Here is a 54,379-nt window from a genome sequence, read left to right as displayed (position 1 = left end):
CCGCGTGACGCGGTGACTTGGGCGACTGGACCTCGAGACCCGCCTCACGGATCACTCGAAGAACCGCGCCGGGGCTCGCACCCAGACCGGGACCGCGGCCGAGCATGTCACTGATCCGCTCACATCCGTACTCAGGATTGGCCTCACGGATCATCACGATGGCGCGCTTCGTCACCTCGGATAGACGGCTCCCCGATTCCTTGCACTCACGGGGCTTGTCCATCAGACCCTCAGGACCGTCCTTCTCGAAACGGCTACGCCACATCGAAAGCGTCGTGTAAGGGACACCAACGATCTGCGAATACTCGCGCAAAGGCAAACCCGACTTTTGAAAAAGGTCGATGATCAAAAGCCGATGGCTCGGACTCATCGCCGAGCGACCCTCCCTGGCATCCGAACGAACCCCCACACCCAGACTCTTATCCTTTACATCGCTCATCTTCGCTCCTCCCTTCCGCAGCTTCCGCTGCCATGGAGGAGGCATTTACTACAGGGGTTTTACGAATTTAAATGACTGGCTTTACGGGGAAGGGGACAATCGAGCTGGGGTTCCTGGGTCCAAGTTCCAGGTTTCAGAAAGTGCATTTCTCTGCGTTCCCTGCGCCCTCCGTCTTCGTTCTTCGAACTACGCCGTGACAAGCTGCGAGAGGATGCCTTCAACCCATTTACAGGGAACTCTTTAAACCGGGATTGCCGCGTCGCCCACGCCTGGCTCGATGTTATCATTCACCCCCACCTCAATCCTCCCCCCTCGGAAGACCCTTTCCCCCTCACCCCAACCCTCTCCCCCCAGGGGGGAGAGGGAGAGTAAGGAAATGGACTATTGGCAAGGGGAAGAAGAATAAGGAAGTGGAACTATAAGATGGCCCGGAATGACGATCTAAAAAAAGAATCAAGCTCACCTCTGCGGCCGAAGCTTGTCACGCCAAAGGCGTGACGAACTCTGCGTTTCAAAAAAATGTGCTCTGGTTTTTTTCACTTCGATCTTTCCATCATCTCACCAGGATGACGCGAAGATCCATTACATTGGTAAGTGTAGGGCCGGTTATGAGCAGATCGTCGAGCTTTTTGAAAAAATGGTAACTGTCATTGTTCTCCAGGAAGGCCGCCGGGTCAAGTCCCGCATCCCTGGCTCTTGATACGGTCGTTCCATCTGCTATTGCGCCTGCAGCCTCAGTAGGTCCGTCAGTGCCGTCAGTACCCCCTGAAAGAATAACTGTGCGCGGCAGCCCTTCGATCCCGATGGCCGAGGCCAGAGCGAACTCCTGGTTCCGGCCCCCCTTTCCCTCGCCTTTAATGGTCACCGTCGTCTCACCACCCGAGAGAACACAGGCCGGCCGGGCCACCGGCAGGTCCTGTTCGACGATCTCCCGAGCCACCGCCGCGTGGCTTTCGGCGGCATCCCTGGTCTCCCCTGTTATCACACTTGAGAGTATGGTCGTGTTGTAACCGATTTCCCTGGCCTTTGTTGCCGAGGCCTTGATGGCAATGGTGTTGGTCCCCACCAGGAGGTTCACCACATTTTCGAGTTCCGGATCCCCCGGCTTGGGTGTATCTGGATATTTGCCCTCTGCGCCCCGGGTGATCCGGGTCAGGACGGTTTCAGGGACACGTCCTGCCAGATCATAGCGGTCCAGGATGGCAAGAGCGTCGTCAAATGTTGTCGGATCACCCACAGTAGGACCCGAGGCGATCACATCGAGGGGATCGGCCACCACATCTGAGAGGATAAGAGCCAGGACCCGGGCCGGGAACGCCAATCGAGCGAGGCCACCGCCTTTTAAGAGCAGGTCCGTTGTTACCTGTTTGTCCCTCAGTGTTACTGGCGGCTCAGGAGATGGTATGAGGGAAGACCCTCCACCTGAAATGAGACAGATCACCAGATCCCCTTCCCCGGCGTCATCGAGGAGGTCGGCAACCCGTAAAGCCCCTTCAAGACCGGCTTCGTCAGGGACAGGGTGTCCTCCCTCCAGGATCTCAACCCTTTCAACGGGTGCCACGTGTCCGTACTTGACCACCACGAGACCGCGATGGACTCTATTTCCCAGGACCTTTTCCACTGCGGCGGCCATGGGAGCCCCGGCTTTGCCAGCGCCTACAACAAACACCCGAGTGTCGGGAGTAAGGGAGATCCGGTGTGCGCCAGCCACAAGGATATCGCCGTCAAGCTTGAGATGGCTTCTGACAGCCTGACCGGGGTCCACTGCTGCCACACCGGCCAGGAAAATGTCAACGGCATCTTGCTTTAATCGTTTTTCATTGGACATTGCCTTAACCTCAAATCTCAGTGGAGCAAAAAGCCACTCATGGACTGTTTGCGACCCTGTCAGGATACAGGCTGAAGGTTTAGGCTGTTAGTTGTGAGCTGTCAACAATACTTTTTTGGCCTGGCCCCTATTTTCCACTACTATTGCCTTGAATACCTCCCCAACTTCGCACTCGTGGATCAGGTTCATAAACGTTAATAAAGGTCCGTGGTATCTCTTTCCGGAAGGGCGGGGAGATCCGCGGCCCCTTCTCCCCCGGCGAGCCGGTCTGACAGGAAACGCCGGAACCCCTCTACCGCCGAACTCCGCGGATCGTTGCGAAGGTACAGCATGTGGATGCTGTGGCGGAGATTGAGGTCAGATACCCAAACAGCGCTGAGATGTCCGATCATGACCTCCAGGGTCACCGCCCTGGATGAAACGATGGAAACGCCCAGGTTGGCGGCCACCGCCTTCTTAATTCCCTCCGTGCTCCCCAGCTCCATCGTGTTTTTCAGGGTAACGCCTGCCCGCCGCAGTTCCTCTTCGATGATCTCCCTGGTCCCGGAGCCCCTCTCCCGGAGGATGAACACTTCTTCGGCGAGTTCTGCGGTCGAAATAGTATTCATGACGGCAAACGGGTGCTGCGGGGAAACCACCAGGACCATGTCGTCTTCAAGATAACTTTCAGTGACAAGTTCCTTGTGGGGAATGGGCTGTCCCGCAAATCCAATGTCCACAACCCCGTCCTTTACCTGACGAAGAATCTCCTCCTTGTTGGCGATGGTGAGAGTGATCTCGATCCCGGGGTGCTCCGATTTGAACTCCCCCAGCACATCGGGGATCATGTAGATCCCTACCGTGGTGGCAGCTGCGATCCGCAGGTGTCCCCGGATCAGCCCTTTCAGACTATCGATCTCCTCCCGCGCCTCCGTCAGGAGCTGAAGTACCCGGGTGGTGTACTGCTGAAGGATCTGTCCCGCTTCTGTTAGGACTAGAAATCGTCCCTTCCGGAGAAACAGCTGCGTGCCGAGATACTCCTCAAGTCCCTGGATCTGGCGTGAAACTGCGGGCTGGGTGAGATGAAGCTCTCCCAGGGCCCTGGAGATCCCACGGAATTTGGCAACGATCAGGAAAGTTCGGAGGCTGGAAAGGTTTACATCCATCGAGGATTCCCCATATTCTGCTTATATTACCGATTTGCATATATACCATACAATATATGCATTTCCAATATAGTTTCTTTTCTGGTACCCCTACTTCCACACTAAGAAAAGAAAAACCAAAGAAGACCCAAAGTAAGGGGAAAAGCCCATGGTTTCCAGCAGGCGGACAGCCAAAGACATCATGACGACACCTGTGCAAACGGTCAGGCCAGCCGATCCGCTGAAGATGGTGATCGATCTGATCTGCAGGCACCGCGTCAGCGGGGTCCCCGTGGTAGAAGGGAAGGGACGCCTGGTTGGACTCATCTCCGAGCGCGACATCCTCCACGCCTTGTATCCCGGCGACACCCCGGGGATGGCGACCGGTGGGCGGGCCGGAGGGGACCTTAAAGACATTAACGGGCTCCTCGCACGGGACATCATGATAACTGAGGTCGTCACCGCGGATCCGGAAACCGATTTCCTCCGACTCGCGTCTATCATGTCCCTGGAAAAGATCCGCCGCATCCCCATTGTGGAGGGGAATACGCTCGTGGGGATCGTCAGCCACGGGGACGTGGGCAGGGCCATCTTCGGGAAGCCGGCTGGATCGGTGGTTTGTCCGGCGATGCACATAGACCGTGATCCGCCTCAGGGGAACGTATCATGATATTCAAAGTTGCGTTCATGTTAAGGGAGATGATAGATGGGTGAGAAGACCGCCAAGGGGCGACAGGAAGAGGGCTCTCCCAGGCTTTTTGAAAGACCAGCGCTTACGGTTCCCGAGTTACTCCTCTGCGGGGCTCCGGATGCACCAGCTTTACTCGCACCCGATCGCAAGGAGATGACCTTCCGGGAAATGCGCGAGCAGATATACGCCCTTGCCCAATACCTGGCCTCCCTCGGATTGGCGAAGGAACGTATCGCCATCGTTATGGACAACAGTCCGGATCTGGTTTTATCACTTCTTGCGGCCACCTTCTGCGGCACCGCTGTGCCCCTCAACCCGAAGTATCGCACCGCGGAGTTCTCTTTCTTCTACGAGAATGCCAGCGTGAAAGGACTTATCGCTTTGCCCGGCACCTTTCCGGAAGCCATTGAAGCGGCACCGCCCGGAACGGTGGTGGTCAACGCGGTGACCGATCCGTCCGGAGGACTGCGCTTCGGATCCACCCACACCGGACGTTCGGGGGGAAACCTGAAGATTCCCCTGCCCCACGACGTTGCGATCCTGATGTACACCAGCGGTACAACAAAGAGCCCTAAAAGCGTTCCGATCCGACACCGAAACGTGGCCGCTTCAGCCATTAACATCGTTCAGGCCTATAATCTCACACCGGTGGACCGCTCTCTTTGCGTAATGCCCCTGTTTCACATTCACGGGATCGTGGCATCTCTGCTCGGGCCTCTTGCCGCCGGAGGATCGGTGGTCGTTCCACCCGGCTTTGATGCGCGCACATTCTGGGGTGTGGTGGAAAATTCCCATCCTACCTGGTATTCGGCCGTGCCGACAATGCACCAGATGCTGCTGGCGCGTGCCGATCGTCATGCCGAGATCATATGTAAAAAACCGTTCCGCTTCATCCGGTCCTGCAGCTCCCCCCTGCCGCCCACAGTCAAGAAAAAAATGGTGGAGGTTTTCGGATCTGCGGTAACCGAGGCCTACGGCATGACCGAAACAGCCCACCAGATCGCCAGCAACCCTCTGCCTCCCGGGATCCGCAAGCCAGGTGCAGTGGGTTTGGGCATCGGTGTGGAGGTGGCCATCATGGACGAGGAGGGGGAACTGCTGCCGGCGGGTGTGCAGGGCGAGGTGGTCGCCCGTGGATTTAATGTGATGGACGGTTACGAGAGCAACCCGGAGGCGAACAAGGATGTATTTGTAAATGGATGGCTCCGTACGGGGGATCAAGGGGTGATGGATGAGGATAACTACCTGACCATTACCGGCCGCATCTCCGAGCGGATCAACCGCGGCGGTGAAAAGATCTCACCCTCAGAAATCGACTATACTCTCCTTGATCACCCGGCCGTGTCAGAGGCCCTGGCTTTCGCGGTGCCGCACCAGAAGCTCGGCCAGGACGTGCACGCGGCTGTCGTCCTCAAAGAGCCGGCAACGGAACAGGAACTTCGGCGGTACTGTGCGGACCACCTGGCCGACTTCAAGGTGCCGCGTCAAATTCACATCCTTGAGGCGCTTCCCTATGGAAAGACAGGAAAACCCATGCGCACCGCCATGGCCCAGATACTGGGACTGAAAGAGTAGGGAGTATATCATGCGTATCGCAATCATCGGCGCCGGATCCATCGGCGGCTACCTCGCTGCGAAGCTTCTTTTTTCCGGCCAACAGGTCACCGTGATAGTCCGCGGCGCTAACCTTGCGGCCATTAACGCAAACGGCCTGAAGCTGCGCCTGCCTGACGGGACGGAAAAGACGGCGACCCCGAGCCTCGCTACCGATGACCTGGCCGCTGCCGGTCCGCAGGATGTGGTTATCCTCGGAGTGAAGGCGCAGCAGCTTGCCACCGTAGCGCCAACGCTGGGGCCGCTCCTGGGTCCAGAGACCGCAGTTGTCCCGGCGCAGAACGGAATCCCATGGTGGTACTTCCAGCGAAGCGGTGGACCTTTCGAGGGATGGCGGCTGGAATCAGTGGACCCTGGCGGGGTGATCTCAAAACACATCGGCCCGGAGCGGGTCATCGGATGCGTGACCTACCAGGCTGCAGAGCTGGTAGAGCCCGGTGTTGTTAAGTTTATCGAAGGAAACCGGTTCACCCTCGGCGAGCCCGACGGCGAAAAGAGCGAAAGGGTCAAGGCGCTGGCTCAGGCGCTCACGAATGCGGGCCTGAAAGTACCCATTCCCCGTGACATCCGCACGGAGATCTGGGTGAAGGTCCTGGGAAACATGACCTTTAACCCCATCAGCGCCCTCACCCGCGCCACGCTCGGCGAGATAATCGGCTTCGAGCCGACCCGCAACCTGGTTGCCGACACCATGGCTGAAGCGCAGGAGGTGGCAACGCGCCTGGGCATCAGGATCGGGATCTCTATCGAGAAGCGTATCCAGGGAGCGGCGGAGATGGGGTCCCATAAGACCTCCACGCTTCAGGACATCGAGGCGGGCCGTACAACGGAAGCGGAGTGTCTTGTTGGTGCCGTAGCCGAGCTGGGACGCCTGGTGGAGTACCCGACTCCAAGGATCGACACGCTTTATGCGTGTCTGAAACTTCTGGAAAAGACAACCTGCGGCTGATGATCGCTCAGGTATACTTCTCATATGGTTCGCAGAAACAGCATAATGATAGAAGTAAGGATATAAATTCAAGCTGAACTACACATCCCGGGTTCCTGACAGGTTCGCGGGGAAAGGAGAAATATCATGGCAAAGATGAGCGCAATGGATGCAGCGATGAGGATTATGGAAAGCGAAGGCGTCAAGCATATTTTCGGGATCCCGGGGGCAGGAATTCTCCCCTTTTACCAGTCCCTCAAGGATTCGAAGACCATCGAACACCTCTTGTGCCGGCACGAAGAAGGTGCGATCCATATGGCTGACGGGTACGCCCGCGCCATCGGCACGGTGGGGGTGTGCGCAGCCACATCGGGTCCTGGAGCGAGCAACTTTGTGACCGGGCTTTATACCGCACAGGTGGACTCGATCCCTCTTCTGGCCATCACCGGCCAGAACGTGAAGGCCCAGCTGAACAGGGAAGCCTTCCAGGCTGTGGATATTGCCTCCATCGTCAAGCCCGTCGTCAAGAAGTCCTACTGCGTTATGGAGCCGGCCATGGTGCCTTGGGTATTCAGGGAGGCGTTCCGGATCATGCGTGAAGGCCGCCCCGGCCCGGTCCTCATCGATCTTCCCATGGATGTTCAAAAGGGTGAGATCGAGTACGATCTGGAGATGGATCCCAGTCTGCCCATCTTCCACACCCCTCCCCACCAAAAGCAGGTGGCCAAGGCGCTGGACATGCTGCTTGAGGCGGAAAGGCCGGTTATGCTCCTCGGGGGAGGCGTGATCCTCGCCGAGGCCTGCGATGAGTTCGTGAAGGTTGCAGAGCTTCTGCAGATCCCGGTCGTCTCCTCCTACATGGGGAAGGGGGGGATCCCGTGGAACCACCCGCTCATGGCGGGCCAGGTTGGAATCCAGTGCAACACGCGGTCAGGGAACCAGACCTTCCTTAATTCGACCACGGTGCTGGCTATCGGTGCCCGGTTCAACGATCGCCACACGGGCGCTATCGACGTCTACAAGGGAGACAGGAAATTCATCCACGTGGACGTGGATCCCGGCCAGCTCGGGAAAAACATCATGCCGGACCTTGGGATCTGCGCGGACGCGAAACTTACCCTTACGGCCCTTATAGAAGAGATCGAAAGACGCAGTATCAAGACGCCCGCTCCCAATAAAGAGGTCGTAAAGCTTCGCACCAGCCTGGAAAGGAAGACCGACTATGACGATACCCCGATCAAGCCCCAGAGGGTATTCGGGGATATCAACGAGTTTTTCGATGACGACACCGTGTTCGTGACCTGCATCGGGCTGAACCAGATCTGGTCCGGCCAGCTGCAGAAGATCGTCAAACCCAGGCATTACCTCGATTGCGGCGGCGCGGGGCCCCTGGGATGGGACCTTCCCGCGGCCATCGGGGCCAAGGTCGCCCGTCCGGACAAGACGGTGGTCCAGATCGTGGGGGATTACGGCTTCCAGTTCTGCATGGAAGAGCTGCCCGTGGCCGTCATGTACAATGTGCCCTTCGTGTGCATCGTTTTAAACAACGGATACCTGGGATTGATCCGCCAGGCGTCGAAATACAACTTCGACATGGATTACGAGATCCAGACCTGGTACGAGGCGTTGACCGGTGGGGACCAGAAGGAGCTCCCCAAGATGGCGGCGGTGGGTGGAACAGGCGGCAAGGCTGTTTCCGCAAAGCCCCGCTTTGAGCCTGAAAACGAGGGCCGCGGGTTCGACTTCGTGAAGTTCGCCGATGCCTGCGGAGCCAGGGGCGAGCGCATTTCGGACCCGAAGGAGATCAAGGCTGCCTTCCAAAGAGCGGTGGATTCGGGTGTGCCCTACGTCATCGAAATCATCACGGAACGCGAAACGGATTGCTCCATGGGTGCTTCCATCGATGCCGTCAGGGAGTTTGAATAGACAATAAATATTGGTAACCTCGCAAAATGTCTCGCCTGGAGCTGTTGGGAGCCATTTTGCGAGGCGGGTACCTGAAAGGTGCGAGCTGCAATATTGAATTATCGCGACCCTGTCCGCGCCCCGAGGGGGGCGCCCGGATCAATGACTGTCGATATAAGTCATTGATCCGTGAGGAAAGTGAAAACCACGCTTTTCACTTTCCGAGGAGCAAAAAGTCGATAACGGACTTTTTGCGACCCTATTAATAGAAAGGATAATCATGTTGTCACTGAAGAAACAAGCAACACACATGCTGAAGGAGTTCAAAGGTGAAAACTACGCGTTCGGCAGCGGGGTGCTGGACGACGCGCCGGGGAAATACGCCGCCCAGTTCGGCAAGAGAGCCCTGTTCGTCGGTCCTCTGACATCCCCGTGGTTTTCCCCCATCCGGGAGAAGATCCTCGCGTCCCTCAAACAGGCCGGCGTCCAGGTGGTAGAAGAGGTGCAGTCCGCCGCGCCCAACGCTCCGGTAGAGGATGTTTACCGGATATACGAACGCGTCATCGAGAAAAAACCGGACGTCCTGGTTGTGGCAGACGGCGGTTCCGGCATCGACGCCGTCAAGGCAGCTGCCGTATTGGCCACCCTGGGCACCAGCCCGCCGGATATCGGCTCGCTTTTCGGGGTCGGGAAGGTGTCCGAGGCGTTTGAAGGGTCCGCCATGTCCTCGATGCCGGTGGTGGCCATCATGATGGCCTCAAGTTCCGGGGCCCATCTGACCAAGTATTCCAACATCACCGATACCGTGGCGGGCCAGAAAAAGCTCATCGTGGACGAGGCCATTATCCCGCCGCGGGCCGTCTTCGACTACGACGTAACCACTACTCAGCCCATGGATCTCACCCTGGATGGAGGACTGGACGGGATCGCCCATTGTCTGGAGGTTTACCTCGGGACTTCGCCCGAAACCCGGGAAGGGGTACGCCAGGTGGCCGAGCTTGGGATCGAACTCCTCATCAAGGGCCTTGTCGAAGTGAAGAAAGATCCGGCAAACCGGGAGACCAGGACCCTGCTGGGGCTGGGGACGGACCTGGGAGGCTACGCCATCATGATCGGAGGGACGTCGGGGGCCCACCTGACCAGTTTTTCCCTGGTGGATGTTCTGAGCCACGGACGGGCGTGTGCTCTCATGAACCCCTATTACACAGTATTCTTCGCTCCGGCGATCCAGGAACAACTGCGGGTCATCGGCCGTATTTACGGGAAGTACGGATTCCTGAAGTACGGCTCATTCGAGACGGACCTGGACTCCCTGTCAGGAAGGGAATTGGGTATGGCGGTGGCCGGCGCGATGGTCAGGTTCAGTCAGTTCCTGGGTTTCCCCACGCAACTGAGCGAGGTGGAAGGAATCGGCAGGGACCATATCGAACGTTGTCTTGCCGCCGCGAAGGATCCGCAGCTGGATATGAAACTACGGAACATGCCGGTTCCCCTCCACGCGGAGCTGGTGGACCAGTACATGGGCCCGATCCTGGAGGCCGCCTTGACAGGACAATTCGGCAAGATCAGGAACATGTAACGTGTTTTTTTAAGACGTTCCTGGGCCGTGCCGTTCATTTTTCCGGGCTGGTTCCGGGCTGGTGGAGTATCGTTGGGGATGTCATTTTCATCCCGGCCGGGGAGGCCCATCTGCACGGCGCGACTTCCAGCGGGGAGTTTTCACACATCTTTCTTCAGCGGATAAACAGCATGCTGACGCGGATCGAAGAATAATATGGGAGACGGGACCGGGGACATGAACATCAACCTTCTTTACGGGCGAAGCGGCATGGATGTCTGCCTGCCGGAGGATATCCGGGTTACTGTGGTCCGCAAAATTCCCATGCAGCCCGTTGACGATCCGGTCCGGGCCGTTGAGCAGGCTCTGGAAAAACCGGTGGGATCCCCTCCCCTCGCCCAGCTGGCTCGCGGGAAAAAAAGCGCCTGCATCCTGATCTGCGATATTACGCGTCCTGTGCCCAACGGCACCTTACTGCCGCCTCTCATCAAAAAGATCACGGGGGCGGGAATCCCCCTGGAGAACATTCTCATCCTGGTGGCCACGGGACTGCACCGCCCCAACGAAGGGGAAGAATTACGGGAGGTCATCGGCAACGACGAAGTATTTAACACCGTGCGCATCGAGAATCATTTCGCCCGGGACCAGGATGCCCACGTACACCTCGGAAAGACATCCCGGGGGATCCCGATCATGATCGACAGGCGTTTCGTAGAGGCTGACCTGAAGATCGTCACCGGGCTTGTCGAGCCCCACTTCATGGCCGGCTACTCCGGCGGTCGAAAACTCGTCACCCCGGGGATCGCTTACCAGGATACGATCCTTTCTTTCCATGCCGCGCATATCCTGGAGCATCCCAGGTCCGCCAACTGTGTCATTGATGGCAATCCTCTTCACGAGGAGCAGATCGAGATCGTCCGAAAGATCGGGGGGGTCGTGGGAGTCAACGTTGTCATCGACGAGGACCGGCGTATCGGGTTCGTCAATTTCGGCGAGGTCGAGGAGAGCCACCTGCAAGCCGTTCAGTTCATGAGAGAGCACGCGGAGGTGTTCCTGCCCAGACGCTTTAAGACGGTGGTCACCACCGCCGCCGGATACCCTCTGGACGGAACCTACTACCAGACCATTAAGGGCATGGTAGGTGTTCTGGGGATCCTGGAACCCGGTGGAACCATCATTATCGCCAGCGAGTGCTCGGAGGGGATGGGCAGCCAGGAATTCGTCGAAGCCCAGCGGCTGCTTACTGAAACAGGACCGGATCGATTCCTGCCTGTTCTCGAATCCCGGGAAAGGGCCCATATTGACGAATGGCAGACCGAAATGCTGGTCAAAGCCCTGCGGGTCGGGAATATCAAGCTCTACACGACGGGCCTGAGTGAAGGGGACCTTAAGGACATATTTGTGGATCCTGTCTCATCCGTGGAAGAGGCGGTCATCGCCAGCGTAAAAGCGCATAAAGACCCGGACGTCGCTGTAGTGCCCGAAGGACCCTACGTCATCCCTGATTTTCAGAAAAACAAGTAACAGGTAACAAGGTAAAAGGGACAGGGGACAAGCATTCATGCTCACTTTCCCCTTGTGTCTTGTTCCTTGTATCCACCCAGTTACTTATTAATTCGGACCCAGTGATTTGCACCAGGAGGTAGATCATGAGAAAAACACGCATCGTCTGCACCATAGGACCCGCCGCAAGCTCAACCAGGATGCTGGAAAAACTCATAAGAGCCGGCATGGATGTGGCACGCCTCAACATGGCCCACGGAACCTATGAGGAACACCTGGCTGTCATCACGCGCCTCAGGAGTATCAGCCGGCGGTTGAACAGCCCCGTGGGCATCATCCTGGACCTGGCGGGGGTCAAGCTGCGCATCAGCAAGGTCAACGGTTCCGGAGTGGTGCTGGAAAAGGGTGCCCAGGTGCTCCTCCGGCAGGGACGCCGGCCAAGCACTTCCGAGACTCTGTTCATCCCCTACACAGGTCTTACGAAAGACCTGAAAGAAGGGCACCGGGTCCTCATCGACGACGGCCGGGTGGAGCTGGTGGTCACCGGCAGCCAGGGCAATGCACTCATTGCCCTGGTGAGGGAAGGGGGAACCCTCACCTCGAACAAGGGAGTCAACCTTCCCGACACGAATATCTCAACCCGGTCCTTCACCTCAAGGGACCGGGACGATCTGGCCTTCGGGATCATGCACGGGGTCGATGCCTTCGGCGTTTCCTTCGTTTCCATGGCCGAGGACGTGACGGTTGTGGAAAAGGCTCTTAATAAGGCCGGTTACGTGGCCCCCCTGATCGCCAAGATCGAAAGACCCGCGGCTCTGGAAAATATCGAAGAGATCCTGGACGTCTCCGACGGGATCATGGTGGCCCGGGGCGACCTCGCGGTGGAGGTTTCGGCCTCCGCCGTGCCCATCATCCAGAAAGATCTGATCCTGCGCGCCGCAAAAAAGAACCGGTTCGTCATTACCGCCACCCAGATGCTCGAGTCCATGATCCACAGTTCCGTGCCAACAAGGGCAGAAGCGGCCGACGTGGCCAACGCAGTCCTTGACGGCTCTGACGCAGTCATGCTTTCGGCCGAATCGTCAGTGGGCAAATACCCTGTAAAAGCTGTGCAGACCATGGATCTCATCGTCAGGGAGGCCGAGGAGAACGGCAAGGTGTTCAGGACGCACCGGCCCACACCGGAACCGGTTATCGGCGGTCGACCGGGCCATGGCGGTGTGGCGATGGCCGAGGCTGCCGTAAGCGCCGCCCGGAGGGTCGGGGCGCAGTGCATCATCGTCTTCACCCGTTCCGGTTTCACGGCGGGCCTCCTGTCGCGCTTTAGACCGGCGGTCCCCATCATCGCTTTCACCTCCCAACGTGAAGCGGTGGACCGCATGAAATTCTACTGGGGGGTGGTTCCCATATTCATGGAGCACCTCGACAGCACCGACACCATGATAGCCCAGGTGCAAAGGGCCGAGGTGGAAAAGGCCCTGATCAAGGGCCGCCACGCCCGCAGGGGCGACATCGTCGTCATCAGCGCCAGCCTTCCCATGGCCCAATGGGGGAAGACGAAATTTTTGAAGGTGCACAAGATCCTTTGATTATTGGTGGACAGGAGATGACGGGGGCGCCACCGCCCTTTATATCAGAGAGGGAGGGGATAATACGGAAGCGATCCCGGTTTATATATAATCGATAAGTGAGGTCTCTCGCCCTTCAATCCCGCCAACGGCGGGACTCATGGCAAGCAGGCAAGGCGCAGAGTTCGCAGGGAAGGTTTTATCCACTAAAGTCCTGAATTGTTCAAAACCTGAGAATATGAGGTGCCCCCAAGGTTATCCTCCTGCGTGCTGCGTCCTGCATGCTGCGTGCTGCGTCCTGTAACGTCCGCTCCCATAAAAAAACCCGGCACATGGCCGGGCTTTTTAGCACTTAAAAACGGGGACGGTTACTTAAAGTCGTGGCAATCGATGCACGCGTCCCCGGCGTTATGGTCTTCTTTGTCATCGTGGCATTCGTAACAGGCCTCCCTGTCCGGCACGACCCACGTGTGGGGCGTGTGGCACTGGAGGCACCCGGCGTCCACATGATCCTCGATGTCCACATGCAGTTCCGTCAGTTCGCCATCGTGGCAGTCAAGGCAGTCCATGACCGGCTGGACCTTCTGAACATCTAGATGGCACTCGGAGCACTCAAAATCACCCATACCGACATTTTCATCGTACCTGGAAACGCCCTTCTCCTCATGGCAGGTGGCGCAACTCATGGAGGGGGGCAAAGCTCCGTCATGGCAGACGTTGCAGTTCATCTCGGCGTGCTGGTACTTCAGGTCCCAAGGGTGCCAGGTATCCCACGCCTTGCCTTCCGGGAACGCCTCGGCCCAGTGGGTGCCCGGTGAGCTCTCCGGCATGGTGTGGCAGATCTCGCAGTCACGCCGGATGGTCTTTCCGTCTTCGCTGACGTGCTTCCCGTCGTGGCAGCGGAAGCATCCCGGGAAGATCCAGTGTCCAATATTGTCCGGGTATTCTTTCCATGAGACCTTCATCTCGGGGAAAAAGTTGTTGTTGTAGATCTCGATGATCACCTCGGCTGCTTCCAGAATAGAGGGCCCCAGTTCGTTCTCCTTGCCCGGATACTCCTCCTTGTAGAAGGCCCACACTTTAGCGCGGATGGCCTCGGCTGCCTCTTCGTGTGAGGCGTACTCACCGATGAGCACCTCCACTCCCAGCTTCTTGATATAGGGAAGCTTGACATCGATGGCTTCTTCGAACAGAGCCTTGTCCATGGCCAGATTGGGTGATCGGTAGATGTGGGTCGGCCTGTTGTGGCACACCACACAGTCCACGAGGCGCTCTTCCTCACCGTGGCCGCCTTTACCGTCTTGCTCGGCCTCCTCCTCGTACCCTTCGGCCCGATACTCCACCACTGTTCCATCCGCGTGTTTTTCCCAGACTAACGGGATCACCTGTTGTCCGGGATCGGTAGCCTTGAAGGTGACCTCTTTGTCGGACAGCATGTGCCAGTGGATCCCTGAACCGCCCTCCTTGGCTGCGCTTTCCCCTCCACCGATGCGCACCAGCATGGATACATCGTGGGGAATGTTGTAGGCATCGAACCCGAAGTGAGTGCGGGTCTTGAGTTTACTGCCGTAGAACTTCTCCGGCCAATGACACTCTTCACATGTCTCCCTGGCAGGCCTCAGGTGCTGAATGGCCGGCGGGATTGGCCTCGGGAAAGAATCAAGGAGAACAGCCAACATCTGCCTGGAACCGGCCAGTTTTGATTTCACGTACCACCCGGCTCCTGGACCGACGTGACAACCGGCACACGACACTCTCGCGTGGGGCGAGTTCTGGGAGGCAACTGCTTCAGGTTCCATGACCTCGTGGCAAAGCTCTCCACAGAAAGTGAGAGATTCCGTGAAGTGATAGGCTTCGTAGGCAATTACCGTTAAAAGGAGAGCCGTAAAAGCCGCCCCCACAATAAAAACAAGAAACCTGGTTCTGTGAGCGGGGAGGTTCAGATCCAGAATCGGGAACTCGGGGACCTCCACGATCGAACTCTTCCTCCTGCGCTTGTGCTCATCCCTCATTCCCCATGCCAGGAGGACAAAACCGGCCATGAAAAAGACCGGCATTATGAAAAACAGGAGGACGCCAAGATAAGGTGAATGGATGGCGGCCAGCATGTCGATTATGAGCAAAAGGGCAATAAGCAGAGCCGCAAAGGCTGACATGCCGATCCCCAGATAACTCATGGGGTTTCTCCACAAACCCCTCTCGAAAATGTTTTTATCCTCAATCATTTATAAATCTCCCCTGTCATGTAATATTGTTCACAAACAGCTCTTTAAGCCCCTATTCTCGCAACTAATTCATTTCTCACAATATTCCGCGTTCGTCAAGCGCAAGGCAAAATATTCACTTTGCGCACTTATTCACATATTAAAAACACCGGCAGGGCCGGTGTTTTTAATATCAAATATGTTATTAAGCATTCTCCCCTATACACCGATACCCCGTCACACCGATACCTGTCTTTAAAGTCTCCCCGCTTCTTCTTCCCGCAGCAGCTTGTACTCGATGGAGTCCACCAGGGCCTGCCAGGATGCTTCTATTATGTTATCCGACACGCCTACCGTGGACCACTTGCTCTGACCGTCTCCGGACTCGATGATAACCCTTGTAGTCGCTGCTGTACCTTTGTCTTCAGGCAGGATCCTTACCTTGAAATCCAGGAGCTTCACCTGTTCCAGTACAGGGTAGAACTTCGTCAGGGCTTTTCTGAGAGCTTCGTTCATGGCATCAACGGGACCGTTACCCACAGCGGCGGTGTGCTCCACATGATCGCCCACCTCCACCATAATAGTAGCTTCTGACAGGGGCGGCTTATCCCAATCCCTCTTTTCATCAATGACCCTGAAACCCACAAGGCCGAAGAAACGCCGGTGACGGCCCAACGCTTTTTTAAGCAGGAGTTCGAAGGAACCTTCTGCCGATTCGTAGAGAAATCCCCGGTTCTCCAGATCCTTTGTAGTCTCAAGAACCTTGGCAATGGCCGGGTCTTTCTCATCCACCTCAACGCCAAACTCCTTGGCCTTGAAGATGACGTTGCTGCGGCCCGAAAGATCTGAAAGAAGCACCCTGGTCCTGTTTCCCACGAGAGCAGGGTCGATGTGTTCGTAGGTCTCCCGGTTCCGCTGCATGGCCGAAACGTGGACTCCACCCTTGTGTGCAAAGGCGCTGCGGCCCACAAAAGCCTGCCGGGGATCGGGGTTCATATTTGCCATTTCGGCTATAGTGAGGGACATTTCTCTCAGACGGGCCAGCTTTTCACCATCTACACTGCATTTAAACCCTTTTTTCAGAACAAGTGAGGGGATAATGGAGACCAGGTTGGCGTTACCGCACCGCTCCCCCCACCCGTTGATGGTTCCCTGAACATGCCGAGCGCCCTCTTTGACCATGACCAGGCTGTTTGCCACTGCACACTCAGAATCGTTGTGCATGTGTGCCCCCAGCCGTGCATCCGGCAGCCTCTCCTGGACCTGGTTGGTAATGGCCCTGATTTCTGAAGGCAGGGTCCCGCCGTTGGTGTCGCACAGGATGAGGCACTGAGCACCACCCTGGTAAGCCGCATCCAGAGTTTTTAACGCGTATTCCGGGTTGTCCTTGTAACCGTCGAAGAAGTGTTCGGCATCGTAAAAAACGATGTCGGCATTCTTGTTTAAAAAGGAGACCGAATCGTTGATCATCTCCAGGTTTTCCTCAAGGGTTGTACGAAGCGCTTCCTTGACGTGCAGGTGCCAGCTCTTGCCAAAGATGGTGATCGCGTCGGCCGCCTTGAGAAGCGCCAGGATCTGGGGGTCGTCCGCGGCTTTGATGCCTTTTCGCCTTGTGGAACCAAAGGCAGTGATCCTTGCGTGGGAAAGGGAAAGGCTCCTCGACAGTTCGAAGAACTCGGCATCTTTTGGATTTGAGCCCGGCCAGCCAGCCTCGATGAAATCCATACCGAGTTCGTCCAGCTTATGGGCAATAGCGACCTTGTCCATCAACTGCAGGCTTATTTCCTCAGCCTGCGTGCCGTCTCTTAAGGTCGTGTCGTAAAGTATTACCTGATCCTTCTTTCCGGAACCCATGACTTTCCTACCTTTCCAATTCTCAAACTCTTCTATTTGGATTCTTCACTCAAACCGAAAGCCTCGTGGAGAATCCGGACAGCCAGCTCGGTGTATTTGCTATCTATCACACAGGACACCTTGATCTCCGAGGTGCTGATCATCATGATGTTGATCCCCTCCGCAGCCAGGGCCTTGAATAACGTCGATGCGATCCCTGAATGGCTCCGCATCCCATTACCGACAATGGAGACCTTGGCAACACTGTCGTCCGTAACAATATCCTTCGCGCCGATCTCCTTCCCTATAGGTCCTACGATTGACAGGGCCTGGGCAAGATCTGTTTTTGGCACCGTAAAGGTGAGATCTGTGTGATCGTCGGTGCTGATATTCTGGATGATCATGTCCACATTAATGTTGGAATCAGCGATGGGGCCAAAGATCTTTGCCGCGATACCAGGCTTGTCCGGTACACCAAGAATGGATACCTTGGCCTCGTTTTTGTCGTAGGTCACACCGGAAACCACTACCCTTTCCATATCCATATCCTCCTTTGTCACCCAGGTGCCTTCCGTTTCGGTGAAGGTGGACCTGACGTGCAGCGGAACATTATATTTTTTGGCGAACTCCACCGACCTGATCTGGAGGACCTTGGCTCCCAGGCTGGCCATTTCGAGCATCTCATCGTAGCTGATCCTGGGTATTTTCCTCGCCTCCGGAACAATATTCGGGTCGGTGGTGTAGATCCCTTCAACGTCGGTGTAGATCTCACAGGAATCGGCCTTCAGAGCCGCGGCAAGGGCAACGGCAGAGGTATCGGAACCGCCTCGACCAAGGGTCGTCACGTTTCCGGTCTCGTCGATACCCTGGAACCCTGGTACCACCACGACTTTCCCTGCCTTCAGGTTGTCGAAGATCCTGACGTTCTCGATGCGGCTGATCCTGGCCTTGGCGTAGACGTTGTCCGTATGTATGGGGATCTGAAAACCCATAAGAGATATCGCCTCCTGCCCCATGTTCTTTAAGGCCATGGAAAGAAGACCGATGGTCACCTGCTCCCCTGTCGAAACGACCACATCGTACTCCCTGGCATCCGGAAGTTCCATCATCTGGTTGCAAAGATCCACCAGCTTGTTGGTCTCGCCAGCCATGGCCGATACGACCACAACAACGTCGTTGCCAGCGTCCCGGGTTTTCTTGACTCGGGACGCCACATGTCTGATCTTTTCGGTGGTCCCTACTGAAGTACCACCGTACTTCTGAACTACGAGCGCCATTTGTTGCCCCCTCTCAGTGCTTCACATCTAGGAAAAGGGGAAGAAGGGACATGGGGAAAAGGGGAAGTGCCAATCCCTCCTCTTCACCTCTTCTCCTCCTCTCCTCTTCCGGAGTTTGTTACAGTTCCTTTCTGATAAACTTCCCCATCAACTCATATCCGTTCTCAATATGAATGCCCGTTGAAGCCCCAGAAGCTTCATCATAAGTCCCCCCGGAACCGCCTGAGATCAGGGAATCATATATGGCAAAGGGTACCGGTTCTGCAGAATGGGTCTTTATTTCCAGTGGTGTAGCGTGGTCGGGCAGGAGCAGGACCCTGTGGGGCCCCAGCTCTTTCAGTCCATCCAGGACCGGTCCGACAACCCTGCTGTCGAAATCCTCCATGGCCCTGATCTTGTTCTCCAGGGAACCGCTGTGCCCGGCTTCGTCGGGAGCCTCCACGTGAAGGTAGACGATGTCTACCCTTTCAAGGGCTTTTAGCGCCGCCGAGGCCTTACCCTCATAGTTGGTGTCGAGGTAGCCGGTGGCGCCAGGCACTTTGATGACCTCAAATCCGATGGAGACCGCAAGACCTCTCATAAGGTCAACGGCTGAGATCATGGCCCCGTCAAGGCCGTAGACATCACGAAAACACTTCATACCGGGTTTAACGCCCTGGCCCCACAGCCAGATGGCGTTCACCGGTTTTATGCCTTTGGAGGCGCGCATGACGTTTACCGGATGCCGGGCAAGAAGCCCCACCGAGCTCGTCATGAGATCCAGGATCCTTTCGGAGGCTGCGCCCCGCGGCCATCCGATCCCGATCTTTTCATCCGTCAGATCGTGGGGGGGACTCACCGTCAGATCCTGCAGCCCTTTTCTCCAGACCATGAGGTGACGGTAGGACACGCTTGGATGAAATTCGATCCCCTCTTCCCCGAGTTCCTTCGCGAGGGTCGAGACAATGCTCTCGGCTTCCTCGTCACCGGGATGCCCTCCAGCGAAATCGACCATGATGAACTCGGGTTTGAGTTCTCCCGCCAGATCCGTGTCAAGGCCCTCAGCGCCGCCCCTGCCGAGGGTGACCAGGTTGCACCTGTACGCCACATCCCCGAGACCCAGGTCAACACCCATGCCGGCGGCCTCGATGGGCGAACGCCCGGTGTAGACTGTTTTCGGGTCGTACCCGAGAACGGTGAGGTTGGCCACATCCGATCCAAGGGGCATCCCCTCAGGTAATGTCCTTACCATGCCCAGGACGCCTTCCAGGGCGATGCGGTCCATATTGGGTGTCCGCGCCGCCATGAGTGGCGTCCGTCCGCCGAGTTCATCCACCGGTCTGTCAGCCATACCGTCCCCGAGCAGGACGATATATTTGCCCCTTTCGCTCACTGGTCTTTCTCCTCGGAAAGTATTCTCATGTAGAAACTCTTCCCCAGGGTCACATCCATGGCATCAAGATCGGATAGTGCCTGGATCATTCTGGCATAGGAGGTTTCGTGGATGATCATTACAATTGGAACCCCGCCGCCATCTACCAGTTCGCGGCCTCTCTGGATCACCGAACTGATACTGATCTCACTTTTTCCCAGCAGTCCTGAAATTGCGGACAGGACCCCTGGACGATCCCTGGCTGTTACCCTGACGTAAAATTCGCTCACGTTGTCCCGGGCGAGTTGGGAATTGCGCTGCTGTCCCACCGGTCCCTGGCGGTTGCCGCCCACGGGGACCCTGCCGACGGCTCCCGAAAGGATGTCCCGCGAACAGGAGACGATATCGGCAACAACGGCGCTGCCTGTTGGAAGGGCGCCAGCTCCCCGTCCGTAATACAATGATGGACCCAGGTTGTCGTCCTCTATATAAACTGCGTTAAATACGTTATCCACTGCGGCAAGAGGATGTTTCTCAGGCACCAGAGCCGGGTGCACCCAGGCCTCCACCTCCCTGTTGGAATTTCTGGTCGTACTCCGGGCCGAGGCCAGAAGCTTTATACGGTAACCGAACTCCTCAGCCATCTCAAGGTCCATGGAGGTCAGTTCAGTAATGCCCTGGTAAGGCAGATCCTTGTAGGACATAGGAACGTCAAAACACTGGTTCACAAGGATGGACAGCTTCTGAGCTGCGTCTATGCCCTCTACATCCATGGCCGGATCAGCTTCCGCATAACCCTTTTCCTGGGCCATGGACAGGGCCTCATCAAAAGCCAGTTTTTCCGAAGACATCTTTGAAAGGATATAATTGCACGTCCCGTTTATTATCCCGGTTACCGACCGGATCCTGTTGGCCACCAGCCCCACCTTGATGGTCCTGATAAGAGGGATCCCGCCACCGACACTTCCCTCGTAAAGCAGGGAGACCCCCTTTTCCTCTGCCTTTTCCACCAACTCCTGCCAGTGCTCCGATAAAAGGGCCTTGTTGGCCGTCACAACATGCTTTCCGTTCTCAATAGCTTCCAGGATATAGCTTCTGGCCGGTTCAATACCGCCAATGAGTTCAACAACGATCTGGACCTGCGGGTCCCGTAGAATATCCATGGCGTCAGTAGTCAGGATGGACTGAGGGACATCAACCGGCCGCGGTCGGTTCAAATCCAGGTCGGCTGCATAGACCACATCGATGGTGGCACCAACGCGCTCGCTCAGGATCTCCCTGTTCTCGGTAAGGATCTGCATCGTCCCGCATCCGATGTTTCCCAACCCAATTATACCGACCTTAATGGATCTCATTAAACCTGTCCGCTCAGGCGCTCAGTCACCAGATCGCCCATCTCGCTGCAGGAAACCACATTTGATCCCTCCTGGGCGATATCTCCGGTCCTGTAGCCTTCTTCCAGAACACGGTTCACCGCTACCCGTATCGACCCGGCCGCTTCGGGTGCCTGGCAGCTTATCTCCAGCATCATGGCCGCAGACAGGATCATGGCGAGGGGGTTGGCTTTTCCCTGCCCGGCTATGTCAGGAGCGCTGCCGTGGACAGGTTCATATAGAGCCACTCCCTCTCCAAGGCTGGCCGAGGGCAGCATCCCTATGGACCCGGTGAGCATGGAGGCCTCATCGGAGATAATATCCCCAAAAATGTTCCCGGTGACGATAACGTCGAACTGTGCCGGGTTCCTGATGAGCTGCATGCTGCAGTTGTCCACAAACATGTGGTCCAGTTCCACATCCGGGAAATCACGGGCCACTTCGATGACGACCTCCCGCCAGAGCGCGCTCGTCTCCAGGACGTTGGCCTTGTCTACCGAGGTCAACTTCCTGCGGGGGCGTCCCATGGCTATTTCAAAGGCCTTCCGAGCTATGCGCTCGACCTCCCAGTCCAGATAACGCATGGTGTTGAACCCTTCCCGGCCGTTGGGCGTATCCCTGATGCCTCTGGGTTCACCGAAATAGAGGTCCGATACCAGTTCCCTGACCACCAGGAGATCGATACCTTTTACTACCTCCGGTTTGAGAGTCGATGCTGATGCCAGGGGACCAAAAACCTGGACAGGACGCAGGTTGGCAAAAAGGTCCAGATCCTTGCGCATTCCGAGAAGTCCTTTTTCCGGCCTTTTGTCGGTGGGAAGATCATCCCATTTGGTACCGCCAACGGCCCCCAGGAGAACGGCATCTGCATCAGCGGCCAACTTTATGGTCTCTTTGCTTACAGGCGCTCCCTCGGCATCAATAGCCGCTCCACCCACCAGGGCTGTCTTCAGCTTGAATGTAAATCCGTGGAGCTGCCCTGTGGCTTTGAGGACTTTGACAGCCTCCGCGGTGACTTCTACCCCTATGCCGTCGCCGGGGAGGACAAGTATGTCGAACTCCTGTTTTGATTCAGCCATGTGATTGCTCCTTGAGAAGAAAAGGTATCAGCCCGCCGGCCTTGATGAGATCCATCATGAAAGGCGGGAACGGTTCGGCATTGTATTGTTTTTTAGTGCTGAGATTTTTAATGATCCCGGTGGCAGGATCCACCTCCACCTTGTCTCCGGTCCGAACCCCCTTCGCCGCCTCCGCTGATTCAAAAATGGGAAGCCCCATATTGAAGGCGTTGCGGTAGAAAATCCTTGCGAAGGAACCAGCAATAACACATGAGACACCCGCTGCCTTAATGGCAATGGGAGCATGCTCTCGGGACGACCCGCATCCGAAGTTCTTGCCGCCCACAATAATGTCCCCCGGTGCAACTTTATTGGGAAAATCAGGGTCCGCGTCCTCCATACAATGCAAGGCGAGCTCCCCCGGGTCGGAGGTGTTGAGATAGCGTGCGGGAATGATGGCGTCTGTGTCCACATCGTCCCCGTAACGCCAGGTGTTGCCTTTTAAGATCTTATCCATATCAACTCCCATATTTAAGAAGGAGGAATAGGGAAGGATGGAGGAGGAAGAAAAAGCACTTTATCTGTGCCTATTTTATGTCTTTCTTCTTCCTTCTTCCTTCACCATTCTTGTTTTATAGATCTTCCGGGGAACTTATGGTCCCCGCGACCGCCGACGCCGCTGCCACCGGCGCCCCGGCCAGATACACCTCGCTCTTGGGGTGACCCATGCGGCCCACGAAGTTCCTGTTCGTCGTTGCCACAGCGACTTCTCCCTCTGCGAGGATTCCCATGTGTCCACCCAGGCACGGACCGCATGTGGGAGGGCTAATGACTGCTCCCGCAGACAGGAAGATGTCGAAGAGTCCTTCCTCCATGGTCTGGCGATAGATAAGGGGTGTGGCCGGGATCATGATCAGCCGAACACCCGGGGCGACTTTTCTTCCCTTGAGGACCCTTGCTGCCGCCTGAAAGTCCTCCAGGCGACCGTTGGTGCACGATCCGATGACGACCTGATCGATGGCCACATTCCTGGCCTCACCCACCGGCCTGGAGTTTTCAGGGAGGTGAGGGAAAGCCACCTGCAGATCCACATCCGAAGCGTTTATCCGGATCTCATCCAGGTACTCGGCATCGGCATCGCTGCTGTAGTTCTTCCATTGTCTGGATGTCCGTTCCCTGACGTACTCTTCGGTGATCTCGTCAGGCTCGATGATGCCGTTCTTGGCACCGGCCTCTATGGCCATGTTGCACATTGTCAAGCGGTCGGACATATGAAGAGCGCGAACCGTTTCTCCCGTAAACTCCATGGACTGATAAAGAGCGCCGTCGACCCCGATCTTTCCTATGATGTAGAGAATGAGGTCCTTACCACCCACCCAGGGCTTCAGTTTCCCATCGATGACGAACTTGATCGCGCCGGGAACCTTGAACCACGCCTTTCCACTGATCAAGGCGCCAGCCAGATCGGTACTTCCCATACCCATGGAAAACGCGCCAAGGGCACCATAGGTGCAGGTATGACTGTCCGCTCCAATGATGAGCTCGCCCGGAAGGGCCAGACCCTTTTCGGGGAGGAGGGCATGTTCCACACCCATTTCACCCAGTTCAAAGTAGTGCGTTATATCGAAATCCCGGGCGAACTCCCTGAGGTCCTTGCACTGCTGGGCTGAAGCAATGTCCTTGTTGGGAGCAAAGTGGTCAGGCACCAGGGCGACCCTGTCACGATCAAACACCTTCTTGATCCCCTTTTCCCTTAGGATCTTGATGGAAATGGGGGCGGTAATATCGTTACCCAGAGCAAGGTCGATATCCGCCATGATGATCTCCCCCGGGTGCACTTCATCCCGGCCGCAATGGGCCGCAAGGATCTTTTGTGTAATGGTCATGGGCATATTCTCTGCCTCCGGTCCAATGTCCCGTGTCCAATGTCCAACGGGTTTAAACAGGTACCACCTGAGTCCTAATGTTTACTTTGGACGTTGGACTTTGGGCGTTGGACTTGTTTATAAGCTCGGCCTCTCCATCTCCGCTGTCTTCTGGGTCTTCTTCCTGTACTCCAGTTTGTTCAGGGCGTTGATCAGGGCCCTCGCAGAGGCCACGATGATGTCCGAATGGGCACCCTGCCCGATGATGGTGTACCCGTTCTCCTTGATACGTACGGTTACACCACCCATGGCGTCTGCTCCCCCGGTGATGGCTGATACGGTGAACCTCAAAAGCTTCGCCCTGCTCTTGCAGGTCTTCTTGATGGCCTTGAAAACGGCATCCACAGGACCGTCACCGAACTCCGCATTTGTCTTTACCTTGCCGTCGATCTCCACCTCAACGGTGGCGGAGGGTACAACTCCGGTCCCACTTGTAAAGTTGGCGCTGATCAGTTTGAACTTGTCCGGGAGACGCAGGATCTCCTCTGCGATGAGGGCCTCGATATCTTCGTCGTAAATCGTCTTCTTCTTGTCGGCCAGGCTTTTAAAGGCAATGAAGGCTGTCTGGAGCTGTTCGTCAGTAAGTTCGATGCCCAACTCATCCAGGCGGTTCCTGAAGGCGTGACGGCCGGAATGTTTTCCCAGGACCAGGGAACTTTCCTTGATCCCCACCGACTCCGGGGTCATGATCTCGTAGGTGGTCCTGTCCTTGAGCATGCCGTCCTGGTGAATGCCTGCTTCGTGTGCAAAGGCGTTGGCTCCAACGATGGCCTTGTTCTGCTGGACCAGGATCCCGGTAATACCGGAAACCAGCCTGCTCGCCCTGTAGATCTCCTCGGTGCAAATATCCGTGTGTGCATTCAGATAATCCTGACGGGTCCTGAGAGACATGACCGTCTCCTCCAGGGAAGCGTTACCGGCCCGTTCTCCGATCCCGTTGATAGTACATTCCACCTGTCGGGCTCCTGCCTGGACGGCTGCCAGGGAGTTGGCAACAGCAAGCCCCAGGTCGTTGTGGCAGTGAACGGAAAGGATAGCCTGATCCACATTGAGAACCCGGTCGCGGATGGTGGCGATAAGGTTTCCGAACTCGTCGGGTATAGCGTATCCCACGGTGTCCGGAATGTTGACGGTCTTTGCCCCGGCCTCGATAACAGCCTCAATGACCTCACACAGGTAGGACACATCGCTTCGCGCCGCGTCTTCAGCCGAAAACTCAACGTTATCGGTATATCCTGCCGCGTGACGAACGGCATCCACAGCGATCTGTTTCACCTGGTCGTGGGTCTTCTGGAGCTTGAGTTTGACGTGGATGTCCGAAGTGGCCAGGAAGGTGTGGATCCTCGGTATTTTCGCCTCCTTGAGCGCCTCCCAGGCCCTGTCGATGTCCTTTTTGCTGGCCCGGCACAGACCTGCCACGGCGGTCTTCTTCATCGCCCTGGCCACAGCGCGCACAGCTTCGAAGTCGCCCTCGGAGGCTATGGGGAACCCCGCCTCTATGACGTCCACGTTCATGCGTTCCAGCTGCCTGGCCACCTGGAGCTTCTCCTCCAGGTTCATGGAAGCTCCGGGTGATTGTTCGCCATCTCTTAAGGTCGTATCGAAAATGATTATCCTGTCGGACATTTGTTGCTCCTTCCGTTCCCCGTACCCGGGGTATACTGTTTTTTTGAATTACGGTGCCGGGGGGAAGGTCTAAAGTTGAGGGTTCGCCCCTCTTTCTAACTGACGGCAGCGCCACCACGACCGTTACCGGTACCGATACTGTTCATTCCAAGGTCACTTTCACCTAGCCCCATGGTGCGCCACCACCTCCTCTCAATTGTCTTCGAGAATGTCCTCATCCTCGATTGTGAAGGTTTCCAGTTTTTCAGTGTCCAGAACACCAAGTTTTTTCAGGATCCAGGCCCCTATGATCGGGCTGATGACGATATAGAAAAACCCGAACCCGAACAGAAAATAGACGGGGTAATTGGCCATGGTCACAAGGAGCACGGTCACGAAGGCCAGGGCCTGGAAAGCTTTACGGCGCGGGATGACGATCTGTTTAAAGCTCGGGTACGGCACCATACTCACCATGAGGAAAGACAGTGCGTAGACACCGGCGATAAAGACCACCTTCACAGCCTGGGGTTCGAACCCGCCGTTGGGCACCAGTTCCATGACCAGCAGGACCGATACGGCAACCATCCCGCCGGCGGCAGGGATCGGCAATCCGGTAAAGTGCTTCTCCCCTACCCGCTGGGCCTGTACGTTGAAACGCGCCAGCCGGAGCGCTCCGCAGGCCAAAAACAGGAACGCCCCCAGCCACCCGAAGCGACCCAGGGGGTGCAGAACCGCCGTGAACACCAGGAGGGCCGGGGCCACACCGAAAGCGGTAATGTCGGAAAGGCTGTCGTACTGTACCCCGAAAAGGGAAGAGGTCCTGGTCAGCCGGGCGATCCGTCCGTCCAGGGCGTCGAACACACCGGCCACAACGATGGCCACTGCGGCCCGCTGGTAATTCCCATCGATGGAAGCGACCACCGAAATGAAACCGGTGAAGAGAGCCAGGGTCGTGATCATATTGGGCAGAAGATATACAGCTCGCCGGCTTGGTCCGTCACCATCCATTTAAAGTCCCCCTCATCTTGTTTAACAACTTCGTAAAAAGTCTCTTCGAGATCCTGAATGATGGACTTATTACGAGTCCATCACATTTGAGCCAGCACACTCTGGCCAGCCCGGACACGATCGCCGATCCGGGCCAGGGGCTGAGCTTTCTCAGGAAGGTACAGGTCAACTCTTGAACCAAAACAGATGAGACCGAACCTGCTTCCCCTCACCACATCATCGCCTTGCCTCAACCTGCAGATGATCCTCCTCGCCACTAACCCCGCCACCTGGACCATCAGACTTTTTCTGCCTGAACTGTCCACAAGGAGGATCTCGGTCCGCTCATTGATAAGTCCGGCATCGTCCAGGTGTGCCATGGCGAATCCGCCCGAGATGTGTTTTACAGTGACCACACTGGCATCCATGGGTACCCGGTTCACATGAACGTTAAAGATGCTCATGAAAACGCTTATCCGGAGGGCCCCGCCGTCCAGGTGGCGGTCCTCCTGGACCCGATCAACAGCAACGATGCGCCCATCGGCCGGAGACAGGATCTCCCCCGGACCCGCCGAATGGGCTCTTTCAGGGTCCCTGAAGAAAAGGGCCACCGAAATGGCGACTATACCGGCCGCGGCTCCTCCCAGGGGATAGCCCGTGAGGAGAAGTATCACCGCCAGGAAGGACGGGATCGATATGTGAGGTATCCCTTCCCTTGCCACTACAGACATGTGCTGTGTTCCTTATTCCTTATCCTTAACGGCAGATTCTTCCTTGAGCCACGGCATGAGGGCCCGGAGCCGCTTGCCCACCTCTTCGATGGGATGATCGTTCATTTCACGGCTGAGGGCGTTGAACACGGGCCTCCCGGCCTGGTTCTCCAGGATCCACTCCCTGGCAAACTCCCCGCTCTGCACCTCAGCGAGTATCTCCTCCATCTCCTCCCGGACATGTTCGTCGATGACTCTGTCACCTCTTGTCAACCCGCCATACTCTGCGGTATTGCTCACGGAATAGTTCATGGTACCGATGCCGCCCTGGTAGAGCAGGTCCACGATGAGTTTGAGTTCGTGAAGGCATTCAAAATAGGCCATCTCGGGAGCGTAACCGGCGTTCACAAGGGTCTCGTAACCTGCCACGACCAGACTCACCGCACCACCGCACAGGATCGCCTGCTCACCGAACAGGTCCGTCTCGGTCTCCTCACGGAAGGTGGTCTCAAGAATGCCCACCCGACCGGCGCCGGTTCCTACAGCGTACTCCATGCCATATTGCCTGGCCTTACCGGAAACATCCTGGTGGACAGCCACAAGGACAGGTACACCACGTCCCTGGAGGAATTCGCTGCGTACCAGGTGCCCAGGGCCTTTAGGAGCGACCATGATGACATCCATGGTCCTGGGGGGCACCACCTGCCCGTAATGGATGGAGAAACCGTGGGACACAGCCAGTACCGCACCATCCTTGATGTTGGGAAGGATCTGTCCCTCAAAAACCACTTTGTGGAACTCATCAGGAACAAGCATCATGACGAGATCAGCGCCGGCGCTGGCCTCCTCGATAGTCTTGACTGAAAAACCGGCTTTTTTTGCAGCCTCACGGCCCGCATCACCCTCAATGAGACCGATGGTCACATCCACACCGCTTTCCTTGAGGTTCAGGGCCTGGGCATGACCCTGACTGCCGTAACCGATGATCGCCACCTTCACTCCAGCCAAAGGCTTACCTTTCAAGTACAGATCCTTCTCAGTTAGTACGTCCATGTGTTTTGCTCCTTTCAAAAAAATCGGAATGTAGAATGTAGAATGTGGAATATGGAATTCTAAATTCATTCCTGCGACTATTTTAAATGGCGGTTCACATCTCTCTGCTGATCGCCACTTTGCCGGTCCTGGAGACATCCTTCACACCAAAAGGCTTCACAAGTTTGAGAAACGCCTCGATCTTTTCTTCGTCGCCAGTAACCTCAAAAGTATAGCTGGCAGGTGAAACATCGACAATCTTGCCACGGAAGATCTCATTGATCCTGAGGATCTCAGCCTTTGCCTTCTCTGCGGCGCTGACCTTAATCAGGATCAATTCCCTGTCCACGAAGTTCAGGTCGGTCAGGTCGATAACCTTGATAACGTCCACCAGTTTGTGCAGCTGTTTCGTGACCTGCTCAATGATCCGGTCGTCTCCTCTGGTTACGATGGTTATCCGGGAGATCTCCGGATCGATAGTCTCACCGACGCTCAGGCTGTCTATGTTGAAACCTCGCCCGGAGAAAAGACCCACCACCCGCGACAGGACGCCGAACCTGTTCTCAACTGTTATGGAAATTGTATGCTTCATCACTCACCTCGCAGCAGTTTAAGATCTTTTAAGCCCGGTATTATTTAACAACCTTGAGCTTCTTTGTGTCTTTCTTATTCGGGCCGAAAATCATATCGCTCGATGCTGCGCCGGCAGGAACCATGGGATAGACTCCCTCCTCCCGGTCCACCATGACCTCGAGAAGCACCGGACCATCGTGATTGATCATCTCGATCAGGCCTGCGTCAACATCCTTCTTGTCCTCGACCTTGATCCCCTTGACACCATAGGCTTCAGCGATCCTGACAAAATCGGGGTTGGAGGCGAGGCATGTAGAGGAGTATCTGGCACCGTAGAACAGTTCCTGCCACTGCCTGACCATACCCAGGAAGCAGTTGTTGAGGATGAGGATCTTCACCGGCAGGTTGTATTGGGCGATGGTAGCCAGTTCCTGAATATTCATCTGAATGCTTCCATCACCCGCGATGTCAACAACCAGTTTGTCCGGATTTGCGAACTGAGCCCCCATAGCCGCCGGAAAACCGTAACCCATGGTACCCAGCCCCCCGGAGGAGAGGAGGGTTCTGGGTTTGGTAAAATTGTAGAACTGGGCCGTCCACATCTGGTTCTGACCCACCTCAGTGGTGATGATGGCGTCCTTCGGGGCAAGTTCGCTAAGACGTTCGATGACATACTGTGGCTTGATCTGCTTGGTGTCCTTGTCATAGGAAAAAGGTCTTTCCTCAGACCACCGGCGGACATGATCGAGCCAACTCTGCCTGATCTCGCCCCACACCGGCTCTTCCTTCTTCTGAAGGCGGTTCAGTTCGGTTAGAACACCCTTGACGTCTCCCACCACAGGGACGTGGACAACGATGTTCTTGCTGATGGCAGACGGGTCGATGTCAATGTGAACGACCCGGGCATTGGGAGCGAACTTGGCCACGTTGCCTGTCACCCTGTCATCGAACCGTGCCCCGATGGCCAGAATGAGGTCCGATTCATGGATGGTCATGTTGGCCACGTAGGCACCGTGCATTCCAAGCATTCCCAGAAAAAGCGGGTGGTCCGCCGGAAATCCGCCCAGTCCCAGGAGTGTGTTGGTCACCGGGATCTGGTTGTACTCCGCAAACTTTAAAAGCTCCGCGCTGGCCCCCGAAAGGATAACTCCGCCACCAGCGTAAATGACCGCCTTTTTGGCCTTTTTGATCTCTGTCAGGACACGCTTTATCTGCCCAGAGTGTCCCTCGACCTTGGGTTTGTACCCTCTGATATTTACAGACTTCGGACGATTGTACTTTGCTTTGCCGGTCAGCACGTCTTTGGGTAAATCGATCAAGACGGGGCCGGGCCTTCCCGTTCCCGCAATGTGAAACGCCTCCTGAACAATCCTGGCAATGTCCTCGGTCTTCGTGACCAGATAACTGTGCTTTGTTATAGGACGCGTGATCCCGATGATATCCGCTTCCTGAAAGGCGTCGCCGCCGATCATGTGGGTCGAGACCTGGCCGGTCAAAACTACAAGGGGGACTGAATCCATGAAGGCTGTGGCCACCCCTGTGATCAGGTTGGTAGCACCGGGACCCGAGGTGGCCAGAACGACCCCTACTTTCCCGGTGGACCTGGCGTAACCGTCCGCGGCATGAGCCGCCGCCTGTTCATGTTTCGGAAGCACATGTTTGATACCACTATTAAACAGGGCATCGTATAAACCCAGCAGTACCCCCCCTGGGTAGCCGAACATGATATCGACCCCTTCATCTTTCAGCGATTGAACCAGTATTTGATCGCCTGTCATCTGCATAACCTGTCTCCGTCAATTCTTGTTAACCTCGCAAAAAATATCTTCAAGTTTTATTGAGGGCGATCCCGCCAATGGCAGAACGGGGTGATGGAGTTTTTGCTAGTCCATCAATTTTACTCGTCGTCCAATATAGCGCCTGTGGCTGCCGAATGGACGAGGCGTGCGTAACGTCCCAGGATACCGCGGCGATATTTTGGTTTCGGAGGGGTCCAGAGCTTCCGTCTGGTTTCAAGTTCATCTTCCGAAACCATGAGATCAAGATTTCGCCCCGGTATATCTACCCTGATCGTGTCACCTTCCTGAACAAAGGCAATATTTCCGCCAGCTGCGGACTCCGGAGAAATGTGCCCGATGCAAGGGCCTCTGGTTCCTCCGGAAAATCGGCCATCGGTGAGGAGAACCACCTTAAGCCCCAACCCGGATAATGCCGCAGTAACAGACAGCATCTCCCTCATACCGGGGCCGCCTCGAGGTCCTTCGTTCCGGATCACAAGAACGTCGCCGTCCAGGATCGTCCGAGCCATAACAGCCGCCATGGCTTCCTCTTCCTGCTCAAATACACGAGCAGGCCCCTCAAATACGAGCATGTCATCGCTCACGGCAGTCTGCTTGACGACGCAGCCGTCGGGGGCAAGGTTGCCCCTCAAAACAGCGATCCCTCCCTGTGCGTGATAAGGGTTATCCATGGACCGTATGACATCGTCGTCCTTGATCTCGGCCGACTCCGCTATCTTCATGATATCCACCCCGGCAGCGGTCATGGCCGGTTTTAAAAGGGGCTGTAAGCGCGACAACACAGCTGGCACTCCTCCGGCGTAATGAAGATCTTCCATAAAGTGCTCGCCACCCGGCCGAATGTTGGCGATGTGGGGTGTTTTTGCGCTGATCCGGTCGAACATGTCCAGGTCGACCTTGATATTGGCCTCGTGGGCTATGGCAGGGACATGCAGGGCGGTGTTTGTAGAACCTCCCAGGGCCATGTCCACTGCTATGGCGTTCTCAAAAGCGTTTTGAGACAGGATCTTCGAGGTGGTAAGCCCTTCATTGATCATGGCCACAATGCGCTCGCCACTCTCAAAAGCGATGCGCTTCTTCTCGGCGAAACCGGCCAGAGCCGTTGCGCTATATGGCAAGGAGAGACCCAGGGACTCTGTGACGCAGGCCATGGTGTTGGCCGTGTACATTCCCTGGCAGGCTCCAGGTCCCGGGCAGGTCTCCAGGGCCAAACACTCGAGCTCTTCCTCGTCCATCTGCCCGGCCTGGTACCGTCCCACCGCCTCGAAAGTGTCCCTCACCAGGGAACGACGCTGGCCCTTGTACATACCAGAGTGCATGGGGCCGGCCGTTACCATGAGTGCAGGTATGTCCAGACGGGCTGCTGCCATGAGCATACCGGGGCTGATCTTGTCACAGTTGGTGAGCAGAATGATGCCGTCAAAAGCGTGCCCTTGGGTAACTGCCTCAACGAGGTCAGATATCCACTCCCTCGTGGGCAGACTGTATCTCATTCCTTCATGCCCCATAACCACGCCATCGCACACTCCAGGGATCCCCACCAGAAAGGAGAGGCCGCCACCAGTGTGGACACCTTTTTCGATGGCCCTTTCCAGCTCCCTCATCCCAACGTGGCCCGGGATGATGTCGGTAAAGCTGGTGAATACCCCTATATGAGGCCGTTTCAGAGCGGAGGGGGTCACCCCTGTGGCATAGAGAAGAGCACGTGATGGTACCCTTTCCGGTCCCTTCTTGACACGATCGCTTCTCATTTTTCCACTCATAAAAACTTCCTTTTTTTAGGGGGTTATCCTTAATAAATACTCTATTAGATGCAAAAAAAACGAGGCCAATGGCCTCGCCTTGAATAAGCCACCAGCATGCAATCCTAGCTATACTTGGTAAGAATCCTTTCCATCTTGTCTTTCCCCTGCAGCTTTTGTTTCTTTAACCCCTCGATTTCAAAGTGAATTTCAGTAGACGGGGGTCTTTTCTGGAGTTCCTGTATTTGCTCTTCAAAGGCCAGATGCTTCTCGTGCAGATCTCTGTACTCCTCATCTTCTTCAAGAATTCGCTTGATCAGGTCCTGCCTTGCTTTGCTCATGGCTCCCCCTTGAAAAATTTGAATGATTATAGGGTCTTAAGAAGTTAGATGTCAAGAGCTAACCGTATAAATCAGAATGTAGAACGTAGAATGAAAATCAGGTATCGGCGGTTCGGCGAAAAACTTGGACCTAGGATTTTAGATTCTGGATCATTAAAACCTGAGAATGTGAAGTCCGACTCTTCGGGAATGCCCTGTTTACCCATATTTCAGCTTTTCCTCTGCGTCCCTCCGCGTCCTTTGCATTCAATAGCTTTAGCCGCTTAACAAAAATGAAGGTTTTTTACTGGGTGCTGGGTGCTGCGTCCTGAATACAAAACCGGAGCTCAAAGCTCCGGCACGAATTTACTGTTCACGGTTCACCAGGAAAGTTGACCTCGTCAACTTTCCTTAAACGTATCCTCAAAAAACTCCTCCAGTTTCAGGTCCAGGTCCTCGCTGGTGATCTGGGCGTTCTGGGTCTGCAACTGTTCCGGAACCGCTTCCAGTGGGATCTCGGGGACAACCGGATTTTTCAAGTTCTGCACCAGCATTTCACCTGGAATAACATCCTCCGCATTCACACCGTCCGGGTTCCAGGAGGCGGGAATAGCCATGGATGGTATATCAGCTCGGTTGTCCATCCTGGCGTCAAAGCCCAGGTCAGCTGCCATTTCCATGACAATAGTTTCATCGATCACCCGTTGCCGCATGAGAAAACCCTGAAAAAGGGCATTATCGCAAAGAACGTTGATCTTTCTCGGAAAACCGTCGGAATACTTATAAATAAGCTTCAGTGCCCCATCGGTAAAGATGGTTTCCCTGCTGCCGGCAATAGCCATCCTGTGGACAACGTAGGCTTTTGTCGCCTCGTCAGTGAGGGTCGATAACCTGATCTTCATGGCAACCCTCTGCAGGAGAGGCGGATCCAGCGCCAGGGTATCCTCAACCTCCGGCAGCCCGAAAAAAATAAAAGTGATCAATTTGTGCGCCGTCACCTCCAGGTTCAAAAGCCCCCGGAACTCCTCCATGAGTTCTCGGGTATTAAGCATCTGCGCCTCGTCAATGAGGACCACAGCCTTTTTGCCCATTTCATGGAGATGAAGGAGTTTACGGTATAGTTGTCCGATAATCTGGAGTTTCTCGGTGGCAGGGTTTTCGATACCCAGCTGTTGGGCTATCCTTCTGAGCAGCCATTCCTGGGAAATCTCCGCATGCAGGATCACCAGAAGAGCCGATTCGTAAACCTCGGAAGGCAGGCCGTCCAGGACCTTCCTGGCCAGTGTCGTTTTCCCCGTTCCTATGTCGCCCACCACCACAGCCAGGCCTTTCATGGTCTCTGCCACGTACATGATCCTGGTCAAAGCCCGTGCGTGCTGAGCGCTATTGTAGTAGAACCGCTCATTTGGAGCGTTGGAAAACGGCTCTATCTGAAGCCCGTAAAAATCAAGGTAGCTCACAGGTCATTTCCTCGTATCCGTTTAACCGGCAGCCAACCGGATCAGGCCTCAGGAAAGAAAATAAGGGTTGTATCAACATTTGGATTCTCCTGACATGGTCATTTCAACATTGCAGGAAATGACTATCTATAAAATGCTGGCTGGAATTCAAAGTGCAGCATTTTATAGATAGGATATCCTGTCTTTTTTGGGTTTACCCGGTTCGTCCGTTGTTTCGCCGGAAGACTCTTTGGCCATTTCCTCAACCTCCCGTATCAGGTCCGTAAGCATATTATCCATACCGCCATCCGACAAGTCATCAGGCTCATCCTGGATCACCCCACGGGAAAGGGAAGCCTTAACACGCTCAATAGCTTCACCTATACCCTGGAAGGCAGGATCATCGGATTGTACCTGCTCATAAGCCTTTATAGCCTCCGACCACAAGTTCTGTTTTTCCTTCACCTCACCAAGTTGGAAGAAAAGCCCCGTTTTGCTCCCTCCATTTGAAATATCAATGGCTTGAACAATGGCGTTTATCGCTGACTCGTAATCCCTTTTCTCCACATAGCACATAGCCATCAGGCTAAAGCTATCCTGGGCCAGAGCAGGATCCCTGGTACCCGACTCGAACTCCAGGATGGCATCATCATAAAGGCCCATGTCTTTGTATGCGATCCCCAGGTTGTAGTGGGTTTCGTACTCCTCATCTCCCAGGGTTTCCTTAATTCCTTCCTTGAACTGGCTGAATATCTCTTCAAATGAGACCGGCCCGTCAGCAGGTCCGATCCGGGCTTCCGCAGCATCCTCCTCAGCAATCTCTATGCGAAGCTCCTCAGCGATATCAAGGAAGTCGTTCATGCCTTCAGGAGTTGAATCTTCTACTATAAGTTTACTTTTGACATCTTTAGCGGTATCCGGATTGAACCGCGATTCAAGAGCTGTTTCTACCGGCACACCGGGGTCAACAGACAAAGCCGTTGTGCGCCCTTCATCAACAGGTTCTGCCGCCCCAGGCTCGTCCGGTGCGCCCTTCACCTCGATAGAGGAAAGTGCTTGCAAGGCCCTGTTTTGCTGAGGGTCACGCTCCAGAATAGACTTGTAAATTTTGGAAGCCTCATCGTCGAGTCCCTGAGAATGGTAGAAGTCGGCCTCTTCGAGTTCTTCTGAAAAGGGGTCGTGATGGGGATCCTCTGTTTCAGGCAGTTCCTGTGCCGAATCCCCAGCGACTGGACACAGTCCCTGGACTTTAGTACCCGAATCAAAGGCCGCTATCCTGGAGAGTACCTCCTGGTCACCAGGCGCCCTGACCCTTGCTTTCTCCAGAGTCTCGGCTACCTTTTCTTTGAGGCCATACCTTTCATAGACTTCCGCTTCAGCGAGGAGCTCTTCAAGCGACATCTCGTCGGATAACTGTTCGACAGATTCTGAAGCCTGCACTTCGTCAAAACCTGCAGGTTCTGTTTCTCCCCCGGCCTCTTCCCCGGCAACGTCCCCGGCAACTTCAGAGACCTCCATCACAGTTTCAAAATCCCCGATATCCACTTCGAAATCATCCTTGTAATCTTCAAGAACGATTTCAGGGATAAACCCCTCCTCCACCTCTTTTGCGCCAAAATCAACCTGAGGCTCGTCAGCATCAAGAACAATCCTGTCAGGTTCCTCATCATCTATGAGCTGGATCTCTTCATCGATGTCTTCTTCGAGGACATCCTCACTGATGTCCTCCAGATCCATGTCCTCAGCATCAAAAAGTTCGACCTCTTCGATTTCATCGAGATCCGCATCCTGGATCTCACCTTCCAGACCAATGGATTGTTCTTCAAACTGAACAACGGGGGGTTCAACAGGACCAGCACCAGCAAGATAAGCTTTGGCTTCCTCGTTCAGGGGATCAAGCTCATTGACCCTTCTGAAGGAATCTATAACACCCTCCCGATCTCCAGCCTGCTGCATTGTCCGGCCAAGAAGAAGGAGATTGTCTATCTGACCAACACGATCTTTCCTCTTTTCCGCCACCGACACGAGCCCTTTTATTGCCCTCACCTCTCCTGGCACATTTGACAAGATCTGGCGATAAAAAGCCTCTGCCTCGTAATCCTCACCATTGTTAAAATGAGACTGGGCAACAAAAAGAAACTCCCTCATCACAGATTCAAGCTCACCGGCTTTCAGGAAAAGCTTGATCGACTCCGAGATTTTCTCCTCTCCCTCACCACTTTTCCCCAACTGGAAAAGGATTCGGCCCAAAAGGAGAACCATCCGTGGATCATCTGGTTCAATCGCGAGGATTGCTTCGATCTCGGTGCGGGCCTCATTATACTTCCCGCTCTCGAGGTAGTGGGCACAAAGCTCTCTTCGCACCGCTGTGTTGTCGGGATTCAAGGCGGTGATTTTTTCGAAAAGCTGGGAAGCTCTGTCGTGGAATCCTCTCCGGCTGAGGGTGGCTGCAGCTTTTGCCAAAGCCTCGGCAGCCTCTTTTTTCCGACCCTTCCTGGCCAGGGTCTCTCCCAACCTGACCTGGAACCCCAGATTCTCGGGATCCATGTCGGCCATGAGCTTGAGGACATCTATCTGTTTGTCTTCGTCGTTCTTCCTTTCGTAAACCTTGAAAAGGTTTTCGAAAATAGCCAGGGCCTCAGCCTCTAGCCCCTGGCTTTTATAGAGTTCCGCCAGTTTTTCGTAGGCTGAAAAAAGCTCCGGGTCCAGACGAAGAATAGTCCTGTATACAGCAATTGCCTTGGGAGGGAAATCCTGTTTGATGTATCCGGCGGCAACCTTTTCATAGTTCTCGACGGCTTCCTTTTTCCTCCCGGCTCGGGCCAGAATTTCAGCAAGACGCAAAATAAGCCGCTGATCGTTGGGATCAACCTCTGCCAACTGCTGGAAGGTTTTGATAGCCTTGTCCAGGTTCCCCTTGGACAGGTGTTTTTGCGCTATCTTAAATAATTTTGCCTTATCTGCCATGTTTGAATTTTCCCGTTCATATTTCAACATTATTTAAACAAAGCTAGAATGGTATCATAATGAATGATGTTTTTGAACGTCCTTCATTTTGCCGTAAGATGTAAAAATAAAACCGTGAACGGTTCAGAGCGGCATGTCATCCGGCTACTTCCGCAGTTCACCATTCATGGTTCCCTATCTGACTTTCGCCTATTTCTTTAATTCTTCAAGAAAATCGGTGCCGTAATCACCCTTTCTGAATTTCATGGTAGCCAGGATCCTCTGATGGAGTGGTATGGTTGTCTTTATCCCCTCGATGACAAACTCCTCCAGGGCTCTTTGCATCCTTGCAACAGCCTCTTCCCGATCACGACCGTGGGCCACGAGCTTGGCTATCATGGAATCGTAGTGTGGAGTGATATAGTAATCTTCAAAGGCCGCGGAATCTACCCTTATCCCTGGACCGCCTGGTGCATAGTAGAAGGAGATCGTCCCGGGACAGGGCCGATAGTCTACCGGGTCCTCAGCGTTGATACGGCATTCAATAGCGTGACCCTGAATCCTTATATCCTCCTGTTTGAATCCGAGGGGGTGGCCTGCCGCTACCCTGATCTGCTCCTTAACCAGGTCAACCCCCGTGACCATTTCGGTCACCGGGTGTTCGACCTGAATCCTGGTATTCATCTCCATAAAGTAGAATTTTCCATCCCGGTCTAAAAGAAATTCCACCGTTCCGGCATTCACATATCCGGCCTCCCGCGTCAGGTTAACAGCCGCTTTACCCATTTGCACCCGCAGTTCTTCGCTTACAGCCGGTGATGGGGCCTCTTCAATGAGCTTCTGGAATCGTCGCTGTATACTGCAATCCCTTTCACCCAAATGAATAACATTGCCTTGGTTATCAGCCATTATCTGGATCTCAACATGCCGCGGTGACTCGATAAACTTTTCTACATATACCTCCGGGTCGTTGAAGGAAGAGCTTGCCTCAGATTGGGCCATGGAAAATGAGGTTCTGAAGGAAGCTTCTGAATGAACGACCCGGATACCACGTCCCCCTCCTCCGGCAGCAGCCTTGATAATAACCGGGAACCCGAGCTGTTTGGCTGCAATAAGAGCTTCCTCCGGGTCACTAACCCCTTCGATCCCTCCAGGCGGCATGGGAACACCAGCCCGCGCGGCAAGGTTTCGTGCCTGGATCTTATTTCCCATCAATCTAATATGTTCGGATCGGGGGCCAATAAAGGTAATACCGCTGGCCTCACAGATCTCGGCAAACTCCGGGTTCTCTGCCAGAAATCCGTATCCAGGATGGATCGCTTCACAGTCCGACACCTCTGCGGCGCTGATCACGGCAGGGATGTTCAAATAGCTCTGCAACAGATTGGCCGGACCAATACATATCCCCTCGTCCGCGAAGCGGGTATGTAAGGCGTCCCGGTCCGCTTCTGAATAAACGGCCACTGTCTTGATCCCAAGTTCCCTGCAGGCACGGATAACCCTCAGAGCGATCTCGCCTCTGTTGGCAACAAGTATTTTTGAAAAAAGTTTCAAAGCATTCACGCCAGGTCAACGATAAAGAGAGGCTCACCGTATTCAACGGCCTGGGCGTTTTCCACCAGAATCGTTGAGATCTTCCCGGTGACCTCACACTCTATCTCGTTCATTATCTTCATCGCTTCAACGATACAGAGCACCGCTCCCTTGGTGACGACGCTGTTAACCTCCACATAGGGTGGTTCTTCCGGCGAGGGCGCTCTGTAAAAGGTTCCCACAATGGGCGAAGTAACAAGAAACTGATTGTCACCTACCGTAAGCTGGTCTCCTGGCAACGAAGATGGCGGTGCCGCCGGGTAACCTTGAGGCGACGAGACTGCCGATGACGGCACCTCGTTCACCGGGATTTCCCGGTACCTCACCTGGCCAGGCTCCTCAAGGACTCCACCCTTTCGCACACGAATCCTGTTATCACCCCTCTGAAGGGTAAAATCCTGAACACCGTATCGGTCCAGAAGTCTCAGGATCTCCTTAATCTCCTTGATATCCATCAAATTCTCTCCTATCTCACGCGTTCGATATATTCCCCTGAGCGTGTATCGATCTTCACAACGTCTCCTTCTCCCAAAAAGAGGGGGACAAAGATCACTGCACCCGTTTCCATTTCCGCGGGTTTTGTTGCTCCCGTGGCTGTATCGCCCTTTACACCCGGCTCAGCCTTGACTATGGCAAGCTCTACAAAAATGGGCAGATCAATCCCAATGGGCTTTCCGTTGTACATCTGTACAGTGACCTCGAGTTCCTCTTTGAGATAATCCTGGAGATCGCCCATGTCCTCGGCAGTCAAGAGTACCTGCTCGTAGGTACCAGTATCCATGAAATGAAACCCGCTCTCGTCCCTGTAAAGATACTGCATCTGCTTTTCTTCAAAATCGGGCCTTTTCAGCTTTTCCCCGGACCGGTAGGTTCTGTCCAAAACGTTACCAGTGATAAGGCTTTTGAGTTTGGTGCGGACGAAAGCCCCCCCTTTGCCAGGTTTTACGTGCTGAAATTCAATAATTGAAAACGGTTCACCCTCGATTTCGACCTTAATACCTCTCTTGAACTGGTTTGTACTGATCAATTAATTCCCTCCCCATTCGCGATTTGCCGTGATGTCAGTTAATTCTTTGACCCTTATGGGCAGGTTTTTATCAAACAGAACCAGAACCTGGGACTGGGGTCATTCAAATTCCTTTAACAGAGACGGGACCGATAACCGCATCAGGTAACGTGTCTTCCCGTGGTTGCCTTCAGGCTCCATGGCTACGGCAATGAAATAATCATCGGTTATAAGTCTCAGAATAAAAATGTTGTTCTGAGTGTTAATAAAAACCTCCTGAACCAAACCGGCAGAAAGGGACGCGGAGGCTTTTTGTATACTCTTGATAGCAAGCGCATACTCTATTCCGACGGTCTGGATAGTGCAACCAGGATCAACCAGGTGTTCACCTATTGAGATTCCGTCCATACCCATGATCACCGCACCTAGCACCCCATCGGAACGTTCAACGATATTTTTCAGCACATCTTCGAAGATCATGGTCCCTTTATCCTTTCCGCATTTTCAAGAAGCCGCTCCAGCATACTCAAAGGGTCCTCATTACCACCCTTCTGAGGGGACTGGGTTTGGCCCTCTTCACGGGGCTTAACCTCCTGAACGGATCCCACGATTACTGGAGTTTGCTCCTCCAGGGTTTCGAGCTTCAATTTCACAGCTTCATTTTCCGGCGCCTGATCCAGGATCCGACGGTAAATATTCGCCGCTTTTTCAATAAGACCCTGCTGGGCATAAAGTTCCGCCAGGGTTTCGGTGGAAAACTGATCATCACCGGAAGGCGGATCCAGCGGTATCGGAATTTCCGCCCGAATTTCCGGTTCAGGTTCGGGTGCAAGCTGGGTAACGGGCGCTGGCTCAAACACTGGCTGGGGCGCATGCTGGTGTTCGGGTGCGGGCACAGACACTGGCGTTGGAAAAGGTTCGGGCGCAGGTGCGGGTTCGGGAACAGGCTCGGGTTCGGGCGCAGGCGCGAATACTGGTACGAACGCAGCCTCTTGCGCTGCAGCTACAGGCGGTTCAGCAGAAGGGGTAAAAATCTCTTCAGGCTCAACATCCACATCCATTTCCTCTTCCACTGAAAATAACGCTTCATCTGGAAGATCCTCCAGGGATTCCTCCACAAAACTCTCGCCCTCCCGGATAAACGCCGCTGCCTCAGCACCCAGTTCGTCAAGGGATTCAAGGTCCGAGGCCTGTTCGATCTCTTCCTCCTCGATCACAGTGGCCGTCATATCTTCACCGTCGATATCATCGACAGGGGCCAAATCCGCCGGATCGGCGGTGCCTCCGCCTGAGAAGGTGAACGTCTCTTCGATCTCACCACCCGGCAGGGGAGAAAGCTCTATCCCGTCTATCGTTGTAGGTTTTTGTTCGTAAGTGACGAGTCGGGCCTTTTCGGCAGAATCGGCAGCATATTCATTATAGTCCATGGTCGGTGGGGTAACAGCCTTGCTCCTCACTTCATCAAGGAGTCTTGTCACCTCTTCATCCTCCGGACTAAGAAGGTTTGCCGCATCGAGAGCTGTCAGCGCCCCCTTATTCTCACCCTTGGCCAAAAGGACTTTCCCAAGGAACTTTTGTCCCAGATAATTCTCCGGTGTGTCTTTGAGCGCCTCTAGCAGAACCTCGATCGCGTTGTCGAGTTCCCCCTTTTCATAGAGGGCCCGGCCAAGTACGACTAATCCGCCGCTGTAACCAGGATTCAGCTCAAGCCCTGCTCTGGCTACATTGATCGCATCATCCAGGCGTCCCGTTTTGCGGTGAGCCTCAGCCAGGGGAGCAAATGCCCTTGACTGGGGGTCTTCCAACAGCATCTGTTCATAGCGCTCAATAGCATCATCGCTCATGGGTTACCTCTCCCTGCGTTTCGCATTATTACTATTACGAATTACGCATTCCGAATTGAGAATAAGAGCATGAAAGCGTTTCAAATTCTCAATCAATCATCCCTTAATGCTATGGGATTTAGTAATTCAAGTCAAATGGTTAAGGGCCGTGATTGGTGATTCGTAATTCGAAAAAACAACGAATCAGCGAGACCTTACCGCTTTCCAGCTTCCACCACTTCCCATTTACTGATTACTGATTACTGATCTCTCCGACTACAAATCACGAGTCACGATATTACATCCCTAACCATTCACGATTCACAAATCACGAATCACGGAACTTTCAACGCCTCCACCAACACAGATGGATCCTCAAGGGAAACAAATTCGTGTTTGCCTATCTCCTTAATGAAAACACCAGATATTCTGTTGCCGGAACTCTTTTTGTCCTTAATTATGAACCTGTTAAGATCATGGGGAATTTCCACATCCGGGACCGGGATCCGGTCTAAAAGTTTAATGGCCCTTTGAAACTGATCGGAGGGGAGACCACACATTCTGGTCGAAAGGATGAGAGCTGCCCTCATCCCAAAGAGAACCGCCTCGCCGTGTCTGAGAACTCCATACCCAAGAGACGCTTCAACACCATGCCCCAGGGTATGGCCAAAATTCAGGGCCTTTCGCAAGCCGGCTTCCTTTTCATCCAGCTCCACTACATTCGCCTTCTGCCGGCACGCGGCAGCAACGGTCCTGGTGACATCCAGATCTCCGGAAGGTCCAAGATCCCCCACCGATTCCAGGTAGTCGAATAGTCCCGCATCCAACGCCAAAGCGATTTTCAGGATCTCTGCCAGGCCCGAATACCAGTCTCGCTCATCAAGAGTGCCCAGTACCGATATGTCAGCGAAAACGGCTTCCGGCTGGTAAAAGGTTCCGATCAGGTTTTTCCCCTCGGATATGTTAATCCCGGTTTTTCCACCAACACTGCTGTCCACCATGGAAAGCAGGGTTGTTGGAAGCTGGATAAGGCGGACTCCCCGAAGATATACGGAGGCGGCAAGACCTGCCAGATCACCAACCACACCACCACCCAGTGCCAATACCAGGGACCCGCGATCCATTCCGTTCCTTGCCATGTCCCTGCAGAGTGATTCCAGAAAGGGGAATGATTTACTTTGCTCGCCCTCAGGGAGAATAAAACGGAATGAGGGTTTGCCTGTCTTGTCCGTAAGCCCGAAAAACCTTTCACCGTAAAGTCGGTTCACCCGTTCATCGATGACGGTGATAGATGATGTAAAAGGATTTTTTTCAAGGTGGGGCAGCAGGCCTGACCAGGCCTTATCGCCTATGGTGATCGGATAGGATCTGTTTCCAAGGCCGACATGTATTGTTTCAGTCACCGCTTTTGCCCGATCCCTTGAAGCCAGCAAGATAATTTTGCTTGAAATTCATTGTTGGTGGATCTCCACTCTTGTGAAAAGTGAACTATGAAAAAAAACTGCATTAATTGGAAAAGGATAAAAATAATATCAACAATGTGTGCAGCTGTGATTATACCGTTCACTGTTCACTGTTCACCGTTTCTACAGTTTTTCAATGTAACTCTTATACGCCTCCAGATTTTGCAGCATCTCATCCATGGAGTCACCACCAAATTTTTCGCACATGTGCTTGGCCAGCACAAAGGCAACCATAGATTCACCAATAACGCATGCTGCAGGAACAGCTGTGACATCGGAGCGTTCCACTGCGGCATCAACTTTCCTCTTACTCAGGAAATGAACAGATCCCAGGGGCGACATCAGGGTCGGTATGGGCTTCATGGCAGCTGAGAGGATCACTGTTTCCCCATTGGTGATCCCCCCTTCGATACCTCCGGCATTGTTCGTCTCACGATAAAATCCTCTGGTCTTATCGTAAAAAATAGCGTCGTGGACGGCTGAACCGGGCAGTTGGGCAGCTCGAAACCCAGATCCGATCTGAACGCCTTTAATGGCAGGAATACTCATAACTGCAGAGGCCAGATCAGAATCCAGACGTCGGTCCCAGTGAACGTGACTACCCAACCCCACCGGAACATCAAAGGCTTTTATCTCGAAAACACCACCTAAGGTCTCACCATCTTCCATCGCTTTATCGATAAGTTTTACCATTTCCCTCTCGGCGGATTTGTCCAGGCATCGTACCGGCGAGGTTTCCGCAATAGCTCCCTCTCTGTGCCTTTTAAATTCCGCGGTTGAAGGGGATGATCCTCCAATGGACACAACATGTCCGCCGATGGTTACCCCGCACCGTTCCAACAGGGCCTTTACCACGGCTCCCACGGCCACCCTGGCAGCCGTCTCTCTCGCACTGGCTCTTTCAAGGATATTCCTGAAATCTTTATGTCCGTACTTTATACCTCCGGCAAGATCTGCGTGACCGGGCCGGGGACTGGAAACCGATCGGGCATCACGATTTCTCCCCTCGGGTCCCATCGTATTCTGCCAATTATCCCAATCCCGATTTTTTATGCGCATTGCCAGGGGGCTGCCTAAAGTCCTTCCTCCCCGCATCCCGGAAAAAAATTCCACCTTGTCGCTCTCGATTTCCATCCGTTTTCCACGTCCATAACCTTTCTGCCTTCTTGCAAGCTCTAGATTAATCTGACCGGAACTCACCTCCAGGCCCGCAGGAAGCCCTTCAAGAATGGCAATGAGCGATTCGCCATGGGATTCACCTGCCGTCAGGAATCGAAGCATGTCTCATATCCTCCTAAAAAAAACGCATCCGCCCCTATCGGCGGATGCGTTTGTCGCTGTTGTGGGTCTTTTAACCTTCGACGATGGTGGCGTTGATAAAAATGAGAAGCTCATCTCTATTGTTTGAGGTGTTCTTGTTCTTGAACAACCACCCGAGAACAGGGATCTTGGAGAAAAACGGTACGCTGCTGTTGCTTTGCCCCTCGTTCTCGGTATAGAGACCGCCGATGACTGCCGTTCCGTGATTTTTCAGAATAATCTTGGTTTCCAGCTTGTGCTTGTTCACACCGGTGAAAATGTTGTCATCAAAGACAGCCTGCTGTCCCTTGCTGTCCTTCTCCACCAGAACCTCCATGAAGATATCATCACTGCTCGTTACCTGGGGAGTTATTTTCAGTTTGGTCCATATGTCCGGGAAGGAAACTTCGGTTGTCGTGGTCGACCCCTCATCACTTACCTCAGTAGATGTTCGGTTTTCAGGGAAGGGGTTGTTCACCTCAATATTGGCCGTTTCGTTCTGGATGACGAGCAGGGACGGACTTGAAATGATTCGTCCGTTGTTCGTCTGCTCCAGAGCACTTAGCCTGAGGTCCAAGTTGGTGAAATTATTGATGTTGCCAAAGGTGAACCCGAGGACAGTATTGGCGTTTGATGCAGGCATGTTGACGAGAGCGCCTGAAAAACCGGTACTGGATGTACCCGATTCACCGAAGATCTGGGTTCCGGCCCCATCGTCGTGGACCCCTCCCCACTGAATACCGAGGTTCTTCACGTAGCCCTCATCAACGATGACGATCCTGGCTTCGATCCTTACCTGAGGCGTTGGAACATCCAACTCTCCCACCAGATCTTTGATCTTTTTAACATTCTCCTCGATGTCCTTTACAATAAGGGAGTTGGTCCTCTTGTCGGTTGTGATGGATCCCCTGGCACTGAGGAAAGAGTTTAATTGGCTCACCAGATCCTCGGCCTTGGAGTAGCTGATTGGCACGATCTCAAGGATCAGGTTCTCCATCTTAACTTCAGCCTCCTTGGCTTTGAGTTCAGCAATCCTTTCACCTTCCAGGATTGCCCGCGGGGCGATTCGCACTACGTTACCTTCCCGAACCTGTCCCAGGCCCTTGGTTTTAAGGATGATATCAAGAGCCTGGTCCCATGGAACATCCTGCATGCGCATGCTGATCTTTCCGCCCACACCTTCCGCCGTGATAATATTGAGTCCGCTAACCTCTGCTATGAGTCTCAGCACGTTGAGCAGGTCGGCGTTCTGAAAATCAAGGGTGATCCGTTCCCCTGTGTATTGCGGTCCCACTTCCCTGGGGACCGCAATGTCCTCTACCACCATCTTCTCGGTAGCAGAAGCGGTAGCTGCGGCCGGCACCAGAGCCGGTGACACGGGTGTCTGAATAAGAGCAACTGCTTCCGGCTGGACTTTCTGAGCGATTGACTGGGCCATCGGTACCGCCGCAGGAGCCGTCAGGGACACAGTAAGGGTCCCGCCGGTCTGATCCACCTCGTAGGTAGTGCCTGGGATAAAGGTCAGGCTTATTCTGCCGCCTCCGCCGCCCCTTGGGTTATAGGAACTCATCGATTGAAGTGCCCCATCCATATCCCTGGTATCCTGACTCCTGACCAGATCCCTGGAGAGAGCTACATCTCTGAGATCAATGAGAAGATGGCTCGCATCCGGTTGGGAGATCTCGTATTCGACGGGAGGATCCGAGATGACCAGGACAGCACCGCCTGAGACTTCGGCCCGATACCGGATTTCGGACACTCCGCTATCAGATTGGGCCACCGCTCCGGCCACGGCAGTAGCAGGCGCGGGTTCGAGACTTTCCTCAGACTTGTCGGCCATAGCCACCTGGGCGGAGGCGGAAACCTCGGTGAAGGAGGATGCGGGTTCCGGCTCGAATTCGGGCTGAGCAGCTGCGGCCTCAATCTGCTGGACCGGGACAACTCCCTCGCCAATTCGCAGTACCAGCCCGGATCCCGCAGATTCCACAAAATAGGGAGGTATTTGGTCACCCTCCATGTCAAAAACGAAACGCAGCTTGTTTTGATCGTAATGTTCACCCACCCGAATATTGGTTACACCACCCATTTCAACCGGGATCCTGCTTGGTGCGAACCCCTTTGCCACATTCTGAACGTCAAGCACAAGACGGGTCGGGTCTGAAAGTTCCATAGTCAGGTACTCTGAAACGCTACCATCAGCAACGAATTCAACGGTCAACCCGTCGCCAGCCTCTACAAAAAGGACACTGTTAATGAACCCGGCCGGAGGCAGATCCTCCTGAACCTGAGCGGCAGCGGTTCCTTCTGCCATAATTTCACCCTGGGCATCCGTAGTTTCCCCTCCGGGGGTCAGTTCCAGCTCCACCACTTCTACAGGCGGTTTATCGGAGACCGGTTGTGCCGGGAGCATTTCATCAGCCTGGGGGGTCTCTTCCGAAACCGTAACAGGCTTGAGGAAATCGATAATTATGGTGTTATCAGCCCTTGAAGTTTCATAGTCCCACAACTCCACCAGGGAGACTTCGAGGCGGCCGATACGCCCGGCATCCTCGTACAACTGGATGGGGCTGACAGTGGCAACGTTCCCAAGGTCCACCGTGATCAGTTCACCGAGACCGGTTATGTCGGTATCAGCCAGATCAACGATAAGCCTCAACGGTTCTGAAAGTCTGAACACCGTGTAAGCGAGGGTTGCCGTACCCTCAATGTTCAGTCGAACCCTGTCCGGCAGTTCCTCACCTGTCACCGAGGTGACACTGGCCAAGGCTGCTTCTTCCACGGAGGAGCGCATCTGGCTCTTGGGAGCAGCACACCCGCTTGCGACCAGGGCGAAGACCGCCAGAAGAACCCACGGCAGTTTTGCGATAAAACGCTTCATCACAGATTCTCCCCTTCTTTTTCGCGTAACCTGAGAACCGTTTCCTGCTTGAACGCCCTTCCCAGGTAATCCTCAAACTGTTCCTCTACGATAATTTCGTCCGAGTTCATCCTGACAACCTTACCCTTGTGCCGGCCCATTAGTGTTCCAATCGCAATAATATGAGCCTTCCCATCGGGAGTAATGACGTGGGCTACCGATTTCCTGCTGCTGATAATGATACTCTCCACCTTCATATCAGTGACCGGAATTCTCTGGAGCGGTGTCAACTGCTCTTCAGGAATCCCTTCCGCCACCAATTTCTTGACTCTCAGGAGTGAGCCAAAGGGGTTTCTGCCCGACACTTCGTAGCCAAAGGCCGAAACCTGATCCTCAGCTGCGACTGTCGCAGTTGCCGCAGGCGCCGCTTTTTTGGGCGTCACAGCTAACGGAGCCAGCGGCTTCGATGGGGGCGCCTTTTTACTGCAGGCTGACCCCGCAACCATGACCCCTGTCAGGAAAATCAGGAGGACAGGGAGTGAGAAGTTCCTAAAACTCATGATCATCCCCCCTTCTCGACGTATCTGTAAGTCGTGGCAAGGGCACTGATGTCCAGGACGATAACTCCGCTGCGCTCATCTTCCTTGGCGTTGCCCATGGTGATATCGCTGACATTGATGATCCTCGGCAGCCTGCTAAGTGCATCGAGGAAAAGTCCTACCTCGTGATAACCGCCTTTTACCTTGATCGCTATAGGAACCTCGGCATAAAAACCCTGATCAACATCGTTCTGCGGTTTGATATAAATAACCTCAAGGCCGTTTAGAGCACCCAGGTTGCTGATCTTCTCCAGCAGGTCGGGGATCTCCCTTTTGTTTGGCAGTTCCTGAACGACCTTGCCCAACTGCTGGTTAAGTTTCTGGACCTCCTCCTTGAACCTCGGGAGGTTTCTGGCAATGGCCTCATTTTCATTGAGTTTGGCCTGTTTATTGCTCAGGTCGTTCCTGAGCCTGTCGATCGTTCTTGCCTTCCCTTTATAGGCCAGCTGCCAGTAAAGCCCGAAAACCAGGACTACGGATACCAGCACCAGAAGGATCTTTTTGGCCGGGGAAAGGTTGGCGATTGTTTGTGCATCGATAGCCATGTCCTGAATCCTCCCTGGTGTGGGATTACCCTTTCCCGCCAGCGGGAACAACCATCAGCCTGAGACTGAAGTCGTTCACTTTCATTTTCCTGTCACCAACCGATTGTTCCTTCTGGCTCGTCTGGTCGAGCCTGATGTCTTCAAAATAAACGGAAGATTCCAGGTTTCTCATGAAACCGGCAATATCATCGGTGGACAGGGATTTGCCCCGCAGCACCAGAGTATCGCCCTTCTGCTGATAGTATTCGAGCCAGACCTGGCTCGGCAGAGCTTTGTTGAGTTCATCCATGTAATGGATCTGAACCTGTCGAAAGGTCTTGAGCTTATCGATAACGGCGATCTTGCCTTCCAGGATCTTTTTGTCCGCCTTGAACTTTTCCACTTCCTTGACGATCTTGCTCAGCCGGGTTATGTCCTGCTCGGCCTGGGTGATGTGAATCCTCAGGTCTTTTATTTTGGCGTTGGTTGTAGCGTGCCAGTAATAGACCCCGATGACAGCAAGGATCATTATGAGTGCGAAGAACATCTGTTCCTGCCTGGCACCCAGGCGGCGCCGTTCTTCACGGACCGGTAAAAGATTGATCTTTATCATCGGTCATGCGCCTTTCTTATGGCCAGTCCCACACCTATACCCAGCATCGGGGCCATATCCGCGATCAGATCCGGGTCAAACTTCTTCCGGTTGACAGTTATGGCCTCCAGGGGGTTAACCATTTCTACCTGGATCCCCAACCGCTGCTCCATCGCCTTGACCACACTTTCGACCTTTGCACCGCCGCCGCACAAGGAAACGCGGCTGATCTGAATGTCCGGGTTGGATGAGTTGAAGAAGTCCAGGGATCTCTGTATCTCCTGGGCCAGGTTGCCGGAGATGGTGACCATGATCGCTTCCACATCAGCGGCACCCTTCTCTCCCACCGATTCGCCTTTCTTGAGAAGTTCCGCCTCGTCGTAACTGACCTGCAGCTGTTTCTGGATAGACTCGGTGTACTGGTTGCCCCCTACCGAAACGTCCCGTGTGAAGATAGAAACTCCATCCCTGATAATATTGATGTTCGTCGTTGAAGCACCCACGTTCACCAGTGCCACAACATCTTCGGGGTTCATGACATAGTTGGTCTCGTACATGTTCTGCAGGGCGAAGGCATCCACATCCACCACTATGGGGTTGAGGCCGGCATCTGAGACGACGGTGGTGATATCGTTTATAACGTCTTTCTTCACCACCACCAGGAGGACCTCCATCTTGCCTTCCCCCTCCACCGTTCCCATAATGACAAAGTCCATGTTGACCTCAGAGGCATCAAAGGGAACGTACTGCTCGGCCTCGAACTGGATGTTCTTCTCCAGCTCCTCTTCGGTCATCTCCTGTATTTTGATCTTCTTGATAATGACTGAGTGACCAGACACGGATACTGCAACGTCCTTCACCTTGAGCTTCATCTCACGGACCATGTCCCTCAGAGTATCACTGATGACACCGGCATCCATAATGGCCCCGTCAACGATGACCTCCTGAGGAAGAGGCCGTATGCCCATGTTCAGGAGGCGATACCCCTTGCCCGTCTCCTTGAGCAGGACGATCTTGATGGAACTGGAGCCTATGTCCAGACCGGCTATAGCTTTCGAACCGCCAATCAGTGCCATCTATCTCCTCCCCTATTCGAGGAAAACTGTGTTGCGTTCGTCCAGGGTCAGGCCCAGAGCCTTGATGATCTTCCTCATGGTCTCCATACGGCACGGATGCCCCTTCTCCACCCTGTCGATGGTAGGGATGGAAAGATCGGCCGCCTTGGCAAGCTCTGACTTGGACATCAGTTTGGCTTCCCTGATGTTCCGGACGTTGTTGGGTTTGAGGTTGGATTTAAGCTGCACCTTTTTCCCCTTTTTCATAGTCTTCCCCAAGTGAACATTGAAGACAAATTTTGCTAAGTTTTGCTAAGTTTCACAAAATTTATACAAATTATGAAAAAAAATACAACGTTTGTCAAGGGGAAAAAATAAAAAATGTTGCTTTTTTAACAGGTTGCAGTGGTAACTTAAACAATTTCCACAAGACTTGGTATTTAACTACCCGTTTGAATACAATATTTTGTGGAAAACAGGAAAACCACCAAATGGTGGTTTTCCTCTATGTAATCGTGAGTCAGCTCTTTTTTTCGATTCTCTTCTGGCTACTGGCTACAGGATTCTGGCTCCTGCCTTTAATACACTCTCCTCCACTCTCGGCTGGTAAGCTTCACGATGGTCTGTCCGCCGGGCACCCCCGGGGGTAGGTAGTTCTTGAGGTTGGGAACCTGGTACACATCCGGCACCTGGGAGAAGTTCACCAGACCGCCAATAATCGTACCGGCAAACTTGGATTGTTTGTTAAAGTTCACCTGCCCTTCGGCGAAATAGAACCCGGCGTGGATATTGTCGTTCTTTCCGGTAAAGGTGATGTCCCCCGGCGTTACAACTCCGAGGCTGTTGATGTCATCCACTCCCGTGACCCCCTTGAGGTAGCCCTTGCTGGGATCGGGGCTGAAGCCGCCTCGGATTTCCAAATCTCCGCTGCAATAGAGGGTGCCTCCATCGGCCTGGCTGAACCCTCCCGAGTTGTCGCCGTAAACCTCGTAGGTAATGTCATCGTTCCCGTTAGACTGGCCAAACTTAAGGTCCCCGAGAATGACCACGTTGCCCTTGATGGTGAGGGTATCAGTAGCGTCGTCGAAATACATCCCGTTGCCGGCCCCGTCATCGTAGGTCAGGTTCCCGGTAGAGCCATCGATAACCGCAGGGGACCCGAAATCACTGGCGTTGATAACCATGCCGGAACTGGAAAGGGAAGATGCGCACCCCGTGCCGCTGACCCAGTCGGCGTAGATGGAGGTGGCTATGGCCGCGTCGTTGGCTCCCGACTTGGCGGCGATGCAGGTATCCAGGTTCAGGCTATTGTCGTCAAAGATCTCCCTGATCCCGTCATAGATGCTGGGCAGGGGAACGTCGGGGACCTCGCTGGTGTGTTCGTCGTAATAGTGGGTCCCAACGGCATCGATGTTGGTAGCGCCGTCCACATAGATACCCTCTATGCGGTTGTCGGTGCCGGCGTATCCGATCTGGGCTGAGGTCGATTCTATGTTGAGGTCACCCCCCTTGACCCGGACCTTTGTATCCAGGTCCGTAACGGCCGGCAGCATGTCGTAAAGAGCATCCCCGGGTGCAAGGGGATGGTGCCCCGTGGTGTAGTTGTTGGTGACCTGGACGTTGGCACCCACGTCCAGGGTCCCTCTCGAGTAAATGGATCCAGCAAGGTTGACACTACCCTGGAAGTGGCCTGAAACCCCCGCCCCGGTGAAGATAGCGTTGTTGTAAGGGGACATATCCTCCACCGCAAGGTGGTATTCTATGGCAGCCATTCCGCCGTTGCCGTAGGCGTTGGACATCACGTAAGCCTCGCTTGAACCTACCTTATAGATATAAAGGTCGAAGGTGAGGTTGTTCACTCCGTGACCGCCCGAGAGGGTCAGTTTTTTAAGGTTCGCATCGGGGCTCGAGATGTACATATCCAGGGAACGCACGTCGGGGTCGAAGGTGGTGGACCCGCTCACCGCTGACTCTGTGACCGTCTCGGCCCAGCCTACGTAGTTCGCGTTGCCCCATGCGGACCCGCCCTCGGTATCGAAGTCCTCGATGAGCATGAGGAGACCCCTCTCCAGTCCGGCCTCCGCCGCGTAAAATACCTGGGAGGAGATCTTCTGGTTCTGGGCCATTTTGATCTCTACAATGGCGGTGTTAAGTACCATGGTTCCCAGAACGGTGAGCACCGTGATGAGGAACAGGGACAGGACAAGGGCGGTGCCCCGCTGACCTCTGGACGCCTCATGACCGTGATTTATCTGAATAGTATTCATCGCCATTGCTCCTTTGGTAAGCCCTACTCCAGAGATTCCATCCACCCGTACCATGGTTTCCAGTTAATCGAACCGAAGTTACGTACACCCCAGTATTTTGAAACTCGTCTGAACTGAACAGTAATCGGGTCGCTGTTGGAAATATCTGCGGGCGGTGTAAAGCTGAACTTGCCCAACGAATCGGTGGCGACCCTGTAAATAGTCGACATCGTGCTGGAACTGGTGTCGGTCCAACTCATTTCGATGGTGAGAGTCTCACTCGCCGCCGGTTGCCCGCTATTAAAGATAACCTCCCCCGACAGTGCCAAAGCGTAAGCGGGTAAACCGTTGGGTGTCAGGTCGTGGGTAAGGTTCGTCAGCAGGCGTTCCTGGTTGAGGGGCTGGAACCCCGTGTACCAGGGCGCGTAGAGAACTGTATAACCGGGATTCCCGACAGGATCCACCTCATATGGCTGGGGGGAACCCAGGAACATGGGGTGGAAAAGAGCGTAGATAACAGGCGCACTCGCATCGTAGAACCCCACGCTTCCCAGTTCCTTGGCCGTGTATAATACAGCCCCATCATCAGACGAGAGGGTCGGCAGGTCCCCCATGAGGTCGGTGGTCGCCACGGTGTTGTAGGTAGAGTCAAGGGTGTACGCGAAGCCATCCCAGGACCTGTGGAAGAAGGTCACTGTCACATCGTGACCGCCCACCGTGCCGTTGCAGTCCCGGATGGTCCCGTCGCTAAGCAGGGCATAGATGCCATCATTTGAGGGCGGAATATCCTCGAAAGAAACTACCGGATAGGCCGCGCTGGGCGGGACCAGGTAGGTGAAGTTCTCCACCACGAACCTGGTGGTTCCCATGGACGATGATTTGTTCCCCGCCCAGTCTGTGGCGTAGGCAAAGACATCGTATACACCTGGCGTTACGGTACAGCTGCTAATGGAATAGGATTTGGCGAAGATCCTCTTCATGCTATCCGCCGGGAAACTGTAGCTCACGGTGTTCAGAACAGAACCGGAGGGTGTGTCGGCCGTGCCCGGATCATCACCCGCGTTGACGAAACGGTGTTCGACCGTCCTGAGGAACCCGCTCTGGTCACTGGCCGCCATGCTCACATTAACAAGACCGTGCAATAGCGGCACAGTCCACCCGGACAACGGTTCAACAGTGGTGAACTGTGCATTGATAATGGGATTGTTGATAAAGGGTGTGGAGTTGTCCAGGTACAGGACCTTGAAGGGCGCCGAGTCGGTGGTGTTGCCCGCCGAATCCATGACGCCGGCCGCCAGAACGTAGCTCCCGGTGGGGTAGGCGGTGGTGGGCCACAGGTCTGTGAAGGCTCCTGCTGCCGCGCTCTGGTAACTCTCCAGTGGCAGGTACTGCGTGCCGTCGGGAGGACCGGCCATAGTGTACGGATCGTTGTAGTACCATGCCGTAAAGGCGCCAATGGAGGAGCCGAGGTTCCCGTCCGTGACGCCGGCCTGCAGCGTGACGTCCCCCCTGATGAACCCGTCGAAGGTGAGGGAACCCATGGTAAAGGACTGGTTGACCATGGGGATGACGTCAAGAGTGTCCACCGTGGGCTTTTTCGTATCGAGCCTGACGGTGAAGGCCTGGGAAGCCAGGTTCGCGGGGCTTGCCACATCGCTGGCTTCGATGGTGATGGTGAGGATGCCTTCCACGTTGTCGCAGGAAGAGATACCATAGGGAAGAGTGTTGGTGTAGGTGTCGCTTCCAGCCGGCTGCTCCGACATATTGAGGGGTCCATCTGAGCAGGCGCCCGAGAAGGTAGCCGTCACGGTGGAGTCGGCCACGGCGTTGGTGTCGGTTATTCTTGCCTGGATGTTGAGGGGGAAATCGGCCGCGCCTATCCAGGGCAGGTCAAAGGGTGAACCGATGCTGATCACCGCAGGGGTCCGGTCCACGATGAAATCGAGAGCCGTTGTCTCGTAGTAACCAAGACCGGTATCCCTGATCACAG

Annotated in this window: 43 protein-coding genes (1 of these 43 running past the window's edge); 7 read left to right on the top strand and 36 right to left on the bottom strand. The window is 54.7% G+C overall.

Annotation, left to right across the window (positions count from 1 at the left end; genetic code table 11):
* The 3 genes from P1S59_04955 to P1S59_04945 all read right to left on the bottom strand — a co-directional run.
* Positions 1-439, bottom strand: a 439-nt coding sequence (locus P1S59_04955) for a helix-turn-helix domain-containing protein (GenBank protein MDF1525603.1), incomplete at its 3' end; no start/stop codon positions are given.
* A gap of 553 nt (positions 440-992) precedes the next feature.
* Positions 993-2,267 carry a glycerate kinase gene (locus P1S59_04950; protein MDF1525602.1) on the bottom strand — a complete coding sequence of 425 codons (1,275 nt, stop codon included), beginning with the start codon at positions 2,265-2,267 and terminating at the stop codon, positions 993-995.
* 194 nt (positions 2,268-2,461) lie between these two features.
* On the bottom strand, positions 2,462-3,412 hold the full coding sequence (locus P1S59_04945) for a LysR substrate-binding domain-containing protein (protein ID MDF1525601.1): 951 nt from the start codon (positions 3,410-3,412) through the stop codon (positions 2,462-2,464).
* Between the two features lie 148 nt (positions 3,413-3,560).
* On the opposite strand from P1S59_04945, the gene P1S59_04940 reads away from it, so the two are divergent.
* The 7 genes from P1S59_04940 (at position 3,561) to pyk (ending at position 13,179) form a co-directional block, all read left to right on the top strand.
* On the top strand, positions 3,561-4,061 hold the full coding sequence (locus tag P1S59_04940) for a CBS domain-containing protein (protein ID MDF1525600.1): 501 nt from the start codon (positions 3,561-3,563) through the stop codon (positions 4,059-4,061).
* A 36-nt stretch (positions 4,062-4,097) separates the two neighbouring features.
* Positions 4,098-5,657 (top strand): acyl--CoA ligase, encoded by a 1,560-nt coding sequence (locus P1S59_04935; protein ID MDF1525599.1) that lies wholly within the window; start codon positions 4,098-4,100, stop codon positions 5,655-5,657.
* A gap of 10 nt (positions 5,658-5,667) precedes the next feature.
* Complete coding sequence (locus tag P1S59_04930; GenBank protein ID MDF1525598.1) at positions 5,668-6,645, top strand: 2-dehydropantoate 2-reductase; 978 nt, start codon at positions 5,668-5,670, stop codon at positions 6,643-6,645.
* Positions 6,646-6,771: 126 nt separating this feature from the next.
* Positions 6,772-8,550 carry a thiamine pyrophosphate-binding protein gene (locus P1S59_04925; GenBank protein MDF1525597.1) on the top strand — a complete coding sequence of 593 codons (1,779 nt, stop codon included), beginning with the start codon at positions 6,772-6,774 and terminating at the stop codon, positions 8,548-8,550.
* A gap of 262 nt (positions 8,551-8,812) precedes the next feature.
* Positions 8,813-10,108, top strand: a complete 1,296-nt coding sequence (locus P1S59_04920) for an iron-containing alcohol dehydrogenase (GenBank protein ID MDF1525596.1) — start codon at positions 8,813-8,815, stop codon at positions 10,106-10,108.
* Positions 10,109-10,324: 216 nt separating this feature from the next.
* Entirely contained in the window at positions 10,325-11,611 is a 1,287-nt protein-coding gene (gene larA / locus P1S59_04915) for a nickel-dependent lactate racemase (GenBank protein MDF1525595.1), read from the top strand.
* Positions 11,612-11,736: 125 nt separating this feature from the next.
* Entirely contained in the window at positions 11,737-13,179 is a 1,443-nt protein-coding gene (pyk, locus tag P1S59_04910; GenBank protein ID MDF1525594.1) for a pyruvate kinase, read from the top strand.
* A 347-nt stretch (positions 13,180-13,526) separates the two neighbouring features.
* Here pyk and P1S59_04905 read toward each other — a convergent pair whose 3' ends face one another.
* From P1S59_04905 to P1S59_04745, 33 genes are all read right to left on the bottom strand, one after another.
* The gene (locus tag P1S59_04905; protein ID MDF1525593.1) at positions 13,527-15,383 is read right to left on the bottom strand and encodes a NapC/NirT family cytochrome c; all 1,857 of its coding nucleotides are present in this window, start codon (positions 15,381-15,383) and stop codon (positions 13,527-13,529) included.
* Positions 15,384-15,617: 234 nt separating this feature from the next.
* Positions 15,618-17,216 (bottom strand): citramalate synthase, encoded by a 1,599-nt coding sequence (gene cimA, locus P1S59_04900; protein ID MDF1525592.1) that lies wholly within the window; start codon positions 17,214-17,216, stop codon positions 15,618-15,620.
* Positions 17,217-17,248: 32 nt separating this feature from the next.
* Complete coding sequence (locus tag P1S59_04895; protein ID MDF1525591.1) at positions 17,249-18,472, bottom strand: aspartate kinase; 1,224 nt, start codon at positions 18,470-18,472, stop codon at positions 17,249-17,251.
* A 118-nt stretch (positions 18,473-18,590) separates the two neighbouring features.
* Complete coding sequence (locus P1S59_04890) at positions 18,591-19,844, bottom strand: cofactor-independent phosphoglycerate mutase (GenBank protein ID MDF1525590.1); 1,254 nt, start codon at positions 19,842-19,844, stop codon at positions 18,591-18,593.
* A complete protein-coding gene (locus P1S59_04885; GenBank protein MDF1525589.1) occupies positions 19,841-21,178 on the bottom strand; it encodes a homoserine dehydrogenase in 1,338 nt (445 codons plus the stop codon). The genes P1S59_04890 and P1S59_04885 overlap by 4 nt, the downstream gene beginning before the upstream one ends.
* Complete coding sequence (gene leuB / locus P1S59_04880; protein ID MDF1525588.1) at positions 21,178-22,275, bottom strand: 3-isopropylmalate dehydrogenase; 1,098 nt, start codon at positions 22,273-22,275, stop codon at positions 21,178-21,180. Before leuB ends, P1S59_04885 begins: the two co-directional genes overlap by 1 nt.
* Entirely contained in the window at positions 22,268-22,771 is a 504-nt protein-coding gene (gene leuD, locus P1S59_04875) for a 3-isopropylmalate dehydratase small subunit (GenBank protein MDF1525587.1), read from the bottom strand. Before leuD ends, leuB begins: the two co-directional genes overlap by 8 nt.
* A 115-nt stretch (positions 22,772-22,886) precedes the next feature.
* Positions 22,887-24,146, bottom strand: a complete 1,260-nt coding sequence (gene leuC / locus P1S59_04870; protein ID MDF1525586.1) for a 3-isopropylmalate dehydratase large subunit — start codon at positions 24,144-24,146, stop codon at positions 22,887-22,889.
* A gap of 111 nt (positions 24,147-24,257) precedes the next feature.
* Positions 24,258-25,805, bottom strand: coding sequence for a 2-isopropylmalate synthase (locus P1S59_04865; GenBank protein MDF1525585.1), 1,548 nt, complete (start codon positions 25,803-25,805; stop codon positions 24,258-24,260).
* Between the two features lie 192 nt (positions 25,806-25,997).
* The gene (gene pssA, locus P1S59_04860; GenBank protein ID MDF1525584.1) at positions 25,998-26,792 is read right to left on the bottom strand and encodes a CDP-diacylglycerol--serine O-phosphatidyltransferase; all 795 of its coding nucleotides are present in this window, start codon (positions 26,790-26,792) and stop codon (positions 25,998-26,000) included.
* Between the two features lie 80 nt (positions 26,793-26,872).
* Entirely contained in the window at positions 26,873-27,502 is a 630-nt protein-coding gene (locus P1S59_04855; GenBank protein ID MDF1525583.1) for a phosphatidylserine decarboxylase family protein, read from the bottom strand.
* A 12-nt stretch (positions 27,503-27,514) separates the two neighbouring features.
* Positions 27,515-28,534 (bottom strand): ketol-acid reductoisomerase, encoded by a 1,020-nt coding sequence (gene ilvC / locus P1S59_04850; GenBank protein MDF1525582.1) that lies wholly within the window; start codon positions 28,532-28,534, stop codon positions 27,515-27,517.
* A 94-nt stretch (positions 28,535-28,628) separates the two neighbouring features.
* Positions 28,629-29,105, bottom strand: coding sequence for an acetolactate synthase small subunit (ilvN, locus tag P1S59_04845; GenBank protein ID MDF1525581.1), 477 nt, complete (start codon positions 29,103-29,105; stop codon positions 28,629-28,631).
* A gap of 40 nt (positions 29,106-29,145) precedes the next feature.
* On the bottom strand, positions 29,146-30,870 hold the full coding sequence (ilvB, locus tag P1S59_04840) for a biosynthetic-type acetolactate synthase large subunit (protein MDF1525580.1): 1,725 nt from the start codon (positions 30,868-30,870) through the stop codon (positions 29,146-29,148).
* A gap of 113 nt (positions 30,871-30,983) precedes the next feature.
* Complete coding sequence (gene ilvD / locus P1S59_04835; protein MDF1525579.1) at positions 30,984-32,636, bottom strand: dihydroxy-acid dehydratase; 1,653 nt, start codon at positions 32,634-32,636, stop codon at positions 30,984-30,986.
* 116 nt (positions 32,637-32,752) lie between these two features.
* A complete protein-coding gene (locus tag P1S59_04830) occupies positions 32,753-32,968 on the bottom strand; it encodes a YdcH family protein (GenBank protein MDF1525578.1) in 216 nt (71 codons plus the stop codon).
* Positions 32,969-33,348: 380 nt separating this feature from the next.
* A complete protein-coding gene (locus tag P1S59_04825) occupies positions 33,349-34,407 on the bottom strand; it encodes an AAA family ATPase (protein ID MDF1525577.1) in 1,059 nt (352 codons plus the stop codon).
* A 162-nt stretch (positions 34,408-34,569) separates the two neighbouring features.
* Complete coding sequence (locus P1S59_04820) at positions 34,570-37,353, bottom strand: tetratricopeptide repeat protein (protein MDF1525576.1); 2,784 nt, start codon at positions 37,351-37,353, stop codon at positions 34,570-34,572.
* Between the two features lie 189 nt (positions 37,354-37,542).
* Complete coding sequence (gene accC / locus P1S59_04815; GenBank protein ID MDF1525575.1) at positions 37,543-38,886, bottom strand: acetyl-CoA carboxylase biotin carboxylase subunit; 1,344 nt, start codon at positions 38,884-38,886, stop codon at positions 37,543-37,545.
* 5 nt (positions 38,887-38,891) lie between these two features.
* Positions 38,892-39,380 carry an acetyl-CoA carboxylase biotin carboxyl carrier protein gene (accB, locus tag P1S59_04810; GenBank protein MDF1525574.1) on the bottom strand — a complete coding sequence of 163 codons (489 nt, stop codon included), beginning with the start codon at positions 39,378-39,380 and terminating at the stop codon, positions 38,892-38,894.
* Positions 39,381-39,391: 11 nt separating this feature from the next.
* Positions 39,392-39,952, bottom strand: coding sequence for an elongation factor P (gene efp / locus P1S59_04805; GenBank protein ID MDF1525573.1), 561 nt, complete (start codon positions 39,950-39,952; stop codon positions 39,392-39,394).
* A gap of 99 nt (positions 39,953-40,051) precedes the next feature.
* Entirely contained in the window at positions 40,052-40,411 is a 360-nt protein-coding gene (locus tag P1S59_04800) for a roadblock/LC7 domain-containing protein (protein ID MDF1525572.1), read from the bottom strand.
* A complete protein-coding gene (locus tag P1S59_04795) occupies positions 40,408-41,775 on the bottom strand; it encodes a tetratricopeptide repeat protein (protein MDF1525571.1) in 1,368 nt (455 codons plus the stop codon). Before P1S59_04795 ends, P1S59_04800 begins: the two co-directional genes overlap by 4 nt.
* Before the next feature lie 314 nt (positions 41,776-42,089).
* Entirely contained in the window at positions 42,090-43,157 is a 1,068-nt protein-coding gene (gene aroB, locus P1S59_04790) for a 3-dehydroquinate synthase (GenBank protein MDF1525570.1), read from the bottom strand.
* Positions 43,158-43,340: 183 nt separating this feature from the next.
* On the bottom strand, positions 43,341-44,498 hold the full coding sequence (gene aroC / locus P1S59_04785; protein ID MDF1525569.1) for a chorismate synthase: 1,158 nt from the start codon (positions 44,496-44,498) through the stop codon (positions 43,341-43,343).
* Between the two features lie 70 nt (positions 44,499-44,568).
* Positions 44,569-47,394 carry a type IV pilus secretin PilQ gene (gene pilQ, locus P1S59_04780; protein MDF1525568.1) on the bottom strand — a complete coding sequence of 942 codons (2,826 nt, stop codon included), beginning with the start codon at positions 47,392-47,394 and terminating at the stop codon, positions 44,569-44,571.
* On the bottom strand, positions 47,394-47,933 hold the full coding sequence (locus tag P1S59_04775) for a pilus assembly protein PilP (protein MDF1525567.1): 540 nt from the start codon (positions 47,931-47,933) through the stop codon (positions 47,394-47,396). Before P1S59_04775 ends, pilQ begins: the two co-directional genes overlap by 1 nt.
* 2 nt (positions 47,934-47,935) lie before the next feature.
* Positions 47,936-48,517, bottom strand: a complete 582-nt coding sequence (locus tag P1S59_04770; GenBank protein MDF1525566.1) for a type 4a pilus biogenesis protein PilO — start codon at positions 48,515-48,517, stop codon at positions 47,936-47,938.
* Positions 48,518-48,542: 25 nt separating this feature from the next.
* Entirely contained in the window at positions 48,543-49,109 is a 567-nt protein-coding gene (locus P1S59_04765) for a PilN domain-containing protein (GenBank protein ID MDF1525565.1), read from the bottom strand.
* Positions 49,106-50,164 carry a type IV pilus assembly protein PilM gene (pilM, locus tag P1S59_04760; protein MDF1525564.1) on the bottom strand — a complete coding sequence of 353 codons (1,059 nt, stop codon included), beginning with the start codon at positions 50,162-50,164 and terminating at the stop codon, positions 49,106-49,108. Before pilM ends, P1S59_04765 begins: the two co-directional genes overlap by 4 nt.
* A gap of 12 nt (positions 50,165-50,176) precedes the next feature.
* Positions 50,177-50,410 carry a helix-turn-helix transcriptional regulator gene (locus P1S59_04755; protein ID MDF1525563.1) on the bottom strand — a complete coding sequence of 78 codons (234 nt, stop codon included), beginning with the start codon at positions 50,408-50,410 and terminating at the stop codon, positions 50,177-50,179.
* A gap of 311 nt (positions 50,411-50,721) precedes the next feature.
* On the bottom strand, positions 50,722-52,410 hold the full coding sequence (locus P1S59_04750; GenBank protein ID MDF1525562.1) for a pilus assembly PilX N-terminal domain-containing protein: 1,689 nt from the start codon (positions 52,408-52,410) through the stop codon (positions 50,722-50,724).
* A 23-nt stretch (positions 52,411-52,433) separates the two neighbouring features.
* Positions 52,434-54,379 carry the 3' end of an Ig-like domain-containing protein gene (locus tag P1S59_04745; GenBank protein MDF1525561.1) on the bottom strand. The gene runs 3,712 nt beyond the window's last position, so 1,946 of the gene's 5,658 nt are visible here — the last part of the coding sequence; the start codon falls outside the window, past its right edge — the gene reads right to left on this strand; the stop codon is at positions 52,434-52,436.

This window comes from bacterium, from assembly GCA_029210965.1.
Taxonomy (GTDB): Bacteria; BMS3Abin14; BMS3Abin14; order BMS3Abin14; family BMS3Abin14; genus JALHUC01.
This window is presented reverse-complemented; position numbering and strand designations above follow the sequence as displayed.

Bases quoted from the DNA above. Each gene is read 5' to 3' on its own strand.
- P1S59_04950 (MDF1525602.1), bottom strand. From the start codon at position 2,267: ATGTCCAATGAAAAACGATTAAAGCAAGATGCCGTTGACATTTTCCTG.
- P1S59_04945 (MDF1525601.1), bottom strand. From the start codon at position 3,412: ATGGATGTAAACCTTTCCAGCCTCCGAACTTTCCTGATCGTTGCCAAA.
- P1S59_04940 (MDF1525600.1), top strand. From the start codon at position 3,561: ATGGTTTCCAGCAGGCGGACAGCCAAAGACATCATGACGACACCTGTG.
- P1S59_04935 (MDF1525599.1), top strand. From the start codon at position 4,098: ATGGGTGAGAAGACCGCCAAGGGGCGACAGGAAGAGGGCTCTCCCAGG.
- P1S59_04930 (MDF1525598.1), top strand. From the start codon at position 5,668: ATGCGTATCGCAATCATCGGCGCCGGATCCATCGGCGGCTACCTCGCT.
- P1S59_04925 (MDF1525597.1), top strand. From the start codon at position 6,772: ATGGCAAAGATGAGCGCAATGGATGCAGCGATGAGGATTATGGAAAGC.
- larA (MDF1525595.1), top strand. From the start codon at position 10,325: ATGAACATCAACCTTCTTTACGGGCGAAGCGGCATGGATGTCTGCCTG.
- pyk (MDF1525594.1), top strand. From the start codon at position 11,737: ATGAGAAAAACACGCATCGTCTGCACCATAGGACCCGCCGCAAGCTCA.
- P1S59_04905 (MDF1525593.1), bottom strand. From the start codon at position 15,383: ATGATTGAGGATAAAAACATTTTCGAGAGGGGTTTGTGGAGAAACCCC.
- cimA (MDF1525592.1), bottom strand. From the start codon at position 17,216: ATGGGTTCCGGAAAGAAGGATCAGGTAATACTTTACGACACGACCTTA.
- P1S59_04895 (MDF1525591.1), bottom strand. From the start codon at position 18,472: ATGGCGCTCGTAGTTCAGAAGTACGGTGGTACTTCAGTAGGGACCACC.
- P1S59_04885 (MDF1525589.1), bottom strand. From the start codon at position 21,178: ATGAGATCCATTAAGGTCGGTATAATTGGGTTGGGAAACATCGGATGC.
- leuB (MDF1525588.1), bottom strand. From the start codon at position 22,275: ATGGCTGAATCAAAACAGGAGTTCGACATACTTGTCCTCCCCGGCGAC.
- leuD (MDF1525587.1), bottom strand. From the start codon at position 22,771: ATGGATAAGATCTTAAAAGGCAACACCTGGCGTTACGGGGACGATGTG.
- leuC (MDF1525586.1), bottom strand. From the start codon at position 24,146: ATGCCCATGACCATTACACAAAAGATCCTTGCGGCCCATTGCGGCCGG.
- P1S59_04865 (MDF1525585.1), bottom strand. From the start codon at position 25,805: ATGTCCGACAGGATAATCATTTTCGATACGACCTTAAGAGATGGCGAA.
- pssA (MDF1525584.1), bottom strand. From the start codon at position 26,792: ATGGATGGTGACGGACCAAGCCGGCGAGCTGTATATCTTCTGCCCAAT.
- P1S59_04855 (MDF1525583.1), bottom strand. From the start codon at position 27,502: ATGTCTGTAGTGGCAAGGGAAGGGATACCTCACATATCGATCCCGTCC.
- ilvC (MDF1525582.1), bottom strand. From the start codon at position 28,534: ATGGACGTACTAACTGAGAAGGATCTGTACTTGAAAGGTAAGCCTTTG.
- ilvN (MDF1525581.1), bottom strand. From the start codon at position 29,105: ATGAAGCATACAATTTCCATAACAGTTGAGAACAGGTTCGGCGTCCTG.
- ilvB (MDF1525580.1), bottom strand. From the start codon at position 30,870: ATGCAGATGACAGGCGATCAAATACTGGTTCAATCGCTGAAAGATGAA.
- ilvD (MDF1525579.1), bottom strand. From the start codon at position 32,636: ATGAGAAGCGATCGTGTCAAGAAGGGACCGGAAAGGGTACCATCACGT.
- P1S59_04830 (MDF1525578.1), bottom strand. From the start codon at position 32,968: ATGAGCAAAGCAAGGCAGGACCTGATCAAGCGAATTCTTGAAGAAGAT.
- P1S59_04820 (MDF1525576.1), bottom strand. From the start codon at position 37,353: ATGGCAGATAAGGCAAAATTATTTAAGATAGCGCAAAAACACCTGTCC.
- accB (MDF1525574.1), bottom strand. From the start codon at position 39,380: ATGGATATCAAGGAGATTAAGGAGATCCTGAGACTTCTGGACCGATAC.
- P1S59_04800 (MDF1525572.1), bottom strand. From the start codon at position 40,411: ATGATCTTCGAAGATGTGCTGAAAAATATCGTTGAACGTTCCGATGGG.
- P1S59_04795 (MDF1525571.1), bottom strand. From the start codon at position 41,775: ATGAGCGATGATGCTATTGAGCGCTATGAACAGATGCTGTTGGAAGAC.
- aroC (MDF1525569.1), bottom strand. From the start codon at position 44,498: ATGCTTCGATTCCTGACGGCAGGTGAATCCCATGGCGAATCGCTCATT.
- pilQ (MDF1525568.1), bottom strand. From the start codon at position 47,394: ATGAAGCGTTTTATCGCAAAACTGCCGTGGGTTCTTCTGGCGGTCTTC.
- P1S59_04775 (MDF1525567.1), bottom strand. From the start codon at position 47,933: ATGAGTTTTAGGAACTTCTCACTCCCTGTCCTCCTGATTTTCCTGACA.
- P1S59_04770 (MDF1525566.1), bottom strand. From the start codon at position 48,517: ATGGCTATCGATGCACAAACAATCGCCAACCTTTCCCCGGCCAAAAAG.
- P1S59_04765 (MDF1525565.1), bottom strand. From the start codon at position 49,109: ATGATAAAGATCAATCTTTTACCGGTCCGTGAAGAACGGCGCCGCCTG.
- pilM (MDF1525564.1), bottom strand. From the start codon at position 50,164: ATGGCACTGATTGGCGGTTCGAAAGCTATAGCCGGTCTGGACATAGGC.
- P1S59_04755 (MDF1525563.1), bottom strand. From the start codon at position 50,410: ATGAAAAAGGGGAAAAAGGTGCAGCTTAAATCCAACCTCAAACCCAAC.
- P1S59_04750 (MDF1525562.1), bottom strand. From the start codon at position 52,410: ATGAATACTATTCAGATAAATCACGGTCATGAGGCGTCCAGAGGTCAG.